Consider the following 55,918-nt stretch of genomic DNA (forward strand, 5'->3'; position numbering starts at 1 on the left):
CTCCTGAGGCGTCCCGGCTCCCGAGTGGCGGGGTGGTGCAGGGGGGTGGGGCTGGTGATCCGGGATCAGGAGGCGGCGATCGCCTCGGTGACCGCGGAGCGGGCGTCGGCGGCGCTGTCGGCGGCGAGAGCGAGCTCCGCGTACCGCTTGGCGTCCTCGAGGGTGTGCTCGGCCAGCTCGGCGCGGACGTCGGCGAGAGCCGACGGCGACATCGAGAGGGTGGTGGCGCCGAGGCCGACGAGGACCACGGCGAGCAGCGGGTCGGCGGCGGCTTCTCCGCAGATCCCGACGGGCTTGCCCAGCGCCGCTCCCGCGCGGCCGACCTCGCCGACGAGGCGGAGCACGGCCGGGTGCCACGGGTCCTGGAACGCCGAGACCGTGCCGAGCATGCGGTCGGCGGCGAGCGTGTACTGGGTCAGGTCATTGGTGCCGATCGAGGCGAAGTCCGCGACTCCGAGGATGCGGTCGGCGAGCAGGGCGGAGGAGGGGACCTCCACCATCACTCCGGCGGTGCGGATGCCGAGCTCCCGCGCCATCGAGGTGAAGTAGCGGGTCTCGTCCACGGTCGCGACCATCGGCGCCATGACCCAGAGGTCGGCGTCGGTCGCGGCATCGGCCTGGGCGAGGGCGGTGAGCTGGTCGCGGAGGATCTGCTCGCTGGCGCGGAGGGCGCGCAGTCCGCGGAGACCGAGGGCCGGGTTCTCCTCGTGGTCGTCGTTGAGGAAGCTCAGCGGCTTGTCGGCGCCGGCGTCGAGCGCGCGGACGACGACCTTGCGGCCGGGGAACGCGGCGAGCAGGCGCGTGTACTGCTCCGCCTGCTCGGCGACCGAGGGCGCCTCCTTCGCGTCGAGGAAGAGGAACTCGGTGCGGAACAGCCCCACTCCCTCGGCGCCGAGCTCGACCGCGTTCGCAGCGCCGTCGGCCGAGCCGAGGTTCGCGAGCAGCGGCACGGCGTGGCCGTCGGCCAGCGCGCCGGGGACGACCGGTGCGGCGAGCATCTCGGCGCGCTCGGCGATCGAGGACTTCGCGGCGCCGATCTCGGCGTCCGAGGGGTTCACCGTCACGACGCCGGAGGTGGCGTCGAGGATGACGAGCTGGCCGTCCCGCAGGTCGAGGGCGCCGGTGGTGCCGACGATGGCGGTGATCGACTTCTCCCGGGCGAGGATCGCCGTGTGCGAGGTCGGTCCACCGTCGCTGGTGATCAGGCCGAGGACCTTCTCGAGGTCGAGCAGCGCCGTGTCGGCCGGAGCGAGGTCGCGGGCGACGAGCACGAACGGCTCGTCCGACTCGGGGACGCCGGGAGCGGCGACGCCGCGCAGGTGCGCCACGACGCGCTGCGAGACGTCGTCGAGGTCGGTCGCGCGCTCGGCCATGTAGCCGCCCATCGCCACGAGCAGGTCGCGGAAGCCGGCGAAGGCCTCGTGCACGGCGCGCTCCGCGGTCTTGCCCCCGGCGATCCGCGCCTTGACGTCGTCCGCGAGGGACGGGTCCTCGGCCATCAGGGCCTGGGCGTCGAGGACGTCCTTCGCCGAGCCGCCGGCCCGCTCGCCTCGGTGGCGGATCGTCGCGGCGGTGGCGGACAGCGACGAGACGGCGCGCTCCTCCTCCTGGGCGACGCTGCGGGTGCTGGCGGTGTCCTCGGGTTCGGGCAGCGGCTCCGGCATGCGCAGGACCGGCCCGAGGGCCAGCCCGCGTCCCACTCCGGTGCCCTGGAGCTTGGCGGAGGCGTAGGCGGTCTGAGGAGTGGACAGCGTCATGGGTGCTCGTTCCTGTCGTGCGGAGTGCGGGCGGGAGAAGAGGATGCGGGGGTGGCGGCGTGGGGCCGGCAGAGGGCGGGGCCGGGTCTCGCAGGCGCCTGATGCGACCCGGTGAGAGTCGACGTCACGCTCCAGGGGCTGCCGCGGCTACCGGCGCCGTGGGCGCCGGGGCCGGCCGCCTTGCGTGACGCTCCGCGTCACGCGTCGTGGTCGGTGGTGAGGAAGGTCGCGAGCTCCTCGAGCACGGCCTGCTCGTTGTCGCCCTCGACGCTGACGGTGAGCTCGTCGCCGTGCTCGATGCCGAGCGAGATGATCCCGAGGATCGACGCGGCGTTGACCGGGGTCGCGTCGCCCTTGGCGACGAGGACCTTCTGACCCGACTTCGCCGCGGCCTGGCTGAAGAGCGAGGCGGGGCGGGCGTGGAGGCCCTTCGACGATGCAACCTGCACGGTGCGCTCGACCATGAACGTTTCTCCTTGATCCTGCAGTCGCGACTGCATCAGTGGTGCCCGGAGTCGGGCTCGCCCGGACGGACCGGGCGGGTGGAGGAGTCCCCGTCCGCGCCTGCGACGACCGCGCGAGCGGCGAAGAGGACGGGCAGGGTCTCGAGCACGGCATCGGCACCGTGCGCTCCGAAGACATCGGGCGGGAGGAGGGCGGCCGCGGCTCCCACGAGCTCCGCACGGTGGCGGAGTCCGTCGAACTGCGACTCGAGGTGCGGCCCCACGAGGAGGACGTCGGCCTCGGGGAGGGAGTGGTCGAGACCGGTGAGGGTCTCGGAGTGGAACACGGCATCCATGCCGCGCTCCTTCGCGCCCGCTCGCAGCCGGTGGGCCAGGAACGTGCTCGACGCGCCTGCACCGCAGACGATCAGGATCTTCCGCACCTCGTTCGCCTCCTCGCGTCCGGGTCGTGATTCATCCAAGCATCCCCTCGGAGGGGCGGCACCCTCCAGCAGACAATCTTCCGCGGGGGCGGAAGACGGCCCCTTCCACCCGCGGCGCGGGGGCTCCCGGGCGCGTCGCCGGGGTGATTGACTGACGGGACGTACGACTCGCCGCCCGCGTCCTGCGGGCCCGCGGCAGGGTCGTGGCGCTCCCGGCGCCCGCCCCGACCGCACGCCTGGAGCCTGATGCCTGACAACCGCGAACGACTGCTGGAGTACCTCTCCCGCGCCGACGGCTGGGTGACGGCGCACGAGCTCGCCGACAGGCTCGGAGTCACCACCCGCAGCGTCCGGAGCTACGTCACCGCGGTGAAGGCGCAGGCCGCCCCGCTGGAGCCGGTCGAGTCCTCCGCGAACGGCTACCGGCTCGCGCGCGAGGCGTACGCGGCCTACCTGGAGGCGCAGCGCAGCCGCGACGTCGAGCCCGACACCCCGCGCGACCGGCTGTACAGCATCGTCCGCCGCCTGGTCGACTCCGACGAGGGCCTGGACGTCTTCGCCCTCGCCGACGCGCTCTCGGTGAGCGAGTCGACCGTCGACGCCGATCTGCGCCGGGTGAAGGCCCTCGCCGACGAGGCCGGCCTCGGGCTGGTCCGGCGCGGCCCGTCGGTGCGCCTCGAGGGCAGCGAGGAGGCCCGCCGCCGCCTGATCTCGCGGATGTTCCGCGACGAGAGCGCGCAGGGCGTCTTCACGCTCGACGACGTCCAGCGCGAGTTCGCCTCCCCCGGCCTCGGCGCCTTCAAGACCGAGCTGCTGGCCGAGCTCGAGACCCGCGGCTACTACATCAACGACTACGGCGTGAACAGCGTCCTCCTCCACATCGCGATCGCCGTCGACCGCGTCGCCCGGGGCATCGGGGACCCCTCCGGCTCCCGCCCCTCCCCCGAGATCCACGGCGAGCTCGCGGCCCTGCTGGCGGAGCTGGTGGAGCGGCACTTCGCGACGCGCCTGACCGACGCCGAGCTCGCCCAGCTCGCGATCCTGATGACGACGCGGGTGGCGACGCCAGGGCAGAACGAGCCGGTCGCCGCCGTGGTCGAGAACTACCTCGACCCGGAGGACCTCGCCGTCGTCCGCGAGCTCGTCGCCGACGTCAACCGCGAGTACCTGGTCGACCTCGACGACGAGGGCTTCATCGTCCGCCTCGCCCTGCACGTGCGGAACCTGATCGCCCGGGCCGCCGAGGGCGGCTACTCCCGCAACCCGCTCACCCGCTCGATCAAGACCAGCTACCCGATGACCTACGAGATCGCCGTGTTCCTGGCGAGCGGGCTGCAGCGCCGGCGGGGCGTCGTGGTCAACGAGGACGAGATCGCCTACATCGCCCTCCACGTCGGCTCGTTCCTCGAGCGGGTGTCCCGGCGGGAGGAGCGTCTGTCCTGCGTGATCGTCTGCCCCAACTACTACGACCTCGCTCACATGCTGCGCCTGCGCGTCGAGCGCTCGCTCGGCACCGAGGTGGAGGTGCGCTCGCTGATCACGCGGAGCGACGTCGACTGGGACCGGCTCACCGCCGACCTCGTGATCACCACGATCGACGAGCGCCCCGCGTCCGATGACGTCGTGGTCGTGCAGCCGTTCCTCACCGACCACGACGTCGAGACGGTGCGCCGGGCCATCGCCCGCGTCCGCCGGCACCGCTGCCGCGCGCAGATCAAGGACGAGCTGCTGCAGTTCTTCGACGAGGAGCTGTTCTTCCGCAACGTGCACGCGCGCGACGAGGCGGCGATGATCCGGATGCTGGGCGAGCGGATGATCGCCGGCGGCATCATCGACGAGGACTACGTCGACGGCGCCATCGAGCGCGAGCGGATGAGCTCCACGGCGTTCACCGACAACCTCGCGGTCCCGCACGCGATGGCGATGAGCGCCCGCCGCACCTCCATCGCGATCGTCGTGAACGACACCGCGATGGAGTGGGGCGAGCAGCGGGTGAACGTGATCGCGATGATCGCGTTCGCCTCGGCCGGCCGCAGCACCTTCCAGTCGGTGTTCGACCAGTTCGTCGAGGTGTTCGCCGACCGGGCGGAGGTGCAGCGCCTCATCCGGCGCTCCACGGACTTCGGCGGCTTCATCGAGGAGCTGGTGCGGGTGATCGACAGCTAGCCGACACCCGCACTCCGGGTGGAGCCGGAGGGCGCTGTCGTCCTCCCGCTCCCGCGCTTCGTGGGCGCCCGACGGACCCCCGCCGGGCGCGAGAGGCCACGAGGAGCCTCCTCCGCATCGGATCGGAGGAGCTCCGCGTTGGGGCCTCTAGGCGAAGGGCGTCGGCACGATCCCGTAGGGGGCGAGGCCGGCCGCGCCGCCGTCGGCGAGCGTGGTGACCCAGATGCCGTCGTGGTGCACGGCGACGGAGTGCTCCCAGTGGGCGGCCATGCTGCTGTCCTCGGTCGCGACCGTCCACTCGTCCTCGCGGACGAAGGTCTCGGCGCTGCCCGCGGTGACCATCGGCTCGATCGCGACGACGAGTCCCGGCTTCACCTCGGGGCCGCGCTGGCGCACCCGGTAGTTGAAGACCGGCGGAGCCTCGTGCATGGTGCGCCCGATGCCGTGGCCGATGTAGTCGGTGAGGATGCCGTAGACGCGGCCCGAGCGCTCGGCCTCGTCCTCGATGTACTCCTCGATCGCCGCGCCGACCTCGTTGAGATGGCGGGCGGAGGCGAGGGCGGCGATCCCCCGCCACAGGGATCCCTCGGTCACCCGCGAGAGCTCGGCGCGTGCCGCGACCTCCTCCGGGCGGGAGGGATCGGGCAGGACCACCGTCATCGCGGAGTCGCCGTTCCAGCCGTCGATCTCGGCGCCGCTGTCGATGGAGACCAGGTCGCCCGGCTCGAGCACGCGCCCGCCGGGGATGCCGTGGACCACTTCGTCGTTGACCGAGGCGCAGATCGTGTGCCGGTAGCCCGGGACGAGCTGGAAGTTCGAGTGGCCGCCGAGCGCGACGATCGCCGCCTCGGCGATCGCGTCGAGCTCGAGCGTGGTGACGCCCGGGCGGACCGCCGCGCGGACCGCGTCGAGCGAGGCGGCCGTGGCGAGGCCCGGAGCGAGCATCGACCGCAGCTGCGCGGGCGTCTTGTAGAGCGAGGAGCGGAACGCCACGGCTCAGGCGGCCGGGGTGTCGAGGCGGCCCACGCGGTGGCCCTCGAGGGCGACGACGATCCGCTCGGTCACCTCGTCGACCGGCCCGAGGCCGTCGACCACGACCACGAGCCCGCGGGCCGCGTAGACGTCGATGAGCGGAGCGGTCTGCTCCTCGTAGAGCGCGAGTCGGCGCCGGATGACGTCCTCGGTGTCGTCGCTGCGCCCCTGCTCGAGCGAGCGCTTGAGCAGGCGGCCGACGACCTCGTCGGGATCGGCCGTCAGCTGGACGACCGCGTCGAGCCGGTTGTCGTCCGCGGCGAGGATGCGGTCGAGCTCGTCGACCTGCTCCGTGGTGCGCGGGTAGCCGTCGAGCAGGAACCCGGTCGACGCGTCCGCCTCCTGGAGGCGGTCGTGCACGATCGCGTTGGTCAGCTCGTCCGGCACGTAGCGCCCGTTGTCGAGGTAGGCCTTCGCCTGGAGACCGAGCTCGGTCTCGTTGGCGACGTTCGCGCGGAAGATGTCCCCGGTCGAGATGGCGGGCACCCGGAGGATGTCGCTCAGCCGAGCGGCCTGGGTCCCCTTGCCTGCGCCGGGAGGGCCGATCAGCAGGAGACGGAAGCCGATCGGGTGCGACGTCATCGGAGGAGTCCTTCGTAGTGGCGCTGCTGCAGCTGGGAGTCGATCTGCTTCACCGTCTCCAGGCCGACTCCGACGATGATCAGGATGGACGTGCCGCCGAAGGGGAAGTTCTGGTTCGCACCGACCAGCGCGAGGGCCACGAGGGGCACGAGTGCGATGAGGCCGAGGTAGACCGATCCGGGCAGCGTCACCCGGGTGAGCACGTAGTTGAGGTACTCGGCGGTCGGGCGGCCGGCGCGGATGCCGGGGATGAAGCCGCCGTAGCGCTTCATGTTGTCGGCGACCTCGTCCGGGTTGAAGGTGATCGCGACGTAGAAGTAGGTGAAGCCCACGATCAGGAGGAAGTACAGCGCCATGTAGAGCGGGTGATCGCCCTTGGTGAGGTAGTTCGTGATCCAGGTGACCCAGGCCGGGGCCTCCTGGCCAGCGGCGGGCTGGTTGAACTGCGCGATGAGCGCGGGCAGGTACAGCAGCGACGAGGCGAAGATGACGGGCACGACGCCGGCCATGTTGACCTTGATCGGGATGTAGGTGTTGTTGCCGCCGTAGGTGCGGCGGCCGACCATCCGCTTGGCGTACTGCACGGGGATCCGCCGCTGCGACTGCTCCACGAAGACCACGGCGACCACGAGCACGAGGCCCACGCCGAGGACGAGGAGGAAGGTCTCGAAGCCGCGCGACTGCGCGATCGACCACAGGGAGGTGGGGAACTGGGCGGCGATCGAGGTGAAGATCAGCAACGACATGCCGTTGCCGATGCCGCGCTCGGTGATGAGCTCGCCCATCCACATGATGATGCCGGTGCCCGCGGTCATGGTGATGACCATGAGGAGGATGGAGTACCACTCGTCGGTGATGATGAGCGCCGAGCACTCCGGGACGCCGGAGTTGCCGAAGAGGGCGCCCGAGCGGGCGACGGTGATCAGCGTCGTCGACTGGAGGACGCCGAGCGCGATGGTGAGGTACCGCGTGTACTGGGTGAGCTTGCCCTGACCGGACTGCCCCTCCTTGTACAGGGTCTCGAAGTGAGGGATGACCACGCGCAGCAGCTGCACGATGATCGACGCCGTGATGTACGGCATGATCCCGAGCGCGAAGATCGACAGCTGGAGCAGTGCTCCACCGCTGAAGAGGTTCACGAGCTCGTAGAGACCCGAGGTGCCCTGGTTGCCGGCGAGACAGGCCTGCACGGCGCTGAAGTCGACGAACGGAGCAGGGATGAAGGATCCCAGCCGGAAGATCGCCACGATCGCGAGGGTGAAGCCGATCTTGCGGCGGAGGTCGGGGGTGCGGAAGATCCGCGCAACGGCGCCAAACACTACCTAAGGTCTCCTGCTCAATTCTGTGGTGCGGGATACAGGTCGAGCTTGCCACGCGCTCCCGGAGGGAGTCGGCGTGACAAGCTCGACCGACAAGCTGCTGGTGCTACTTGATGGATCCGCCCGCAGCGACGATCTTCTGCTCGGCAGAGCTGGAGACCTTGTCGACCGCGACGTTCAGCTTAACCGCAATGTCGCCGTCCCCGAGGACTTTGACCTTCTCGTTCTTGCGGACAGCACCCTTGGCGACCAGGTCGCCGATGGTGACGTCGCCGCCCTGGGGGTAGAGCTCCGCGAGAGCGGACAGGTTCACGACCTGGTACTCGACCCGGAACGGGTTCTTGAAGCCGCGGAGCTTCGGGGTGCGCATGTGCAGCGGCATCTGCCCACCCTCGAAGCCGACGCGCACCTGGTAGCGGGCCTTGGTGCCCTTGGTGCCGCGACCGGCGGTCTTTCCCTTGGAGCCCTCACCGCGACCCACGCGGGTCTTGGCCTTCTTGGCTCCGGCAGCGGGGCGGAGGTGGTGGACCTTGAGCACGTGCTCCTTGGTCGCCGGCGCCGCCGCGCCCTTCGTGGTGGTCGCCTGCGCGGGAGTCGTGGACTCCGCGGCGGCGGCCTTCTTCGTCTCAGCCATTAGTCAATCTCCTCGACCTTCACCAGGTGGGCGACGGTCTTCACGTATCCGCGGTTCTGGGCGTTGTCCTCGCGGACGACGCTCTGACCGATCTTCCTGAGGCCGAGCGAGCGCAGCGTGTCGCGCTGGTACTGCTTCTCGCTGACCTTCGACTTGATCTGGGTCACCTTGAGCTGGGCCATCAGGCACCTGCCTTCGCGTTGGACGCGGCGGCGAGGGCGTCGGCCTCGGCACGGACGAGACGTGCCGGCGCGACCTGGTCGAAGTCGAGACCACGACGAGCTGCGACGGCGCGCGGCTCCTCGAGCTGCTTCAGAGCCTCGACGGTCGCGTGGACGATGTTGATGGTGTTCGACGAGCCGAGCGACTTGCTCAGGACGTCGTGGATGCCGGCGCACTCGAGGACGGCGCGGACGGGACCGCCGGCGATGACACCGGTACCCGCGGCGGCGGGGCGCAGGAGCACCACACCGGCGGCGGCCTCACCCTGGACGGGGTGCGGGATGGTCGAGGCGACGCGGGGGACGCGGAAGAAGTTCTTCTTCGCCTCCTCGACGCCCTTGGAGATGGCGGTCGGGACCTCGCGGGCCTTGCCGTAGCCGACGCCCACCAGTCCGTTGCCGTCTCCGACGACCACGAGCGCGGTGAAGCTGAAGCGACGACCGCCCTTGACGACCTTCGACACGCGGTTGATGGTCACGACGCGCTCGAGGAACTGGCTCTTCTCGGCGTCACGGCCACCGCGGTCGCGGCCACCCTGGTTGCGGTCGCGGCCGCCGCGGCGGGGCTCACGAGCCTCCTGCTGCGGCTGCGTGGACGCAGCGGTCTCGACGGGGGCCTCCGACACAGCGGCGACCTCGGGTTCCTTGTTCTCTGCGGCGCTCACAGGTTGAGCCCTGCCTCTCGTGCTCCATCGGCGATCGCGGCGACGCGACCGGCGTACTTGTTGCCTCCGCGGTCGAAGACGACCGCCTCGACACCGGCGTTCTTGGCGCGCTCGGCGACGAGCTCGCCGACCTTGCGGGCCTTGGCGGTCTTGTCGCCGTCGAACACGCGCAGGTCGGCCTCGAGGGTCGACGCCGACGCCAGGGTGCGGCCCTGAGCGTCGTCGACGACCTGCACGAAGACGTGGCGGGCCGAGCGGTTGACGACGAGGCGGGGGCGCTCGGCGGATCCGACGACCTTCTTGCGCAGACGGTCGTGACGACGACCGCGCGCAGCGGACTTGCTCTTTCCTCTGGTTCCGAGTCCCATGATCACTTACCGCTCTTTCCGGCCTTGCGGCGAACGACCTCGCCGGCGTAGCGCACGCCCTTGCCCTTGTAGGGCTCGGGCTTGCGGATCTTACGAATGTTGGCGGCCACCTCACCGACGGCCTGCTTCGAGATGCCGTGCACGGTGAGCTTGTTGTTGCCCTCGACCGTGAACGAGATGCCCGCGGGCGGGGTGACGACGACCGGGTGCGAGAAGCCGAGCGCGAACTCGATGTCCGAGCCCTTCGCCAGCACGCGGTAACCGGTTCCGACGACCTCGAGGCCCTTGGAGTAGCCCTGCGTGACACCGATGATGTCGTTCGCGATGAGCGTGCGGGTGAGGCCGTGGAGCGAGCGCGACTCGCGCTCGTCATCGGGACGCGAGACCAGCACCTGGCCGTTCTCGACGGACACCTGGATGGGGCTGGCGACCGAGACGGTCAGCTCGCCCTTGGGGCCCTTGACGGTCACAGCGGATCCGGCGACGGAGACGTCGACGCCCGCCGGGATCTCGATGGGGAGTCTTCCAATACGCGACATGAGGGGTTACCACACGTAGGCGAGGACTTCCCCACCCACGCCCTTCTTCTCGGCCTGGCGGTCGGTCAGGAGACCGCTCGAGGTGGACAGGATGGCGACGCCGAGGCCGCCGAGCACGGTGGGGATCTCGGCCGACTTCGCGTACACGCGGAGTCCGGGCTTCGAGACCCGCTTGATGCCGGCGATCGAGCGCTCGCGGTTCGGGCCGTACTTGAGGGAGATGGACAGCGTCGTGCCGACGCGCGCCTCCTCGACCTTCCAGTCGGCGATGTAGCCCTCGGTCTTGAGGATCTCGGCGATGTTCGCCTTGAGCTTCGAGCCCGGGAGGGTGATGGAGTCGTGGTGCGCGGAGTTCGCGTTACGGATTCTGGTCAGCAGATCTGCGACCGGATCAGTCATGGTCATGGCTGATGGTGCCTTTCTCGCCTGGTTTCGGCACCCTTTACAAGAGTGACGACCTGTGGTGTGGGACGGCGCCGACGACGTCGACGCCCATGCGGCCGCGCGAACGCAGGCCAACGAGCCATGCTACATGGCCGAGGTCCTGCGGTCGAGGGCCGATCGTGCACGGGATCCGGGGATCCCGCGTGGCGCCCGCCGCCGGCTCCGGACGGACCGGTCCGGCGGCGGACGCACGACGAGGCCGGAGGGCGGTTCTCACCGTCCCCCGGCCTCGAGGCTTGCTGCTTACGCGTTGTCCGACGACTTGAACGGGAAGCCGAGCTGCTTGAGCAGCGCGCGACCCTCGTCGTCGGTCTTGGCGGTGGTCACGACGGTCACGTCGAAGCCGCGGACGCGGTCGATGCGGTCCTGGTCGATCTCGTGGAAGATCGACTGCTCCGTGATGCCGAAGGTGTAGTTGCCGTTGCCGTCGAACTGGCGGTCCGACAGCCCGCGGAAGTCGCGGATGCGGGGCAGCGCCACCGAGAGCAGGCGGTCCAGGAACTCCCAGGCGCGGTCGCCCCGGAGGGTGACGTGAGCGCCGATGGCCTGACCCTCGCGCAGCTTGAACTGCGCGATGGACTTGCGGGCCTTGGTGACCTGCGGCTTCTGACCGGTGATGGCGGTGAGGTCCTTGACCGCGCCGTCGATGATCTTGCCGTCGCGGGCCGCCTCACCGACACCGGTGTTGACGACGACCTTGACCAGGCCGGGGACCTGGTGGACGTTGCCGAAGCCGAACTGCTCCTTGAGAGCGGGGATGATGTCGGCCTGGTACTTGGCCTTGAGCCGCGGCTGAACCTTCGCAGCCACTGCGGTGGTGTCAGTCATTACAGTTCCTCACCCGACGCCTTCGCGTAGCGCACGCGAACGGTCTTGGTCACGCCGTCCTTGGTGACGGCCACGTTGCGGTGGCCGACCCGGGTCGGCTTCTTGGTCTTCGGGTCGACGAGCGCGACGTTGGAGATGTGGATCGAGGCCTCGACGGTCTCGATGCCGCCCTCCTTCGAGCCGCGCTGCGTCTGGCCGACGCGGACGTGCTTCTTGACGAAGTTCACGCCCTCGACGACGACGCGGTTGCGCTCGACCAGCACCTCGAGGACCTTGCCCTGCTTGCCGCGGTCTCCACCGCGGGCCTGGGTAGCGCCCGAGATGACCTGGACGAGGTCACCCTTCTTGATCTTGGCCATGACTAGATAACCTCCGGTGCCAGCGAGACGATCTTCATGAACTTCTTGTCGCGGAGCTCGCGACCGACCGGTCCGAAGATGCGGGTGCCGCGGGGGTCCCCGTCGTTCTTGAGGATGACGGCGGCGTTCTCGTCGAACTTGATGTACGAGCCGTCGGCGCGACGGGTCTGCTTGATGGTGCGGACGATGACGGCCTTGACCACGTCGCCCTTCTTCACGTTGCCACCGGGGATCGCGTCCTTGACGGTGGCGACGATGATGTCACCGAGGCCCGCGTAGCGGCGGCCGGAGCCTCCGAGGACGCGGATGGTGAGGAGCATCTTGGCGCCGGTGTTGTCGGCGACCTTGACTCGGGATTCTTGCTGAAGCATGTGTCTCTCCTGCTAACTCAAGTAGGCCGCGGCCTACTTGGCCTTCTCGAGGATCTCGACCAGGCGCCAGCGCTTGGTGGCGCTGAGGGGACGGGTCTCGCTGATGACGACGGAGTCGCCGATGCCGGCGGAGTTCAGCTCGTCGTGGACCTTGACCTTGGACGTACGGCGGATGACCTTGCCGTACAGCGGGTGCTTCACCCGGTCCTCGACCTCGACGACGATGGTCTTGTCCATCTTGTCGCTGGTGACGTAGCCGCGACGGGTCTTGCGGTATCCGCGAGCGCCCGCCTCCTTCACGTCGTGGGCGGCCGACTCGTGGCCGGCGCTGTCATTGACGGTTGCCATTACTTGGCCTCCTCGTTCGACTCGGTCGCCTCGACCTCGGCCTTGGCGGCCTTCTTGGTCTTCGGCTTCTTCTCCGCCTTGGCCGGGGCCTCGACGGGTGCGGGGGTGGCGCGGATGCCCAGCTCGCGCTCACGGATGACCGTGTAGATGCGGGCGATGTCGCGCTTGACGGCACGCAGGCGGCCGTTGGTGTCCAGCTGACCGGTGGCCGACTGGAAGCGGAGGTTGAACAGCTCCTCCTTGGCCTTCTTCAGCTCGGTGACGAGACGCTCGTCCTCGTAGGTGTCGAGCTCGGCGGGGGCGAGCTCCTTGGATCCGATCGCCATTACGCGTCTCCCTCCTCGCGCTTGATGATGCGTGCCTTGAGGGGCAGCTTGTGGATGGCACGGGTCATGGCCTCACGAGCGAGCTGCTCGTCGACGCCGGCGACCTCGAAGAGGACGCGACCCGGCTTGACGTTCGCGACCCACCACTCCGGCGAGCCCTTACCGGAACCCATGCGGGTCTCGGCGGGCTTCTTGGTGAGCGGACGGTCGGGGTAGATGTTGATCCACACCTTTCCGCCGCGCTTGATGTGACGCGTCATCGCGATACGAGCGGACTCGATCTGACGGTTGGTCACGTAGGCGGGGGTGAGGGCCTGGATGCCGAACTCACCGAACGACACCTTGGTGCCACCGGTGGCCTGGCCGGACCGGCCCGGGTGGTGCTGCTTGCGGTGCTTGACTCGACGCGGAATCAACATGGTTATGCCTCAACTCCTGCTGCGACGGGCGCCTCGCTCTGCTGGCGGGGTGCACGGCGCGGACGGTCGCTGCGCTCGGGGCGCGACGACTTGCTGTTCGCCTGCTCGCGGGCGAGCTCCTTGTTGGTGATGTCGCCCTTGTAGATCCAGACCTTCACGCCGATGCGGCCGAAGGTGGTCTTCGCCTCGTAGAAGCCGTAGTCGATGTTCGCGCGGAGGGTGTGCAGCGGCACGCGTCCCTCGCGGTAGAACTCCGAGCGGCTCATCTCGGCGCCGCCGAGGCGGCCGGAGACCTGGATGCGGACGCCCTTGGCGCCGGCGCGCTGAGCACCCTGCAGGCCCTTGCGCATCGCGCGGCGGAAGGCCACGCGGGCGGAGAGCTGCTCGGCGATGCCCTGGGCGACCAGCTGAGCCTCGGCCTCGGGGTTCTTGACCTCGAGGATGTTGAGCTGGATCTGCTTGCCCGTGAGCTTCTCGAGGTCGGCGCGGATGCGCTCGGCCTCGGCGCCGCGGCGGCCGATCACGATGCCCGGGCGGGCGGTGTGGATGTCGACGCGGACGCGGTCACGGGTGCGCTCGATCTCGATGCGGGCGACGCCCGCACGGTCGAGCTGCGTGGCGAGGAGTCGGCGGATCTTGACGTCCTCGGCGAGGTAGTCGCTGTACCGCTGGCCCTTCTTGGTGCTGTCGGAGAACCAGCGCGACACGTGGTCGGTGGTGATTCCCAGACGGAAACCGTAGGGGTTTACTTTCTGACCCATTACTTGGTCCCCTCCTCAGGAGTGGCCAGCACGACGGTGATGTGGCTGGTGCGCTTGTTGATGCGGAAGGCACGACCCTGAGCACGGGGCTGGAATCGCTTGAGGGTGGTTCCCTCATCGACGAAGGCGCGGGACACGATCAGGTCCTGGTCGTCGAGGTACTCGTTCGAGGCATCGGCCTTGACGCGAGCGTTGGCCATCGCCGAGGCGACGAGCTTGTAGACGGGCTCGGACGCACCCTGCGGCGCGAACTTCAGGATGGCCAGTGCCTCCTGAGCCTGCTTCCCGCGGATCAGGTTCACGACACGGCGAGCCTTCTGGGGGGTGACGCGGATGTGTCGCACGCGTGCGATCGACTCCACCATTTCTCTCCTCCTTCTCGTCGCCGCGTCAGCGGCGACGGCCCTTCTTGTCGTCCTTCTCGTGACCGCGGAAGGTCCGAGTGGGGGCGAACTCGCCGAGCTTGTGGCCGACCATGGTCTCGGTCACGAACACGGGGATGTGCTTGCGACCGTCGTGGACCGCGATGGTGTGACCCAGCATCGCCGGGATGATCATCGAACGGCGCGACCAGGTCTTGATGACGTTCTTGTTGCCGGCTTCGTTGGCCGTGAACACCTTGCGGAGCAGGTGGTCGTCAACGAAGGGGCCCTTCTTGAGACTGCGAGGCATCTTCTACAACTCCTACTTGCGCTTCTTACCGGCGGTGCGGCGGCGAACGATGAGCTTGTCGCTCTCCTTGTTGGGGCGACGGGTGCGTCCCTCGGACTGACCCCACGGGCTGACCGGGTGGCGTCCACCGGAGGTCTTGCCCTCTCCACCACCGTGCGGGTGGTCGACCGGGTTCATCGCGACACCGCGGACGGTCGGGCGGACGCCCTTCCAGCGCATGCGGCCGGCCTTGCCCCAGTTGATGTTCGACTGCTCGGCGTTGCCGACCTCGCCGATCGTGGCGCGGCAACGCGCGTCGACGTTGCGGATCTCGCCCGACGGCAGGCGGAGCTGCGCGTAGGGGCCGTCCTTGGCGACGAGGCGGACCGAGGTGCCGGCCGAGCGGGCGAGCTTGGCGCCGCCTCCCGGCTTGATCTCGATGGCGTGGATGACCGTACCGGTCGGGATGTTGCGCAGCGGCAGGTTGTTGCCGGGCTTGATGTCGGCGCCGGCGCCCGACTCCACGACGTCGCCCTGCGAGAGCTTGTTCGGGGCCAGGATGTAGCGCTTGGTGCCGTCCACGAAGTGGAGCAGCGCGATGCGCGCCGTGCGGTTGGGGTCGTACTCGATGTGAGCGACCTTGGCGTTGACGCCGTCCTTGTCGTTGCGACGGAAGTCGATCAGACGGTACTGGCGCTTGTGGCCACCACCGATGTGACGCGTCGTGATGCGGCCGGAGTTGTTGCGGCCACCGGTCTTGGACAGCGGGCGCAGGAGCGACTTCTCGGGCGTCGAGCGGGTGATCTCGGCGAAGTCGGCAACGCTGGAGCCGCGGCGACCGGGGGTCGTGGGCTTGTACTTACGAATAGCCATTGTCTGTTTCCTCTACGCTTCTTCGGCTCAGCCGACGCTCGTGAAGATGTCGATGGAGCCGGACTTCAGCGTGACGATCGCGCGCTTGGTGTCCTTGCGCTTGCCGGTGCCGAACTTCGTGCGGCGGGTCTTGCCCTGGCGGTTCAGCGTGTTGATCGACGCGACCTCGACGCCGAAGATCTTCTCGATGGCGAGCTTGATCTCGGTCTTGTTCGAACGCGGGTCGACCACGAAGGTGTACTTGCCCTCGTCGATCAGGCCGTAGGACTTCTCCGAGACCACCGGGGAGATGATGACGTCGCGGGGGTCCTTGTTGAACGCGGCGGACTGGCTCATGCGTTCACCTCTTCCTTGTTGGACTCGACGCCCGACTTGGCCGCGATGAACGCGTCGAGCGCGCCCTTCGAGAACACGATGTCGTCGGAGACGAGCACGTCGTACGCGTTGAGCTGGTCGGCCGGCAGGATGTGCACGAACGGCACGTTGCGGAGCGAGAGCTCGGCGATGTAGTCGTCGCGCTCGAGCACCACGAGGACGTTGCGCGACACCGAGAGGGCGTCGAGCAGGACGAGGACGTCCTTGGTCCGGGGGGTGTCGCCGAGGGCGAGGGACTCGACCACGTGGATGCGGGCACCGCGGGCGCGGTCCGAGAGAGCACCGAGCAGAGCCGCGGCGATCATCTTCTTGGGGGTGCGCTGCGCGTAGCTGCGGGGGGTCGGTCCGTGGACCACGCCACCACCGGTCATGTGCGGGGCGCGGATCGAGCCCTGACGAGCGCGACCGGTTCCCTTCTGCTTGAACGGCTTGCGACCGGCTCCGGAGACCTCACCGCGGTTCTTCGTCTTGTGGGTTCCCTGGCGCGCCGCGGCGAGCTGGGCCACGACGACCTGGTGGATGAGGGGGATGTTGGTCTGGACGTCGAAGAGCGCGGCGGGGAGCTCGACCGAGCCCGCCTTCTGGCCCTTGACGTCGATGATGTCGACAGAGGTAGCCATGGAACTACGCTCCCTTCACGGCGTTGCGAACGAACACGAGGCGACCGCGGGCACCGGGGACGGCGCCCTTGACGAGCAGCAGGCCCTTCTCGGCGTCGACGGAGTGCACCTTGAGGTTGAGCACGGTGACGCGCTCGCCACCCATGCGACCGGCCATGCGCATGCCCTTGAAGACACGGCTGGGGGTCGAGGAGGCGCCGATGGAGCCGGGCTTGCGGTGGTTGCGGTGCGAACCGTGCGAAGCCGAGACGCCCTTGAAGTTGTGACGCTTCATGACACCGGCGAAGCCCTTGCCCTTGCTGGTGCCGACGACGTCGACCTTGGTGCCGGCCTCGAAGACGGCGTCCACGGTCAGCTCCTGGCCGGCCGAGTAGTCGGCGGCGTCGGAGGTGCGGACCTCGGTGAGGTGGCGGCGGGGGGTGACGCCCGCGGCGTCGAAGTGACCGGCGGCGGGCTTGTTCACCTTGCGCGGGTCGATCGCACCGGCGGCGAGCTGGACGGCGGTGTAGCCGTCCTTCTCCTCCGTGCGGACATGGGTCACGACGTTGGGGCTGATCTCGATGACGGTGACCGGCACGAGCTTGTTGTTCTCGTCCCAGACCTGGGTCATTCCGAGCTTGGTGCCGAGGAGGCCCTTGCTGGTCTTCAGCGTGGGGGAAACAGTGACAGACATGGTGGCACTCCTCCTTAGAGCTTGATCTCGATGTTGACGTCGGCCGGCAGGTCGAGGCGCATGAGCGAGTCGACGGCCTTGGGCGTCGGGTCGATGATGTCGATGAGGCGCTTGTGGGTGCGCATCTCGAAGTGCTCGCGGCTGTCCTTGTACTTGTGGGGAGAACGGATCACGCAGACCACGTTCTTCTCGGTCGGCAGCGGCACGGGGCCGACCACCGTTGCACCGGCACGGGTGACCGTGTCGACGATCTTGCGCGCCGACGTGTCGATGACCTCGTGGTCGTACGACTTCAGTCGGATGCGGATCTTCTGTCCCGCCATGTGTGATCTCTCACTCTCTTGTTATTGCGTCGTACGCGACTCCCCCGGCCGGAGCCGGACTCGTCTCGCATTGGACGCGCTCGCGAAGGAACTCCGGTGACCCGGAAAAGTGCAACCAGTGTTCTTCTGTCAAAAGCACCGCACCCCTGGGGCGCTCCGATTGGCGTGCAGAACGCACGACGCACGGAGAACCCGTTGAGATGTCGGTTGTTGTCGTTCTGCTACCCGCCGCCTCGACGTCGCATCCGCGTGGCCGCCCTCTCGGGTCGAGCCTCCGCGATGCCGTCTCGGCACTGCCTGGCAGTGTCCCCCTCCGAGCAGCACGCCGCCCGAGAGGAAATTTTGAACTAGAAGAGTCTCCCACAGATGCCCCACCCCTGCAACCCGGGCGTGTCGCGCCGGAGGGCTCCTCCGTGAGCACGTCGTGACGGCCCTGGGGAGCCGGTCGCTCCGAGCAGCAGCGCGGGTCGGAGCGCCTCCCCCGCTACTCGAAGAGCAGCGCCCGGACGGCGGTCTCGGCCGACGCGGGGCGCGACGCGTCGATGGTCTCGCCGGCGCGGAAGTGGTCGAGCAGCCGCGGGTCGACGTAGCTGGCGCGGGCGACCGTCGGCGTGTTCCCGAGCACGTCCGAGGCGTCGCGCATCGCCTGGGCGATCGCGGAGTTCCGAGCGCGCTGCGTGGCCTGCGGGCCCGACTTCGCCAGGCTCAGCGCGGCCGCGACCGTGCCGTGCAGAGTGCGGAAGTCCTTCGCCGTGAAGTCGTCGCCGGCGCGCTCGCGCACGTAGTCGTTGATCTCGGGCGCCGAGATCGGCCGCCACTCCCGTCCGTCCTTCCAGGCGAGCAGGCGGGCGTTCGGCCCGCGACGCTTGAGAGCACGGACGACGCGCGAGAGGTCGTGGTCGAGGATCTCGCTCGTCCACGCCTGATGGCTCTTCCCGGGGAAGGCGAGGGCGACCCGGTCCCCGTGGGTCGTGGCGTGCGCGCACAGGAGCGTCGAGAGGCCGATGCTGCCGTGCTCCTTCGCGTACCTCTCGCTGCCGACGCGGAGCGATCCGGTGTCGAGCATCCGGAAGGCGGTGGCCAGCGCGCGCTCGCGGCTGGGTCCGTCCGAGCGGAGGGCGATGGTCACGGCCCGGCGCGCCCCGGGCAGGGCCTCCGCGAGCCGCAGCGCCCGGTCGAACTTGATCCGGTCCTTCTGCTCGCGCCAGGTCGGATGGTAGATGTACTGGCGGCGGCCGGCGGAGTCGACGCCGGTGGCCTGGATGTGCCCGTTGGGATACGGGGCGATCCAGACGTCCGTCCAGGCCGGCGGGATGCCGAGATGGTCGAACCGCGCGCGCAGCTCCTTGTCGGCGACGGTCGCGCCCTTCGGGTCGCGGTAGCTGAAGCCGGAGCCCGCGCGCACCCGGGTGTAGCCGCGCCCGCTCGAATCGGTCCTGCGGAGTCGTTGCGCGCGAGTGTCAGCCATCGATCCGACGATAGGACGGCGGATCCGAGGCCCGCACCCGCTTGACGGCGGGGAGGAGCAGTCGGACGGCAGCCGCTACTCGTTGCCGATCCGCTTGTCGGCCTGGCGCTTCAGGTCCTCGATGCGGTCGTCGTACTTGCCGTTGGTGAGGCGGCTGGCGATCTCGCCCGCCTTCTCGAGGGTCTGGTCGGAGACCTGCTCGGCCTTCTCGCTCCGCAGCGCGTCCTGGGCCTTCCGGCTGTTGAGCAGTTCGCCGGCCTGGCGTCCGAGCTTCCCGAGATCCACGATGATGCCTCCTTGTAAACGCGCACAGGGCGGCGCGTGCCTCAGTGTGGCGCTCCCGGCTGGGGGAACGGTGCGGGCGCGCCGGTCAGCCGGCCAGTGCGATCACCTGCTCCGCCGCGTCTGCCAGGGCGCGGCCGTAGGAGGGACCGTGACCGGCGGCGTGGACGGCGAGCGGGTGCAGCTGGTGGAGCGGCACCCGCTCCTCGTAGCCGGCCCCCAGCGGATGCTGCTCGCGGTAGCCCTCGAGGACGGCGTCGAGGTGCGGAGCACCGAAGAGGGCCAGCATCGCCAGATCGGTCTCGCGGTGTCCCCCGTGAGCGGCGGGGTCGATCAGGACGGCGCCGTCCGCCGTCCAGAGCACGTTGCCGGTCCAGAGGTCCCCGTGGATCCGGGCGGGCCCCGCACCGTCGTCGAAGGCTCCGGCCGTCACCCGGTCCAGAGCCTGCTCGACGAGCCGCGACTCGGCTGCCGTGAGGTTGCCCGCCTCCACGGCGGGGCCGAGGAACGGCCGCACCCGCTGCTCCGCGTAGAAGCGCCCCCACGAGTCGTCCGGGCGGCACGGCATCCCGCGGCGGCCGATGTAGGCGGGGCCGGTCCATCCCGGGGGCGGCGCTCCGAACGCCGCGGCTCCGGCGTCGTGCGTCCGGGCGAGCGCGGCGCCGAGAGCCCGAGCCGACTCGGCCGAGGGACGCACGGAGCGGATCTCCTCCAGCTCGATGCGCCCGGGCGACACCCTCTCCACCCCGACACAGCGCGCACCGCCGTCCGCCTCGCGCAGCCAGTCCAGGCCGGCCGCCTCCCACTCGAAGAACTGCGGGAGGGCACGGGGGTCGCTCTTCACGAAGGGCATGCCGCCACGCTAGCCGGGCGTCCCCGGGAACGACGAGAGGGGCCGCCCGCCGAAGCGGACGACCCCTCTCGAGAGATCGGTAGGACGGACCTACTTGATGATCTTGGTGACCGTACCGGCACCCACGGTGCGTCCACCCTCACGGATGGCGAAGCCGAGGCCCTCCTCCATGGCGATCGGCTGGATCAGCGCGACCGTCATGTCGGTGGTGTCGCCGGGCATGACCATCTCGGTGCCCTCGGGCAGCGTGATGACGCCGGTGACGTCGGTGGTGCGGAAGTAGAACTGCGGACGGTAGTTCGCGTAGAACGGGTTGTGACGCCCACCCTCATCCTTCGACAGGATGTACGCGGTGCCCTCGAAGTCCGTGTGCGGCGTGACCGAACCCGGCTTGACGACGACCTGGCCGCGCTCGACGTCCTCGCGCTTGGTGCCGCGGAGGAGCAGACCGCAGTTCTCGCCGGCCCAGGCCTCGTCGAGCTGCTTGTGGAACATCTCGATTCCGGTGACCGTGGTCTTCTGCGTCGGGCGGATGCCGACGATCTCGACCTCGGAGTTCAGAGCGAGGGTTCCACGCTCCGCACGGCCGGTGACGACGGTTCCACGACCGGTGATCGTGAAGACGTCCTCGATCGGCATGAGGAACGGCTTGTCCTTGTCGCGCACCGGGTCCGGGATGGACTCGTCGACCGCGTCCATCAGGTCGAGGATCGACTGGGTCCAGGTGTCGTCGCCCTCGAGGGCCTTGAGGCCGGAGACGCGCACGACGGGAGCGTCGTCGCCGGGGAAGCCCTGCGACGAGAGGAGCTCGCGGACCTCGAGCTCGACGAGCTCCAGGATCTCCTCGTCGTCCACCATGTCGGCCTTGTTCAGCGCGACGAGGAGGTAGGGGACGCCGACCTGCTTGGCGAGGAGGACGTGCTCACGGGTCTGAGCCATCGGGCCGTCGGTGGCGGCGACCACGAGGATCGCGCCGTCCATCTGGGCCGCGCCGGTGATCATGTTCTTGATGTAGTCGGCGTGACCCGGGGCGTCGACGTGCGCGTAGTGGCGCTTCGGCGTCTCGTACTCGACGTGCGAGATGTTGATCGTGATGCCGCGCTGGCGCTCCTCGGGAGCGGAGTCGATCGACGCGAAGTCACGCTGGACGTTGGTCGCGGACGGGAACTTGTCCGCCAGAACCTTCGAGATCGCCGCGGTGAGCGTGGTCTTTCCGTGGTCGACGTGACCGATGGTTCCGATGTTGACGTGCGGCTTGGTCCGCTCGAACTTGGCCTTAGCCACTGTGGGTCCTCCTCAGGACTTAGGTGCAAGCATCCGCATCCGGGCGGCCGCACGGGGCGGCACGAGGACAGGAGGACTTGCGGGGGTTTTGTGTACGTATGTTACCGGCAGTGGTCGTGCGGCCGTCCCGCTGCGACAGGGGGCGCGCTGCACTCGGCAGCAAACCCGCACGACACTATCAGGCCGCCGCCGTTCCGGGGAACGGCGACGGCCCAGGGGCGGAGCTACTCGCCCTTGTTCTTCTGGACGATCTCCTCGGCCACGGCCTTGGGGACCTCGGCGTAGGTCTCGAACGTCATCGAGTAGACGGCGCGGCCCGAGGTCTTCGAGCGCAGGTCTCCGATGTAGCCGAACATCTCGGACAGCGGCACGTTGGCCCGGATGACCTTGATGCCGGTGGCGTCCTCCATCGACTGGATCATCCCGCGACGCGAGTTGATGTCGCCGATGACGTCGCCCATGTACTCCTCGGGAGTACGGACCTCGACGGCCATGAGCGGCTCGAGGAGGACCGGCTGCGCCTTGCGCGAGGCCTCCTTGAACGCGATCGAGCCGGCGATCTTGAACGCCATCTCGGAGGAGTCGACGTCGTGCGCCGCTCCGTCGACCAGGGTCGCCTTCACGCCGACCATGGGGTAGCCGGCGAGCACGCCGACCTGCATGGCGTCGCGGATGCCCGCGTCGACGGAGGGGATGTACTCGCGCGGGACGCGGCCACCGGTGACGCCGTTGACGAACTCGTAGGTCTTGTCGGCCTCGACCTCCATCGGCTCGATGGTGATCTGGACCTTCGCGAACTGGCCGGAGCCACCCGTCTGCTTCTTGTGGGTGTAGTCGTACTTCTCGACCGTGCGGCGGATCGTCTCGCGGTACGCGACCTGGGGCTTGCCCACGTTGGCCTCGACGTTGAACTCGCGCTTCATGCGGTCGACCAGGATGTCGAGGTGCAGCTCGCCCATTCCCTTGATGACCGTCTGACCGGTCTCCTGGTTCTGCTCGGTGCGGAAGGTGGGGTCCTCCTCCGCGAGCTTCTGGATCGCGGTGCCGAGCTTCTCCTGGTCCGCCTTCGTCTTGGGCTCGATGGCGACCTCGATGACGGGCTCCGGGAAGGTCATCGACTCGAGCACGACCTGCGCGGCCGGGTCGCTCAGGGTGTCACCGGTGGTGGTGTCCTTGAGGCCGATGACGGCGTAGATGTGGCCGGCGGTGACCGAGTCGACCGGGTTCTCCTTGTTGGAGTGCATCTGGAAGATCTTGCCGATGCGCTCCTTCTTGCCCTTGGTCGAGTTGATGACCTGGGCGCCGGAGTCGAGCTTGCCCGAGTAGACGCGGACGTAGGTCAGGCGGCCGAAGAACGGGTGCACGGCGACCTTGAACGCGAGCGCCGAGAAGGGCTCGGTCGAGTCCGCGTGGCGCATGATGACCTTCTCCTCGTCGCGGACGTCGTGCGCCTCGATGGCGGGGACGTCGAGCGGGGAGGGGAGGTAGTCCACGACAGCGTCGAGCATCGGCTGGACGCCGCGGTTCTTGAACGCCGAGCCGCAGAGCACCGGGTAGATCTCGGAGTTGACGGTCATCTTGCGGATGGCGCCCTTGATCTCCGCGACGGTGAGCTCCTCGCCGCCGAAGTACTTCTCGAGCAGCTCGTCGGAGGTCTCCGCGACGGTCTCGAGGAGCTTCTCGCGGTACTCCGCCGCCTTGTCGGCGAGGTCGGCCGGGATCTCCTCGATCTCGTACTTCGCGCCGAGCGCGACGTCGCCCTTCGAGTCGCCGCGCCACGTGAGCGCGCGCATCTCGACCAGGTCGACGACGCCCTCGAAGGAGGACTCCGCGCCGATGGGCAGCTGGATGACCAGCGGCTTCGCGCCGAGGCGCTTGATGATCGTGTCGACCGTGTAGTAGAAGTCGGCGCCGAGCTTGTCCATCTTGTTGACGAAGCAGATGCGCGGGACGTCGTACTTGTCGGCCTGACGCCAGACGGTCTCGGACTGGGGCTCGACGCCCTCCTTGCCGTCGAAGACGGCGACGGCGCCGTCGAGGACGCGGAGCGAGCGCTCGACCTCCACCGTGAAGTCGACGTGACCGGGGGTGTCGATGATGTTGATCTGGTTCTTGTTCCAGAAGCAGGTCGTCGCGGCGGACGTGATCGTGATGCCGCGCTCCTGCTCCTGCGCCATCCAGTCCATCGTCGCGGCGCCGTCGTGGACCTCGCCGATCTTGTGCGTGATACCCGTGTAGAACAGGATGCGCTCGGTGGTGGTGGTCTTGCCGGCATCGATGTGGGCCATGATGCCGATGTTGCGGACCTTGTTCAGGTCGGTGAGCACATCTTGTGCCACGGAGTTCCTCCGATAGGTGATGGAGCCAGCGCACCGGGTTCATGGCCGAATGGCTGGGATTCTGGTGGTGGCGGTCGCCCGGTCGCGGGGATCGGGCGATCCGCCGCCGGGACCGGGCCCGCAGCGGTGACGCCGCGGGCCCGGTGGTCGCGGTCGCCCGGAGGCGGCCGCGGGGTGCGCTACCAGCGGTAGTGCGCGAAGGCCTTGTTCGACTCGGCCATCTTGTGGGTGTCCTCGCGACGCTTGACAGCGGCGCCCAGACCGTTCGACGCGTCGAGGATCTCGTTCATGAGACGCTCGGTCATCGTCTTCTCGCGACGGGCCTTCGCGTAGCTGGTGAGCCAGCGGAGCGCGAGGGTGTTGGCGCGGTGGGGCTTGACCTCGACCGGGACCTGGTAGGTCGAGCCGCCGACGCGGCGGCTGCGGACCTCGAGGGTCGGGCGGACGTTGTCGAGCGCCTTCTTGAGGGTGACGACCGCGTCCTGGCCGTTCTTGCCGGCGACGCCCTCGAGGGCACCGTAGACGATGCGCTCGGCGAGGCCCTTCTTGCCGTCCAGGAGGATCTTGTTGACGAGCTGGCTGACGATGGGGGCGCCGTAGACGGGGTCTGCGACGACGGGGCGCTTGGGAGCGGGGCCCTTACGAGGCATTACTTCTTCTCCATCTTCGCGCCGTACCGGCTGCGAGCCTGCTTGCGGTTCTTGACGGCCTGGGTGTCCAGGGCGCCGCGAACGATCTTGTAGCGGACACCGGGGAGGTCCTTGACGCGACCGCCGCGCACGAGCACCATCGAGTGCTCCTGCAGGTTGTGGCCCTCGCCGGGGATGTAGGCGGTGACCTCGGTGCCGTTGGAGAGCTTCACGCGGGCCACCTTGCGGAGGGCCGAGTTCGGCTTCTTGGGCGTGGTCGTGTAGACGCGCGTGCAGACGCCGCGCTGCTGGGGGTTGGCCTTCAGGGCGGGCGCCTTGGTCTTGGTGACCTTCGGCGTGCGTCCCTTGCGGACCAACTGCTGAATCGTTGGCACTGGTTTTGCTCCTTGAATGCTGCACGGTGACAGCGGATCGATGGTCGACATTCGGCCCTCCCGTCTCCGGGAACGGCCGAGTTCATCTGGACCCGACGCACCCCGCGGCCCCGCGAGCGGGACCGGGAGGGTGAGGGGTATGCCGTGGGGGCCGCCCGATCGGACGAACCCGCGGATCCTCGCGGACCCGGTGGAGCGAAGTGCGGCGACCGCATCGACCCGGAGGCACGACACGAGCGCACGGCAAAGCGCACACCCGAAGAACATTACGGGGAGTGACGGGGCCGGTCAACCGAGCGGCGTTCGCCCTGGGAGATGCCGCAGCGCCGCGACGAGCCGCGCCGGGACTCCGCCGTCACTCCCGCTCGTCGCCCTCCCAGCCCCAGTGGGGGCTGCGGCCGCCGGCGTCGCGACGGGCCAGGAGCAGGAGGAACACGAGCTGGACGGCGGCCGCGAGCACGCCGGTCGCGATCGCGAAGACAGTGGGGGCGTGGTCGAGGATCCAGCCGAGGATCTCCCCCGGCTCCTGGCGGCCGAGCCCGTAGAGCGCTCCGCCCGTGACGAGGAAGAGCAGGTAGACGACGACCCCGGTCAGCAGCGACGGGCCGAGGACGCGGTGGACGGCGGGACGGGCGGCGAGGGTCACCATCGCGACCAGCACGGCGACGACGCAGACCGCCACCGACACCGGCCCCAGCAGCGGGCCGGCGTCGCGCTCGGGCACGACGTCCTGGTCCAGCAGGAGGCTGAGGACCCCGAACGCGCAGACGACCAGGGCGAGGTAGAGGAACGCGGCGAAGCCGGCCAGCGCGAGGCCGTAGCCCAGGCCGGCTCCGCGGCCCTGCCCCTGCCCCTCCGGAGTCACGACTGCGCGGCCGCTTCGCGCTCGGCGTTGCGGCGCTTGACGCCCCGGGCACGGCCCGCGATCGCGGCGCCGCCCCAGACGCTCGCCTCCCGGCCGAGGACGCCGGCGGCGAGGACCGCCGCGAGTACGGCGGGATCGCGGACGTAGTCGAGCGCGAGGGAGCGGTCGATCGGCAGGGCGAGCGGTCCGACGGCGCTCCAGCCGCCGACCAGCGCGGCCGCGGCCGTGAGGAGGGCGACGAGGAAGCCGCCGAGGACGTAGGCCCACCAGCCCGCGCGGTTCACGACCAGCACGATCAGCGCCAGGCCGACGAGGAACGCGGCCACCGGGGCGAGGAAGAGCGCGGTCGGCGCAGCGTCGAGCGCGAGGGCGACCGGGTCGCCGCCGACGCGGTCGACCAGCAGGCGGATCGCCGTCAGGGCGACGAGGTACAGGACGGCGAAGACCGCGGTCGTCAGGAGGGCGAGCGCGAGGCCCGCGAGGCGGTTGCCGGAGCGCCGGACCGGCTCGGGCTCGGCCTCGACCGGCCCGAGGGCGCTGGGGGCTGATGCCGCGACGGCCGGGGCGGCGGGCTCGACGGTCGGCTGCCGACCCGTCACGGGTTCGGGCCAGACGTACTCCCGGGTCGGCTGGGGTCCGGTTCCGCCGGACGTCTCGGTCGCGGAGGGGATCCGCGTGGTCTCGGCGTCGCTGCTCCAGGTCACCCGGACAGCATAGGCACGCCTTCCGCCGCGCCCGGTGCGCCGCGCGGCTCCCCGTCGACGGGGGACAGCGCCGACCGTCTACTCGAGCGGGTGGAGGAGGCGGTGCAGGAACTGCCGGGTGCGAGGCTCCCGCGGCTCCCGGAGGATCTGCGCAGGGGCGCCCCGCTCGACGACCACGCCGTCGGCCATGAAGACGACCTCCGAGGCCACCTGCCGGGCGAACTCGAGCTCGTGCGTCACGACGAGCATGGTCCAGCCCTCCCCCGCCAGCTCCCGCATCAGCGAGAGCACGTCGCCGACCAGCTCCGGGTCCAGCGCCGAGGTGGGCTCGTCGAAGAGGAGCAGATCGGGCCGCAGCGCGAGCGCCCGGACGATGCCCACGCGCTGCTGCTGACCGCCGGAGAGCTCGAAGGGGTAAGCGCTCCCCCGGCCGCCGAGGCCGACGCGCTCGAGCAGGCGCTCCGCCTCCGGGACCACCTCGGACGCGGGACGGCGCTGCACTCGCAGCGGCCCCTCCGTCACGTTCTGGAGGACGGTCAGGTGCGGGAAGAGGTTGAAGTGCTGGAAGACCATCGCGGAGTGGTCGCGCAGCCCGGTCAGCGCCTTCCGTCCGACGCCGCGGTCGAAGTCGAGGACACTGCCGTCGGCGAGCTCGACCACCCCGCCGTCCGGCACCTCGAGGCTGTTCAGCGAGCGCAGGACGGTGGTCTTGCCCGAGCCCGAGGGCCCGATCAGGGCGACGACCTCGCCGCGGCGGATCTCCAGGTCGATGCCGCGCAGCACCTCCACCCCGCCGAACGACTTGCGGAGGCCGCGGGCCGTGAGCACGGGCCGCGCGTCGGTCGGAGTGTCAGCGGGCGACATAGCGGTCCAATCGCTTCTCGAGCAGGCCCTGGCCGCTGGAGAGCACCAGGCAGATGAGCCAGTAGATCAGAGCGGCCTCGAGGTAGAGGAGCATGAACTCGCTCGACGCGGTGGCGATCTTCTGCGCCTGCCGGAAGAGCTCGGTCACCAGGATGAGGGAGGCCAGCGAGGTGTCCTTCACCAGCGAGATGAAGGTGTTCGACAGCGGCGGGACGGAGACGCGCGCGGCCTGCGGGAGGATGATGCGCCGCAGCGAGAGCGAGCGGCTCATGCCGATCGTGTGCGCCGCCTCCCACTGCCCCTTCGGGACGCTGAGGATCGCCGCGCGGATCACCTCCGCCGCGTAGCCGCCCACGTTGAGGGCGAACGCGATGGTGGCGCTGGGCCAGGGGTCGATCTTCAGTCCGAGGCTCGGCAGCCCGTAGAAGATCACGAACAGCTGCACCAGGAGCGGCGTGCCCCGGATGACGGAGATGTAGGCGCGCGCGATCCAGGAGAGGATCCGCACCCGCGAGAGCCGCATCAGGGCGACCGCCAGCGCGAGCACGAGCCCGATGGCGAAGCTCGCCAGCGCGAGCGGGATCGTCCCGACGATGCCCCCGGAGAGGATCGGCCAGAACGACCGGAGGACGAGGTCCATTGTGTTCTCCCGCCTTCGCGGGAGGATCCGCGGTCGGCTCGATCGGGTGGTGGCGTCGGGGGCGGATCGTGTCCGCCTCCTGGGGAATGCTGGCACGCTTCGCGCCGGGGCGGGCGCCCTTGCAGGCGGACCCGCGGCCTGAGCCGCTCCGCCGCTCCCCCGCGACGGGACCGCTCACGCACGAGACGGCCCCTCCCGGAAGGGGAGGAGCCGTCTCGAGGTGGGGCTACTGGGAGACGTCGGCTCCGAAGTAGCGCTCGGAGATGGAGGCGAGGGTGCCGTCCTCGCGCAGCTCGTCGAGGGCGGAGTCGACGGCCTCGACGAGGTCGTCCGAGCCCTTCGGGAAGGTGAAGGCGCTCTCGGAGGTGTCGTCGGTGGTGACGGCGACCTTGAGGCCCGCGGCCTGGTCGGGGTAGGTCGTGGACCAGTCGAGCCAGGTGAGGCGGTCGTTCACGGTCGCGTCGACGCGGCCCTGCTCGACGAGGGCGATGGCCTGCGCCCAGCCCTCGACGCCCTCGACCTCGGCGCCGTTCTCCTGCGCGACGGTGTACCAGTTGCTCGAGAGCGACTGCGCAGTGGTCTTGCCGGAGAGGCCGGCGAGGTCGGTGATCGAGGTGTCGCTCGAGGGGACGATCACGACGCCGGGGCTGACCGAGTACGGCTCCGAGAAGTCGTACTTCGCCTCGCGCTCGTCGTTGATCGAGACCTGGTTCGCGATCACGTCGAAGCGCGCTCCGTCCAGGCCCGCGAACATCGCGTCCCACTGCGTCTCCTGGAAGTCGGGCTCGACGCCCAGCTTCTCGGCCACGGCGGTGATCACGTCGACGTCGTAGCCGGTGAGGGCTCCGGTCCCGCCGTCGGCGTGGAAGGAGAAGGGCGGGTAGGTGCCCTCGGTGCCGATGGTGAGCTTCCCCGAGTCCTCGACCTCGGCCAGGGTCAGGCCGGAGCTCGCGGAGGCAGTGCCCTCGCCGCTCGAGCCGGAGACCACGTCGTCGGTCGAGGCGGGCGCGCAGCCGGCGAGGACCAGGGCGGCGGCGGCGGCGGTCGTGCCGAGCAGGACGCGCAGGGAGGTGCGGGCGGAGAGGGTCACGGTGTTGTCCTTCGGTGCATCACGGAGTCGTGGCGGTCCCGCTGCGCCGGATGCGGCGCGGGGATCGACGAGGGGACGGGTCGTCCCGGGGCGGACCGCTGCTCGGCGGAACCGCCCGGAGTGACGATAACCAGTGGAGGGGGCGGCCCTATTCCCGGATGTCGCCGTGTGACGCCGGGAGTCCGGTCAGGAAGTGCTCGGCGCCGGCGACCTCGTCGCTCGTGAGGCCCGTCGCCGACTCCGGACGCACCAGGTGGAAGGGGGTGCTCTGCTCGCGGGCCCAGTCGTAGGCGTCCTCGTGGAGGTTGTCGTCGATCCACACCACGGCGTCGATCGCGCCGCGCTCGGCGGCCGCCTCCAGCCACACCGCGACGGGCTGGAGCTTGCCCGTCCGGCCCGGGAACCGCGGGTCGCGCGGGAGGCCGCCGTCGAAGACGATCGCCTCCGTGCCCGCCGGCAGCCCGAGGTCCTGGGCGAGGACCCGCGTCAAGCGCGGCGGCCAGGTCGTGGCCCACACGATCGTGCCGACCGCGGCCAGGCGGGCGACGAGCGCCGCCCGCTCCGGCTCGAGCTCCAGGCGGTGCGAGCCCGAGGCGCGATCGCTGCGGACGGAGGGGTTCAGGACGCCGTCGACGTCGAGCAGGATCAGGGCGGCCATGCCTGTCACCGTAGCGGCGGCGAGGCGGATCGCGCGAGGAGCGCTAGCGTGACGGGATGCCTCCGTCCCTCCTGCTGCCGGGAGGCCGCACAGCCGTGCTGGGGCCGGATCCCGTGCGGCCGGAGGCGCTGCTGCTCACGGTCGACGGCGCGGAGCAGTCGCTGATCGATCCGGGCGATCCCCGGGCTCTGCACCTCGAGTACCTCGCGCGCCTCGGCGCGGTGGTCGACGCCGCCGCCCCTCCCGGCGAGCCGCTGCGCGTGCTGCACCTCGGAGCCGGAGCCCTGGCCCTGGCCCGGTACGTCGCCGCGACCCGGCCGGGCTCCGAGCAGCTCGCGGTGGAGAGCGCGGCAGGACTCGTGGAGTTCGTGCTCGAGCACGCGCCGCTCCCCCGCGGCGCGCGCGTCCGACTCCTCACGGCCGACGCCGCAGGGCCCCTGCCGCCCTGGAGCGCCGACCTCGTCGTGCTCGACGTCTACGACGGGGACGAGATCCCGGAGCCGTTCTACCGCGCGTCCGTCCTCGCTCCGCTCGCCGCCCGCGTCGGCGCCGACGGGCTCCTCGCGGTCAACGTCGCCGACGACGCCGACCACCGGAGGCTGGACCGCCTGCGCGGGGTCGTCCGGGAGCTGCTCCCGGTCACCGCAGCGGTCGGATCGACGGCCTTCGTCGAGGGGCGCACCGGCGGGAACGCGATCCTGCTCGCCTCAGGCTCGGCGCTCGCCGACCACGTCGCCGGCCGCCTGCTGCGCGCCGGCCCGCACCCGGTCTCCGCCGCGGCGGATGGCGACGTCGTGGTCGCCGAGGTGGCGGTAGAAGTCGACCCGTGAGTCGAGAGTGACGCCGGTCTCGAGGTACTTGGCGCGGATCCGCTTGATGTAGGTGCGGACGGTGTGCTCGGCGACGCTGAGGTCGACCGCGACGGTGCGGACCGCGGCACCCGCTCCGTAGGCGCGCATCACCCGGCTCTCCTGCGGGCTCAGCACCGGGCGGCGCTCCTCGCGCCCGTGCACGAGCCGGTGGCGGGCGGTGTCCGAGATCCAGGTGCGGCCGGAGGCGACCGAGACGACCGCCGCGGCGAGCTCGCTGGGGTCGTCGCCCTTCCAGACGTAGGCCGCTCTCTCCCGTCGCAGCACGGCCCGCACCGGCTCCAGGGAGTCGGAGGAGGAGAGCACGACGAGGCCGACGGTCCGGGTAGCCGCACGCTCGAGGGTGTCGGCCACCTCCTCGCCGGGCACGCCGTCCAGGTCGAGGACCGCGATGCGGTCGACGCCCTCCTCGTCGTGCGAGAACTGCGGCAGCAGCTGCGCGAGCAGCGCCTGCAGCGCGGCGCGCTCGATCGCTGGTCCGTCGAAGACGGCCAGCGTGAACCGATCGAATCCGGTCACGGGGGTCCCCTAGCAGGGGCAGGTTCGGGTCCGCCCCGGCTGCACCGTAGCGGTCCGCGACGTCGTCGTGCAGGTGATGGGACATTCCGTCTCAGTGGGAGGACGCCCCCAGAGCGCTCCGGATCGGCTCACGGAGCGCGTGGAGGACCACCCGCGGCACCGTGTCCGGCTAGTGTCCCTCTCCATGGACGACAGCGCAGAGGGCTCCCGGCGGGCCCGGAGGATCCCCGCGGAGCAGGTCCGCAGCCGCATGATCGCCACGGCGCGCGACGTCGTCTCGAACCACGGCCTCACGGTGAGCTTCGCGCACCTGCCCATGGAGGAGTACATCCGCCTGGCCGGCGTGCCGCGCAGCTCCGTCTACCGGATCTGGAGCACGCGCGAGGAGTTCGTGGCCGACCTGGTCGGCGAGGTCTTCGTGCGGGACCGGTACGCGGAGGGCGCCGATCCCGAGGCCCAGCAGGAGATGCGCGAGGTCTACGAGCGCTCCACCGATCTGCTCTCCACGGCCGCCGGCCGCCGCCGGGTCGCCTGGGAGACCATCCGCATCGGGGCGCGGGCCAATGCCGAGTCGCTCCGCCGCTCCGCCGACTGGTCGTCGTACAACGCACTGCTCGCCTGCACCTTCTCGATGGAGGAGGGGCCTTCACGCGACGCCGTGCGCGCCACGGCGAAGCGGATCGAGGGCATGCTCACGCGCCGGATGCGCGACTTCTACGAGGAGACGCTGCAGGTCTTCGGCGGGACGATGCGCCCGGGATTCACGACGCTCCAGCTCGCCCACCTCACCGCGATCGTGATCGACGGGCTCGCGCACCGGGGCCGGCTCCTCGACGACGACCTCGACGCTCCGGTGACCGCCCCCGGCCTCGACGGCGAGCCGGTCGAGTGGACCCTGGCGGCCTGGACGATCCGCTCGATCGTCGACGGGATGCTGGAGCCGGTCGCGGAGGACTGAGCGGACCCCGCGACCCGGATCACTCGTCCGGTTCGGTGAACCCGTCGATCAGCAGCAGCACCGACACCACCGCCAGCGACGGTCCCTCGGGATCGGCCGGGTCGAGCGGGCCGGTCACCAGCTCCGGTGCCGCGATCCGCGCGATGCACAGACCCTCGATCAGGGCCGAGACGGCGGAGGCGAGAGCGGCGGAGCCGCGGTCCGGGCGCAGCCGGAGCCCCGCCTCGGCGAGGGTGTGCTCGTAGTACTTCGCCATGTTGTCGATGAAGTGCAGCTGGCGGGACCGCAGAGCGGATCCGATGGCGGTCCGTGCCGGCTCCTCGTGCGAGCCCACCGCGCCGGCGAGAGCGATGAAGTTGCGCCAGTGCTGCGACGAGAAGACGTTGTCGACGTTCGCATCGACGGCGACCCGGACGGAGGCGATCAGGGCCTCGCGGCGCTGCGCCGGGGTCGGCTCGGGGTCGAGGCTGCGGTGGAGGTGGGAGTTCCCGGCCCGCAGGGACGGCTGGTCGAGGCGGGTGGCGAGGACCCGCTCCGGGATCGCGGCGATCAGCTCGTCGTAGAACGACTGGCGAGTGGGCCAGATCCGGTACACGGTGCTGCGCGGAACACCCGCCGAGCGGATGACGTCCTCGAGGGGCAGGTGGGCGACTCCGACGCGCAGGCCCTCGGCGCGGACGACCGCGAGAGCGGCGTCCAGCAGGCGGGTGCGGACCTGCTCGCGGGTCAGGCGGGGAGGACGCGCCGGCTCCTCCGCATCGAGGGGGTCGTCGCTCATCAGGCCTCCGGCGCCGGGATGCACGGAGGAGCCTCCGACATCTACTGTCCAGCCGAGCGTACCCGGAGGGAGCGCGGAACGTGAGAGGAGATCGGAGACGGGCGCGGCCCGCGCATGCGGCTCGGGTGCCGCGCGGGCCGCGCTGCCTGTCCCCCAGGCGGCCTCCCCATGGGCCGGTCCGACCGTATGCTTCCCGACAGACGTCCGTCAACTGACGCGACATGGTGTCTCCTCGGCGGTGTCCGCCGACCGGTCACGAGGACCGCCTCCGGGACTCCTCCGCCGCCGGGAGCGCCCTCGCCGCGGTCTGCGCTCGAGAGGCGTGCGGAGCGGACAGCTCGCCCGTGACGACGTCCGACACGACGCCGGTGGCGTGCTCGACGAGGTCGACGTTCCGGGTCAGCCGCGCGTGGTGGCACGGGCTCGCGTCGACGTCGACCACGAGCTTCGCGAAGCGCAGAGCATCGCCGAGCCGCGCGAACGGCGAGAGCTCGGCGACGAGGGACGGCACGTCCGCCGCGGCGAGGTAGGTGTAGCGGCAGGTCGAGACCACGTAGTCGTCGACTCCGGCCGTCGCCGATCCGGTCGCGACCATGATGTCGCCGAGGTCGACCGGCGCGGTGGCGAGGCCGAGCGCCACCGCGGCGGTCACCTGGATGTCACCCACCAGCGCCGTCACGTGCACGCCGGCGGGCCAGGGCGGCAGGGAGCCGAGCTCGGTCGATCCCGTCCGCAGGCCCTTGCCCGCCGCCGAGGCGAGGGCGTCGATCATCGGCACTCCCGTGCACTCCCCCGCGTGCTCGGCGTCCTCGGAGACGGCGTCCCCGCAGGAGGCGAGCATCGCCGAGACGCTCAGCCGGCTCTGCGGGTCCAGTCCTGCGATCACCGCGGGGCTGACCTGGCCGGAGTCGTCGACCATTCGTCCGAGGCGCTCCGCGACGTCGGATCCCGTGTTCGGGGTGCCGAAGGTGAGGACGGACGAGACCATCGAGGCGACGGCGGTCCCGTCGACCGAGCCGCTCAGCGCCTGGCGGGCGGCGAGCCCTCCCATCGAGTGCGCGACGACGACGGCGCGGTGCCCGGTCGCGGAGACGAGGCAGGCGATCGAGGAGGCGAGCGCGTCGCTGATCCCCGGGTCGGTGACCCAGCGCGCGGCGAGCCGGCGGTAGTCGAAGGTGTAGACCGCGGCGCCGTCGATCTGCTGCAGCCGGCCGAGGAGGGACGGCTCGGGAGCGTCGAGCGGAGCGGTCGCCGACTCCGACGACACCATGTCGACGAGATGGGAGAAGGCCCCTGTGCGGTCGGCGTCGTGCGTCGCCGTGCCCAGCCAGCCGTGCAGCATCACGATGGGGACCAGGGCGGCGGCGGAGCGCGGCCGGACGTCGTCGCCCGTGAGCACGGGAGCCAGCTCGGCGACGCCGCAGGACGAGGGTGCGACCGCCTCGCCCGCCTCCGCCCGCCCCGCGGGCACCACGACGACGCCGACCACCACGAGCAGTGCGGCCAGCACGACGATCACGAGTCTCATCCGCGCGTTTCCTCACGTGCCGCGACCAGGACGGGGAACGGGTACAGGCTCGACCCGACGAGCACGCATCGAGTCAATCATCCCGCTCCTGCGGGGGAGGACGCTCGTCGCGAACGGGCGGCCCCCCGTGCGGGTGACCGCGGGCCGGGCACGACGAAGGCCCCGCCGGTGTCCCGACGGGGCCTTCGATCGTTCAGCTCACCTGGATCAGCTGTAGTTGCCCGGCTCGTAGCCGTCGCTCGAGAACGAGTCGAAGTCGACGAACGAGAGGTCGGCGTCGCTGAACGCGGCGTCGTCGGCGAAGATGCGGTTGGGGTACCGCTCGGCCTTCGCCTCCTCGGTCGCCTCGACCGACACGTTCCGGTACTTGGGCAGACCGGTTCCCGCCGGGATCAGCTTTCCGATGATCACGTTCTCCTTCAGGCCCATCAGCGGGTCGCGCTTGCCCTCCATGGCCGCCTGCGTGAGGACGCGGGTGGTCTCCTGGAAGGACGCGGCCGACAGCCACGACTCGGTCGCGAGCGAGGCTTTGGTGATGCCCATGACCTCCTGGCGGGCGGACGCTGTCCGCTTGCCCTCGGTCAGAGCCGCACGGTTGACCTCGCTGTAGCGCGAGCGGTCGACGAGCTCGCCCGGCAGCAGCTCCGTGTCGCCGTGGTCGACCACGGTGACCTTGCGGAGCATCTGACGCACGATGACCTCGATGTGCTTGTCGTGGATCGGCACACCCTGCGAGCGGTAGACGCCCTGGACGCCGCCCACCAGGTGCTTCTGGACCTCGCGGACGCCCAGCACGCGCAGGACCTCCTTGGGGTCGACCGTTCCGACGTGCAGCTGCTGCCCGAGCTCGACGTGCTGGCCGTCCTCGATGAGGAGCTGCGAGCGCTTGAGCACCGGGTAGATGACCGCCTCGTCGCCGTTGTCCGGCTGGAGGATGACGCGGCGGGCACGGTCGGTGTCCTCGATGGTGATCCGGCCGGCGGCCTCCGCGATCGGCGACGCGCCCTTGGGGGTGCGGGCCTCGAAGAGCTCCTGCACGCGGGGAAGACCCTGCGTGATGTCGTCGGCCGAGGCCGATCCACCGGTGTGGAAGGTGCGCATCGTGAGCTGCGTGCCGGGCTCGCCGATCGACTGGGCCGCGATGATGCCGACGGCCTCTCCGATGTCGACGAGCTTGCCGGTGGCGAGCGAGCGGCCGTAGCAGGCCGCGCAGACGCCGACGGCGGACTCGCAGGTCAGGACGGAGCGCACCTTGATGTGGCGCACGCCCGCTCCGACCAGCTTCTCGATGAGCACGTCGCCCACGTCCTCGCCGGCCTCGGCGACGAGCTCGCCGGCCTCGTTCGACGCCGGGGTGGCGAGCGAACGGGCGTAGACGGAGTTCTCGACGTTGGAGTCCTTGATCCAGGCGCCGGTGGCGTCCTGGAGCATGATCGGCAGGTCGAGGCCCTTCGAGGTGCCGCAGTCCTCCTCGCGGATGATGACGTCCTGCGAGACGTCGACGAGTCGACGCGTCAGGTAGCCCGAGTCCGCGGTGCGGAGCGCGGTGTCGGCCAGGCCCTTGCGGGCACCGTGCGTGGCGATGAAGTACTCGGCGACCGACAGGCCCTCGCGGTACGAGGAGATGATCGGTCGGGCGATGATCTCGCCCTTCGGGTTGTTCACCAGGCCTCGCATGCCGGCGATGTTGCGCACCTGCAGCCAGTTGCCGCGGGCACCGGAGGTGACCATGCGGTTGATGGTGTTGTCCGTCGGGAAGTTCGCGCGCATGGCCTTGGCGACCTCGTCGGTCGCCTCGGTCCAGATCTTCACGAGCTCCTGGCGGCGCTCGGCCTGAGTGGTCAGACCCTTGTCGTACTCGGACTCGACCTTCGCGGCCTTCTTCTCGTAGCCCGCGATGATCTCGGGCTTCGACGGAGGCGTGAGGATGTCGGACAGCGCCACGGTGACACCCGAGCGGGTGGCCCAGTAGAAGCCGGCGTCCTTGATCCGGTCGAGGGAGGCGGCGACCTCCACCTTCGGGTAGCGCTCCGCGAGGTCGTTGACGATCCCGGAGATGGTCGTCTTGTCGGCGACCTGCTCGAAGTAGGGGTAGTCGACCGGCAGCGCCTCGTTGAAGAGGGCGCGGCCGAGCGTGGTCTCGAGGAGGACCGGCGCGATGACCTTACCGTTCTCGTCGATCTCGACGCCCTCGGGTGCCTGACCCTGCGCGAAGTACACGTCCGACATGCGGATCCTGACCTTCGAGTTCAGGTGCAGCGAGCCCTGGTCCTTCGCGAGGATCGCCTCCGAGACGGAGGAGAACGCGCGGCCCTCGCCGGCGGCGCCCTCGCGGATCGTCGTCAGGTGGTGGAGGCCGATGATCATGTCCTGCGTGGGCAGGGTGACCGGACGGCCGTCCGAGGGCTTGAGGATGTTGTTCGACGCGAGCATCAGGATGCGCGCCTCGGCCTGGGCCTCGACGGACAGCGGCAGGTGGACGGCCATCTGGTCGCCGTCGAAGTCCGCGTTGAACGCGGCGCAGACGAGCGGGTGCAGCTGGATCGCCTTGCCCTCGACCAGCTGGGGCTCGAAGGCCTGGATGCCGAGACGGTGCAGCGTGGGCGCGCGGTTCAGCAGGACGGGGCGCTCGCGGATGATCTCCTCGAGCACGTCCCACACCTGCGGGCGCGAGCGCTCCACCATGCGCTTGGCGGCCTTGATGTTCTGCGCGTGCGACAGGTCGATCAGGCGCTTGATCACGAACGGCTTGAACAGCTCCAGCGCCATCTGCTTGGGCAGACCGCACTGGTGCAGCTTGAGCTGCGGGCCGACGATGATGACCGAGCGGCCCGAGTAGTCGACGCGCTTGCCCAGCAGGTTCTGGCGGAAGCGACCCTGCTTTCCCTTGAGCATGTCGCTCAAGGACTTCAGGGCGCGGTTGCCGGTTCCGGTGACGGGGCGGCCGCGGCGGCCGTTGTCGAAGAGGGCGTCGACCGCCTCCTGGAGCATGCGCTTCTCGTTGTTCACGATGATCTCGGGGGCACCGAGGTCGAGCAGGCGGCGGAGTCGGTTGTTGCGGTTGATCACGCGACGGTAGAGGTCGTTCAGGTCGCTGGTCGCGAACCGGCCTCCGTCGAGCTGCACCATCGGGCGCAGCTCCGGCGGGATGACCGGGACGACGTCGAGGACCATCGCGGCCGGCGAGTTGCCGGTGGCGAGGAACGAGTTGACGACGCGCAGGCGCTTGATGGCGCGGATCTTCTTCTGACCCTTGCCCTCGGCGATCTGCAGGTGCAGCGTCTCGGCCTCGGCCTGGAGGTCGAACTGCTCGAGGCGCTTCTTGATCGCCTCGGCGCCCATGTAGGCCTCGAAGTAGACGCCGTACCGGTCGACGAGCTCGTTGAAGACCGCGTCCTCGGGCTTGAGGTCGCCGACCTTGAGGGTGCGGAACTGCTCCCACACGCTCTCGAGCCGCGCGATGTCCTCGTCGAAGGACTTGCGGATCTGGCCCATCTCCTTCTCGGCGCCGTCCTTGGTGCGGCGCTTCTGGTCGCTCTTGGCGCCCTCCGCCTCCAGGGCGGCGAGGTCGGTCTCCAGGCGCGCCAGACGGTCCGCGATGCGGGAGTCGCGCTGGTCCGAGAGGGTCTTGATCTCGAGCCGGAGCTCGTTCTCGAGGCCGGGCATGTCGGCGTGACGGCCGTCGTCGTCCACGTCGATGATCATGTACGCCGCGAAGTAGATGACCTTCTCGAGGTCCTTCGGCGCCATGTCCAGCAGGTATCCGAGGCGCGAGGGGACGCCCTTGAAGTACCAGATGTGGGTGACGGGGGCGGCGAGCTCGATGTGGCCCATCCGCTCGCGGCGGACCGAGGACTTGGTGACCTCGACGCCGCAGCGCTCGCAGACGATGCCCTTGAAGCGGACTCGCTTGTACTTGCCGCAGGAGCACTCCCAGTCGCGAGAGGGTCCGAAGATCTGCTCGCCGAACAGGCCGTCCTTCTCGGGCTTCAGGGTGCGGTAGTTGATGGTCTCGGGCTTCTTCACTTCACCGTGCGACCAGCGACGGATGTCATCGGCCGTTGCGAGGCCGATGCGCAGCTCATCGAAAGTGGTTACGTCGAGCAATGTTTTCTCCTTGTCGGAAAACAGGGTGTCTCGTCAGAGACGGGAGGTCGTCAGATGCTGGCGCGGATCAGATGTCGTCGACGGAGGACGACTCGAACCGGGAGGAGATGTTGATGCCGAGCTCTTCCGCGGCGCGGTAGACCTCGTCATCGGTGTCGCGCAGGCTGACCGCGGTGCCGTCGGCCGAGAGGACCTCGACGTTCAGGCACAGGGACTGCATCTCCTTGATGAGGACCTTGAAGGACTCCGGGATGCCGGGCTCCTGGATGTTCTCGCCCTTGACGATGGCCTCGTACACCTTCACGCGGCCGAGGATGTCGTCCGACTTGATGGTGAGGAGCTCCTGGAGGGCGTAGGCGGCGCCGTAGGCCTCGAGGGCCCACACCTCCATCTCGCCGAAGCGCTGTCCGCCGAACTGCGCCTTACCACCGAGCGGCTGCTGGGTGATCATCGAGTACGGGCCCGTCGAGCGCGCGTGGATCTTGTCGTCGACGAGGTGGTGCAGCTTCAGGATGTACATGTAGCCGACCGAGACCGGGTCCGGGAAGGGCTCCCCGGAGCGGCCGTCGAACAGCTGCGTCTTGCCGGACGAGCCGATCAGGCGCTCTCCGTCGCGCGTCGGGGTGGTGGAGTCGAGGAGCCCTGCGAGCTCCTCCTCCGCCGCACCGTCGAAGACGGGGGTCGCGACCTTGGTGCCGGGCGCCGCCTCGCGGGCGTGCTCGGGCAGGCGCGCGGCCCACTCCGGCTGACCCTCGACCTTCCAGCCCTGCTTCGCGATCCACCCGAGGTGGATCTCGAGGACCTGGCCGAAGTTCATGCGGCCGGGGACGCCGAGCGGGTTGAGGACGATGTCGACCGGGGTGCCGTCGGCGAGGAACGGCATGTCCTCGACCGGCAGGATCTTCGAGATGACGCCCTTGTTGCCGTGGCGGCCGGCGAGCTTGTCGCCCTCGGTGATCTTGCGCTTCTGGGCGATGTAGACGACCACGCGCTGGTTGACGCCCGAGCCGAGCTCGTCGTCGCCGTCCTGCGCGTCGAACACCTTGACGCCGATGATCGTGCCCTGCTCGCCGTGGGGCACCTTCAGCGACGTGTCGCGGACCTCGCGGCTCTTCTCGTTGAAGATCGCGCGGAGCAGGCGCTCCTCGGCCGAGAGCTCGGTCTCGCCCTTGGGCGTGACCTTGCCGACGAGGATGTCGCCGGGGCGGACCTCGGCGCCGATGCGGATGATGCCGCGCTCGTCCAGGTCGGCCAGGAGCTCCGGGCTGACGTTGGGGAGGTCGCGGGTGATCTCCTCCTTGCCGAGCTTGGTGTCGCGGGCGTCGACCTCGTACTCCTCGATGTGGATCGAGGAGAGGACGTCGTCCTTCACCAGGTTCTGGCTGAGGATGATCGCGTCCTCGAAGTTGTGGCCCTCCCACGGCATGAACGCGACGAGCAGGTTCTTGCCCAGCGCGAGCTCGCCGTTCTCGGTGGCGGGGCCGTCGGCGACGACCTCGCCGACCTCGATGCGCTCGCCGGCCGAGACGACCACGCGGTTGTTGTACGAGGTGCCCTGGTTGGAGCGGTCGAACTTGCGGAGGAAGTAGGTCTGCGTGCCGCCCTCGTCCAGCTGGACGGTGACGGAGTCGGCAGAGACCTCCTGGACGACACCGGCCTTGTCGGCGGTGATGACGTCGCCGGCGTCGATGGCCGCGAAGCCCTCCATGCCGGTTCCGACGACGGGCGACTCGCTGCGCAGCAGCGGGACGGCCTGACGCTGCATGTTCGCTCCCATGAGCGCGCGGTTCGCGTCGTCGTGCTCGAGGAACGGGATCAGCGAGGTCGCGACCGAGACCATCTGGCGCGGCGAGACGTCCATGTAGTGGACGCGATCGGCGTCGACGAGCTCGACCTCTCCGCCCTTGGGGCGGACCAGGACCTTGCCCTCCGCGAAGCGGAAGTCCTTCGTGAGTGGGGCGTTCGCCTGGGCGACCAGGTACTCGTCCTCCTCGGACGCGGTGAGGTAGTCGATCTGCGAGGTGACGGTGCCGTCGACGACCTTGCGGTACGGGGTCTCGATGAAGCCGAACGAGTTGATGCGCGCGAAGGACGCGAGCGATCCGATCAGGCCGATGTTCGGGCCTTCCGGGGTCTCGATCGGGCACATGCGGCCGTAGTGCGAGGGGTGGACGTCGCGGACCTCGACGCCGGCGCGCTCACGGGAGAGTCCGCCGGGGCCGAGCGCCGACAGGCGGCGCTTGTGGGTCAGACCCGCGAGCGGGTTGTTCTGGTCCATGAACTGCGACAGCTGGCTGGTGCCGAAGAACTCCTTGATCGCGGCGACGACGGGGCGCACGTTGATCAGGGTCTGCGGGGTGATCGCCTCGATGTCCTGCGTGGTCATGCGCTCGCGGACGACGCGCTCCATGCGGGACAGTCCGGTGCGGACCTGGTTCTGGATCAGCTCGCCGACCGCGCGGATGCGGCGGTTGCCGAAGTGGTCGATGTCGTCGACGTCGAGACGCAGCTCGACCGGCTCGCCGTCGCGCACGCCGGGGAGGGCGGTGCGGCCGTCGTGCAGGGCGACCAGGTACTTGATGGTCGCGATGATGTCCTCGACCGTGAGCACCGAGTCGGACAGCGCCTTGTCGATGCCGAGCTTGCGGTTGATCTTGTAGCGGCCGACCTTCGCGAGGTCGTAGCGCTTGGAGTTGAAGTAGAAGTTGTCCAGCAGCGCGCGGGCGGCCTCGGCGGCGACCTGCTCGCCCGGACGGAGCTTGCGGTAGATGTCGCGGAGGGCGTCCTCCTTGGTGAGGATGTTGTCCTTCTCGAGGGTCAGCTCGATCGACTCGTAGCCGGCGAACTGCTCGAGGATCTCCTCGCTCGTGAGGCCGAGGGCCTTGAGGAACACGGTGACCGACTGCTTGCGCTTGCGGTCGATGCGCACGCCGACCTGGTCGCGCTTGTCGATCTCGAACTCGAGCCAGGCGCCGCGGCTCGGGATGACGCGGGCGGAGTAGATGTCCTTGTCGGACGTCTTCTCCTGCTGGCGCTCGAAGTAGACGCCGGGGCTGCGCACGAGCTGGGACACGACGACACGCTCGGTGCCGTTGATGATGAACGTGCCCTTCTCGGTCATCAGCGGGAAGTCGCCCATGAAGACCGTCTGGGTCTTGATCTCACCCGTGAGGTGGTTCATGAACTCGGCCTCGACGTACAGCGGAGCGGCGTAGGTCTTGCCGCGCTCCTTGCACTCCTCGATCGTGTACTTCTCGGGCTCGAGGTACGGGTTCGTGAAGCTCAGCTGCATCGTCTCGCTGAGGTCCTCGATCGGGGAGATCTCCTCGAAGATCTCGTCGAGGCCGGAGTTGGCGGGGAGGTCCTCCCGGCCGGCGGCCTTCGCCTCGGCGACGCGGGTCTTCCACGCCTCCGAGCCGACGAGCCAGTCGAAGCTCTCGGTCTGCAGCGCGAGCAGATCCGGAACGGTCAGGGTGTCGCTGATCTTGGCGAACGAGAGACGCGAAGCTCCGCGTCCGTTCTTGGGTGAGGTGGTGGTCGCGGTGGACGCAGCAGCCAAGGAAGGAACCTCCGTAGACCCTCGCGGGTCTCAATCTGTGGGATGTGTGGAGTGGGCTCCCGCCGGACGGGCCGCCACCCCTGCCCGCACGCCGTGCGGACCGAGGCGACTCGGTCTTGGGGGCGGGGCTAGAGTGTGGCAACGGCATCCACCATCTGATGCCGGGTTCCGGTGACCTGCCGACCGCGATATGAGGGCATGGGTACTCGGGAGCGCAAAGTACGAATATAGCCGCATCGCGCCACGCCGCGCAAGTGCGGATGCTTGCGCCGCCCCGCGGGGTCCGGTATACGAGGCCACGGCCTCCCGGACCGATCCGACCGGGCCGGGCGCGGAGCCCCGCCGTCCCGCCGCCGCGGCAGACTGGTCGGATGCAGGAACGCACCGGCCGCCGACGCGGAGACGACTCCGAGCACCCCCGCGCCGTGCTCGCCAGCGGGTACACCGCGCGGATCGAGCCCGACCGCCACTCGCCCGAGGCGGCGACCCTGGTCGTCGACGGCACTCCGCAGTCGCACGTCGACCTCGCGGATCCGACGCACCTCTCGTTCGAGTACGTCCGCCGGATCGGCCACGCGATCGACCTCGTCGCCCCCGAGGGCGAGAGCGTCACGGCGCTCCACCTGGGCGCCGGAGCGCTGACCCTCCCCCGCTACGTCGCCGCGACCCGGCCGGGCTCGCGCCAGCAGGTCGTCGAGATCGAGGGCGCTCTGGTCGAGCTGGTGCGCGAGGCGCTCCCGCTCCCCCGCGGGGCGCAGATCCGCATCCGCCAGGGCGACGCCCGCGAGGTGCTCGGCAAGCTGCCGCCCGGGCTGCGCGGCACGGTCGACGTGGTCGTCGTCGACATCTTCTCGGGCGCGCGCACTCCCGCGCACGTGACCAGCGCCGAGTTCTACGGGGCGATCGCGCCGCTGCTCGCCCCCGGCGGCCTGGTCGCGGTGAACGTGGCCGACGGCGGCGCGCTCGCCTTCGCCCGCGCCCAGGCCGCGACGCTCGCCTCCGTCTTCGCGCACACCGCGATCATGACCGACACCCAGATGCTCAAGGCCAAGCGCTTCGGGAACGTGGTGATGCTCGCCTCGGCCGATCCGCTGCCGCTCGACGGCCTGCCGCGGCGCCTCGCCTCCGACCCCGCGCCCTCCAAGCTGGTGCAGGGGCGGGAGCTCGAGAACTTCATCGCCGGCGCCCTCGTCGTCACGGACGAGACCGCCACCCCGTCGCCGCTGCCGGCGCGGAGCATCTTCCAGGTGCGACGGGGCTGACCCGGGCCGCGCGTCGGGGCGCCGTCCGGGGACCCGCCGGTACACTCGACGCCGGGGTCAGCGACCCCGACCGTCCTCTCGTCCGCCGCGCGCGACGATCCGGATCCGCACTCCACGAGGAAGCATCGCCCTGAGCATCATCATCCGCCACGACCCCGCGACCCTCCACGAGGAGATCGACGTCGACGCCGCCCAGGAGCGCCTGGAGGAGGTCGGCGCGCTGCGCAGCCTCGCCGCGCTCACCGAGAAGGCGGAGCTGCTGCGCCTGCTCGGGCGCGTCGACGAGGCGTGGGACCTCGCGAACGAGGCCGTCCGCCGCACCCGCTTCTCCGGCGACCGCGCCGAGCTGCTCACCGCCCGCGTCCGCCGCGCCCGCCTCATGCAGCTGCGGGGCCGCACCGACGAGGCCCTCTCGGAGCTCGCGCTCTGCGTCGAGGAGGCCCGCACGCACGAGTGGCACCTCGAGCACTCCTTCGCGCTCAAGCACCGCGGCCTCACCTTCTTCGAGCTGGGCGAGTACGGCCGGGCGATGCGCGACTTCGACGCCGCGACCGCGCTCGGCGAGCGCGTCGGGGTCCCCGAGGAGGAGCTCGAGGTCGCGCGCCTGGGCTACGCCGCCGCCTCCGAGTTCCAGGACGGGACCGACCGCGAGGCCCGCACCGACGGCACCGCCCGCGGCCGCCGCCGCGCCGACGGCGACGAGTCCTAGGCAGCGCCACCGGTGGCCGACCTCGAGGACGTGGCCCGCTGGGCCGACGCGCTGATCGAGGAGCACCTCGACCACTCCTGGTCCTTCGCGCTCGACCACGCGCGCACCCGCGGCGGCGCCTGCCACTGGACGCGCCGCCGGATCACGGTCTCGCGCCACCTCGCAGCCCGCTGGAGCGACGAGGAGGTCCGGCAGACCCTCCTGCACGAGGTCGCTCACGCGCTCGCGGGGCCCGACGCCGGGCACGGACCGCAGTGGCGGCGGATCGCGGCGCGGCTCGGCTACACGGGATCGCGCACCCACAGCAACCCGACCGCGGACGAGCTCGCGCCGTGGGTCGGCACCTGCCCGGGCGGACACCTCTTCTACCGCCATCGCCGGCCCACCCGGCCCCTGGCCTGCGGCCGCTGCGCGCGCCGGTTCGAGCCCGCGAACGCGATCCAGTGGCGGCGCCGACCGGTCCCGGCGCCGTGACCGCGGACGAGGCCCCGCACGGCGGGCGCACGCCGGTCACCGGGCAGTGGCTCCCCGAGGCCGACGGCCGGCGCTGGTGGTTCGACTCCGGAAGCCTCGCACTCGACTTCGCCACGACGGGAGCACTGCCTCCGGGAGCGGCCGAGCACCTCGACTCCGACGCCGCCCTGGCCGCCTGGCTCGCCGAGCGCTTCGAGGCGGTCGGCCCCGAGAGCCGGGACGCGCGCCTGGACGACGCGCTGATGCTCCGGGGCGCGATCGCCCGGCTGGCCGTCGCGGCCGAGGCCGGCACCGCGCTCGACCCGCGCGACGTCGACGTGGTCAACCTGGTCGCGGCGATGCCCGACATCCCGCCGGTGCTGGGCGGCGGATCGCGGCAGGCCGGACGGCTCCACGCGGCGGGCAGGCAGGCGCTCGCGTCCATCGCCCGGGAGGCCGTGGGGCTGCTGGGTCCGGCCGCGACCGGACGGCTGCGGCGCTGCGCGGATCCGGAGTGCCGGATGCTCTACCTCGACACGTCCCGAGCCGGGTCGCGCCGCTGGTGCTCGATGCAGCGCTGCGGGAACCGGTCGAAGGTCCGGGCCTACCGGGCGCGCGCCGCCGCCCCGCGCGGCTGACGCACCGCCGCGGCACCGGGAGCGGCGCCGCGGCGGGACGGGTCAGTCGGAGACGCGGACCGAGCGGTCGAAGGCGACGTAGCCCGAGAAGTCCTTGCCGACGCGGTCGAACGCCGTCGGGTAGGGGTGCGGGTACGACCAGGCCTTGTCCTTCTGCAGGCCGTCGCCGGTCTGCACCGAGAAGTACTGGCACTCGCCCTTCCACGGGCAGGTGTAGGGCGTGGGGCTCTCGACGAGCACGCCCTCGGCGATGCTCGACGGCGGGAAGTACCAGTTGCCCTCGATCGAGATCAGGTCGGAGTCGGGGGCGTCGGCGAGGACGACGTCGTTGAGGACGGCTTTCATGCGGGCCAGCTTTCGGTCGGGGCGGGGGGCGGAGGGACCGCCTCCGCCGAACGCTACGCCGGGGGCGGGCGAGTGGTCGAGGCGGCGGCTCGGATCGCAGGGGCTTGTGCGCTCCGCGGACGCCCTGCACCGCTCGGAGGCCGCGCCCGCCGGAGCGGCGGGTCAGCGGAGTACTGACACCTCGTCGACGGCGTCGACCCGGGCGGCGGCGCGGACCTCGTCCGCCCGCCCCTCGGCGGCGAGCAGGCGGCCGGACTCGGACGCGGTGAGCAGATGCGCGCACGCCCGGCGCAGGCCCTCGTAGGACGCGCAGGCCACCGCGGCCTCGGGCGAGACGTGGTCGATGCCCAGCCCGATGAGCGCGTCGACGACGGCGCCGGCCGCCAGCTGGTCCTCCATCGCGAACCGCGCCGCTCCGCTGTCGTCGACGTCGCCGAGTGCGATCACGTTGACGCTGGTGCGCCCGCCGTTCTCGTGCTGGCGCTCCAGGATCCAGCGGGCGACGGCCGAGCGGTCGGCCAGGCCCGCGCGGACGACGCGGCCCTCCACTCCCCCGAGGTCGGGGCTCTCGCCTCCGGGCAGAGCGTCGACGAGCACCGTGACGTGGGCGGGGGCGAGCACGCGGAGGGCGCGGGCCCCCCACTCGAAGCGGATCTGGTAGGTCGACTGGTCGACGGAGGCGGCGGGAGCGGTCACCCTGACACGGTAGCGAGCCCCGGAGGCGCATACACGTCCGGGGCTCTGCGCGCACCCGGTTCCCGCGCAGGGGCGGGCGGAGGAGGATGTCCCTCGTGAAGGTGATGCTCAAGCACGTGCTCGACACCGACGCCGACTCCGCCTGGCGCGCCCTGCAGAGTCCGGCCGTGTTCCGGGAGGTGATGTCCCCGCTCCTGACCGCCGCGTCGCTGGACGAGGGCGGCTTCCGCCCGACCTGGGGGCTCGGCTCCCACGAGGTCGCGATGGACGCCCTCGGGATCGTGCCGATGGGCGCGCAGGAGATCGACCTCTCCTACCGCCGCGTCCCCTCGATGCCCGACGTGCGGATCCTGCGCGACAGCGGCGGGCCCCTCACGGGCTCCCTCCGCCTCATCACCGCGTGGGACCACCGCATGGCCGTGGCCCCGCTCCCCGACGGGCGCACGCTCTTCCGCGACCGCCTCGAGTTCTCGGCGGGTCTCGCCTCGGCCGCGCTCTGGCCTTCGATGTGGGCGTTCTGGCAGTGGCGCGGCATCCGCATCCGCTCCCTCGCCCCGTCCTGGCGCCACGATCTCGGTGCCGACACCCGCCCGCGCGGGGAGTCCGCCGCATGAGCCCCGACGGCGTCGCCGAGGAGGAGACCGAGCTGTCGCGCTCGGAGCTCCTGCGCCTCCAGTGGCCCTCCGCCGACGAGGAGGAGCAGGACGACGACGGCGTCTCGCCCCGCCGCCGCCTCACGACGGCGGTCGAGGTGTCGGACTGGCGCCGCCACGTCCAGGCCCTCTACGCGGAGGTGCGCCGGCTCTCGAACGTGGACCTGCTCGCCGCGCACGCGTCCTGGATCCGCGGGCGCAACGCGCTCTTCGCGCAGCACCCCTCCACCCCCCTCCTCCCGGCCGACCGCGCGCACTTCCGCTCGCTGCCGATCGCGCCCTACGACGCGGCCTGGCGCTTCGAGCTCGAGGTGGCCCCGGCCGAGGAGGCGCGGCGGATGGACGTGGAGACCGGCACCGACGGCACCGTCCCCTTCGAGCTGATCGGCACGGTCGAGGTGCCGGACACCGGCAGCCTCGACGTCTGGCGCCTGGCGTCCTACGGCGGAGGCCTGTTCCTGCCGGTCAAGGACGCCCTCGCGGGGACACCCGGCGGCACCTACGGCGGCGGCCGCTACCTCCTGGACACCGTGAAGGGCGCCGACCTCGGCCCGGGCTCCGCCCCGGGGACGCTGGTGCTCGACTTCAACTTCGCCTACAACCCCTCCTGCGCCTACGACCCGGCCTGGGCCTGCCCGCTCGCCCAGGCGGGCAACCGGCTGCCGGTCGAGGTGCCGGTCGGCGAGCGCTACCGGGGCTGACACCGACCCTGGACGTTCTCGGAGGGGCGGCCGATAGCCTCCGGGCGGCGCCGTCGTGCGCCGGAAAGCAGGAAAGCCTCATGCCCCGTCCCGTCCTCCTCGTCACCGGAACCTCCACCGGCATCGGCCGCGCCACAGCGATCGAGGCCGCGCGCGCGGGCTGGCGGGTGGTCGCCACCGTGCGGGATCCGGAGCGGGCGGAGGGCCTGCACGCCGCCGCCGCCGAGGCCCGCGTCGAGCTCGACCTGCGGGCGCTCGACCTGACCGACGCGGACTCCGTCGCCGGCTGCCTCCGCGCCGTGGAGGAGGAGCTCGGCGGTCTCGACGCCCTCGTGAACAACGCCGGAGCCGGCCACCTCGGCACCCTCGAGCTGGAGGATCCGGAGGAGCTGCGCCGCGTGATGGAGGTCAACTTCTTCGGCACCGTCGCGGTCACCCGCGCCGCGCTGCCGATGCTGCGCTCGTCCCGCGGCCGCATCGTCACCGTCTCGAGCGTCGGCGGCGCGATCGGGCAGCCGTTCAACGAGGACTACTGCGCGGCGAAGTTCGCGGTCGAGGGGTTCTTCGAGGCACTCGCCCCCGTCGCCGCCTCCGTCGGCGTCCACGTGTCGCTGATCGAGCCGGGAGCGGTCCGCAGCAGCTTCGTCGAGAACGTCGGCATCGACGCGGCGGCGATGCTCGCGCAGGCCGGCCCCTACTCGCCGGCGCTCGGCGCCTACCTCGACCGCGCCGCGTCGTCCTTCTCCTCGACCCACGCGCAGGACCCGTCCGACGTCGCCGCCGTCATCCTGAAGACCCTGCGCGACCCGGAGCCGGCCTTCCGCGTGCAGACCTCGGACTGGGCGGGCGACTTCGTCGGGACCAAGCTGAGCGACCGCGACGGCTCCCGCGTGCAGGCCGCGATGCGCGGATGGATCGGCATCCACTAGAGTGGGACGGTGCGAGCGCAGCGACTGCGCTCCCCCGCGTCGTAGAACGCCCCTTGTCCCCTAGGACTCTGACCGTCGAGGATCCGTCCCGACCATCTGGCGCACGTGCATGAGGCCCCCGGCCGCGCGCACCGAATCGTACGGCGAACGGATGTGACCACCGTCACCTTCGCCCGAACGCCGATCACCCGCGCCCCGGCCACCGCCCGCGCGTCCTCGATCGGCATGATGCCCCCGAAAGGCACCACTCCATGTCGAACACCCCCCTCTCCTTCAGCGCCCTCGGCGTGCCGGCCCCCCTCGTGGCCGCGCTCACCGCGAGCGGCATCACCGAGCCCTTCCCGATCCAGGTCGACACGCTGCCCGACACCCTCGGCGGACGCGACGTCCTCGGCCGCGGCAAGACCGGCTCCGGCAAGACCCTCGCCTTCTCCATCCCGATGATCGCCCGACTCGGCGGCTCGCTCGCCGGCGGACGCCGCCGCCCCGGCCGCCCGCTCGGACTCGTCCTCGCGCCGACCCGCGAGCTCGCCACGCAGATCACCGCCGCGATGCAGCCCCTCGCCGACGCGTACGGCATCGTCACCACCACGATCTTCGGAGGCGTCTCGCAGCAGCGCCAGGTCGCCGCGCTCAAGCAGGGCGTCGACATCGTCGTGGCCTGCCCGGGCCGCCTCGAGGACCTGATGAAGCAGGGCTTCGTGAACCTCGACGCCGTCGAGATCACCGTCCTCGACGAGGCCGACCACATGGCCGACCTCGGCTTCCTGCCGGTCGTCACGCGCATCCTCGACAAGACCCCCCGCGGCGGGCAGCGCCTGCTGTTCTCCGCGACGCTCGACAACGGCGTGGACAAGCTGGTCAAGAAGTACCTCCAGAACGAGGTGCTCCACTCGGTCGACGAGGCCAACTCCCCCGTCGCGCTGATGACCCACCACGTGTTCGAGGTCGACGGCCTCGACGCCAAGAACGCGCTCGTGAAGACCCTCGCGTCCGGCACCGGCCGCCGCATCCTCTTCATGCGCACCAAGCACCACGCGAAGAAGCTCGCCAAGCAGCTCACCGGCCAGGGCATCCCCGCGGTCGACCTGCACGGCAACCTCTCGCAGGTCGCCCGCGACCGGAACCTCGCCGCGTTCGGCGCCGGCACCGTCAAGGTCCTCGTCGCCACCGACGTCGCAGCCCGCGGCGTGCACGTCGACGACGTCGAGCTCGTCATCCACGTCGACCCGCCGATGGAGCACAAGGCGTACCTGCACCGCTCGGGCCGCACCGCCCGCGCCGGCAGCGAGGGAGACGTCGTCACCGTCGTCCTGCCCACGCAGCGCAGCGACGTGAAGACCCTCCTCCGCAAGGCCGCGATCCAGGTCGCGCCCCAGCAGGTGACGGCCGACTCGGCCGCCGTCGCGAAGCTCGTCGGCGACGTCGCTCCGTACGTCACCCCCAGCGCCGTCGTCGAGCCCGTCCGCGGCCAGTCGCAGGGCGGACGCTCGCAGGGCGCCAACGCGCAGCGCAAGCGCGCGGCCCGCACCGAGGGCACCGCCGCGCCCCGCGGCGGACGCTCGACGGGTGCCGCGACCGGCGGAGGCGACCGCCCCCGCCGCGACCGCACCGCCGCCGAGGGACCCGCCCGCGGCGGCGCCCGCGGAGGCCGCAGCCGCTCGGCCGCCGGCGCCCCCTCGACCTCGGGCGGATCGCGCTCGTTCTACAGCACCGCGACCGGCGGAGCAGCCTCGGCCGCTCCCGCCCGCGAGTCCGCCGGCGGCGGCGCCCGCCGCGGCGGGCGCCGCGCGCAGGGCTGAGTCCGATTGTGCGCCGCGGAGCGGCGCACCGCGGTCGGCTTCAAGGACGGTCGCGACGCGCAGAGCGTGTCGCGACCGGCTAGGCCGATCCGCTCACACGCGGATCGACCGTTCGCCTCGCGGGCAGCCGCGGAGCGGCGCACCGCGGTCGGCTTCAAGCACGGTCGCGACGCGCAGAGCGTGTCGCGACCGGCCAGGCCGATCCGCTCGCACGCGGATCGACCGTTCGCCTCGCGGGCAGCCGCGGAACGGCGCACCGCGGTCGGCTTCAAGCACGGTTGCGGTACGCAGAGCGTGTCGCGACCGGCTAGGCCGATCCGCTCGCACGCGGATCGACCGTTCGCCTCGAGGGGAGCGGCTGGTCCGGGGGCTGAGCGTTCGGTGATCGCACGTCAACGCTCGTCCTGATCAGGACGCCGACATCACGAAGGGCCGGGGCCCGCGACTACTGGTCGCGGGCCCCGGCCCTTCGTCGTTCACGCTTCACCTCTTCGAGCGGAGTCCCGCGCAGGGAGCTCCGGAAGTCCTCACCGCGTCCTGATCAGGCGATCCCCTGCTGCGCCGTCGTCGGGCAGGGGCGCCGCCTCTCCTCGCCCGGTCACAGAGGTCCCGTGGACGCCGGATCCACGAGCCGAACGGCCGGGTCGCGTGCCGGCGAATCGGTCCAGGCGGACGCCCGACGCTCCAGCCGGCCCGCCGTCCTTGCGAGCCGACCGCGGCGCCGCTATCGGCGCGCAGAAGGGAGCGCCGCGGCCGATCCGCGCCGCTAGGACAGGCGGCCGACGGAAGCGAGCGCGGCGCGGATCAGCGCGCCCCGCCCGCCCTCCATCTCGGCGGAGATCGCGTCGGAGCAGGCCTCGTCGGGGGTCATCCAGGTGAGCTCGAGGGCGTCCTGGCGGGGGTCACAGGTGCCGGTGACGGGAACGACGTAGGCGAGGGAGACCGCGTGCTGGCGGTCGTCGGTGAACGGTCCCATGCCGGGCATCGGGAAGTACTCGGCGACGTGGAAGGGGAGCGGGCTCGCGGGGAGGAGGGGGAAGGCCATGGGGCCGAGATCCTTCTCGAGGTGGCGGAACAGCGCGTCGCGCAGCGTCTCGCCGTACATCACGCGGCCCGAGACGATCGTGCGGGTGATCTGGCCGGAGGGGGTCGCGCGCAGGAGCACACCGACCTCGGTGACCTGCCCGAGCCCGTCGACCCGGACGGGCACGGCCTCCACGTACAGCAGCGGGAGCCGCCGGCGGATCTCGGCGAGTTCGTCGTCGGACAGCCACCCGGAGTTCGGGTCAGGGGTGCGCACGCTCATGCAGCCATTCTCACCCTTCGCGGCTGGTGTTCCGACCGGCGGCGGCGATCCCGCACCCAGGGGGATGATGGTGCGATGGGAATCGACGCGAACGCGGTGCTGTGGTCCTCCTCCGAGCGCGACCGCGTCGGCAGGCCCCTCCTGGTGCTGCTGCACGGCTACGGCTCGCACGAGGGGGACCTGTTCTCGCTCGGCGCCTACCTGCCGCTGGAGCCGGTCCTCGCGTCCCTCCGGGCGCCTCTCGCCCTGGGCGGCGGGGCGAACGCGTGGTGGCCGCTCCGGGTGCCGCTGGTGCCTGATGAGCCGCGGGCCGATCCCGAGGCCGTCGAGGCGGCGGCGGCGGGGGTGATCGAGTGGCTCGACGCTCTGGGGCACCCGGGTCCGGTGGGGCTGCTGGGCTTCTCCCAGGGCGCCGCGCTGGCGGTGCAGCTGCTTCGGCGCGCGCCGGGCCGCTTCGCCTTCGCGGTCGCTCTGTCCGGGTTCGTGGTCCCGCTCGCCGAGGGCGACGACGCGGACGAGCGGCTCGCCCGCGAGCGTCCTCCGGTGTTCTGGGGCCGCGGGACGCTCGACACGGTGATCCCGGAGGAGCTCGTGCGGGACGCGGCGGCCTGGTTCCCGGAGCACACGGCGCTCGATGCCCGGGTCTACGAGGGCGTCGCCCACGGAGTCGGGCAGGCCGAGCTGGCCGACATCGGCACGTTCGTGCGTCTCGGCTTCGCCTGACGGGCGGGCTCCTCCGCGTCAAGGGCTCGCCCCCGGGCCGCGGCCCCGGCAATGTCGGAGGTGGCAGGGAGGATGGGTGCATGCCGGACGTCCTCGAGCGCTTCTCCCCCGCCACGCGCGCGTGGTTCGAAGGCGCGTTCCCGGCGCCGACCGCCGCCCAGGAGGGCGCCTGGTCGGCCATCTCGAGCGGAGCGCACGCCCTCGTGGTCGCTCCCACCGGCTCCGGCAAGACGCTCTCGGCCTTCCTCTGGGCGATCGACCGGCTCGTGCAGGGCCCGCCGCCGGAGGATCCGCAGCACCGCACGCGCGTGCTCTACGTCTCGCCGCTGAAGGCTCTCGGCGTCGACGTCGAGCGCAACCTCCGCTCGCCGCTCGTCGGCGTCACCCAGACGGCGCTGCGGCTGAGCGCCGAGGGCATCGGCACCGCGCCGGCCACGGTCACCGTCGGAGTGCGGTCGGGAGACACGCCCGCCGCCGAGCGGCGCGTGCTGCAGAAGACGCCGCCGGACATCCTGATCACGACCCCCGAGTCGCTCTACCTCATGCTCACCTCGGCGGCGCGCGAGTCGCTCCGCGGCGTCGAGACGGTCATCGTCGACGAGGTCCACGCGGTCGCGTCGACCAAGCGCGGGGCGCACCTCGCCGTCTCCCTCGAGCGGCTCGACGCCCTGCTCCCGAAGCCGGTGCAGCGCATCGGCCTCTCGGCGACGGTGCGCCCGCGCGAGGAGGTGGCCCGGTTCCTCGCCGGCCGCTCCCCGGTCGCGATCGTGGCTCCGGCGTCCGAGAAGCAGTGGGACCTCAGCGTCGTCGTCCCGGTCGAGGACATGTCCGAGCTGGGGACGGCGGCTCCGCAGGACGGATCGACGATGGGGGCCACCGGTCCGCAGAGCGGGTCGATCTGGCCGCACGTCGAGGAGTCGATCGTCGACCGGGTCCTCGCGCACACCTCCTCCATCGTCTTCGCGAACTCCCGCCGTCTCGCCGAGCGGCTGACCGCCCGGCTCAACGAGATCTACGCCGAGCGCCGCGAGCTCGCCGCGGAGCGGGCGCGCGAGGCGGGCGAGCCCGTCGCCGTCGGGGCCCTGCTCGCCGAGGCGGCCTCCTCCTCCGTCCGCCGCTCCCCGGCCGAGGCGATGGGAGCGGCCGGGGGCACGAGCGGCAGCGGGCAGTCCGCGCCCGACGAGGAGCCGCTGCTCGCCCGCGCCCACCACGGCTCGGTGAGCAAGGAGCAGCGCGCGATCATCGAGGACGACCTGAAGTCCGGCCGCCTGCGCTGCGTGGTCGCGACCTCGAGCCTCGAGCTGGGAATCGACATGGGCGCGGTCGACCTCGTCGTCCAGGTCGAGACGCCGCCCTCGGTCGCGAGCGCCCTGCAGCGCGTGGGTCGAGCCGGCCACCAGGTCGGCGAGGTCTCGCGCGGGTCCTTCTACCCCAAGCACCGGGCCGACCTTCTCCACTCCGCCGTGACGACGGAGCGGATGCGCTCGGGCCTGATCGAGGCGATCGCCGTCCCCGCGAACCCGCTCGACATCCTCGCGCAGCAGACCGTCGCCGCGACCGCCCTCGAGAGCCTCGACGTGGACGACTGGTTCGACACCGTCCGCCGCAGCGCCCCCTTCGTGTCCCTGCCCCGCTCCGCCTACGAGGCGACCCTCGACCTCCTCTCGGGCCGCTACCCCTCCGACCAGTTCGCGGAGCTGCGGCCGCGCCTCGTCTGGGACCGCGACGCGAACACGCTCACCGGCCGGCCCGGCGCCCAGCGCCTCGCCGTCACCAGCGGCGGCACCATCCCCGACCGCGGGCTCTTCGGCGTGTTCATGGTCGGCGAGCCGGGCTCGACCGGCAACCGCGTCGGAGAGCTCGACGAGGAGATGGTCTACGAGTCCCGCGTCGGCGACGTCTTCGCGCTCGGAGCCACCAGCTGGCGCATCCAGGAGATCACCTACGACCGCGTGATCGTGACGCCGGCGTTCGGCGAGCCCGGGCGCCTCCCGTTCTGGAAGGGCGACTCGCAGGGGCGCCCCGCCGAGCTCGGCGAGGCGATCGGGGCGTTCACCCGCGAGGTGGGCGCCGCCGCCCCCGAGACGGCCCGCGAGCGCTGCACGGCGGCCGGGCTCGACGAGTACGCGACCAGCAACCTCCTCTCCTTCCTCGACGAGCAGCGCCTGGCCACCGGGCAGATCCCGGACGACCGCACCCTCGTGCTCGAGCGCTTCCGCGACGAGCTGGGCGACTGGCGGCTGGTGCTGCACTCCCCGTACGGGATGCAGGTGCACTCGCCGTGGGCGCTCGCCATCGGCGCTCGCGTCCGCGAGCGGCACGGCGTCGACGGAGCGGCCATGGCCGGGGACGACGGCATCGTCGTGCGAATCCCCGACACGGAGTCGGAGCCGCCGGGCTCCGAGCTGTTCCTGTTCGAGCGCGAGGAGCTGGAGCAGCTGGTCACGAGCGAGGTCGGCGGCTCCGCCCTCTTCGCCGCCCGGTTCCGCGAGTGCGCGGCGCGGGCGCTCCTGCTCCCGAGGTACAACCCGGGCAAGCGCTCCCCGCTCTGGCAGCAGCGGCAGCGGGCGGCGCAGCTGCTCGACGTCGCCCGCACCTACCCGACCTTCCCGATCATCCTCGAGACCGTCCGCGAGTGCCTCCAGGACGTCTACGACCTGCCCGCGCTGCTCCGGCTCGCCGCGCGGCTGGACGGGCGCGAGCTGCGGATCCTCGAGGTCGAGACGCCGACCGCCAGTCCGTTCGCGCGGTCCATGCTCTTCGGCTACGTCGCGGCCTTCATGTACGAGGGCGACAGCCCGCTCGCCGAGCGCCGTGCCGCGGCGCTCTCGGTCGACGCGACGCTCCTCGGCGAGCTGCTCGGCCGGGCGGAGCTGCGCGAGCTGCTCGACCCGGCCGTCCTCGCGCAGATCGAGCGCGAGCTGCAGCGCGTCGAGCCCGAGCGCCGCCTCCGCGGGCTCGAGGGCGCCGCCGACCTGCTCCGGCTGCTCGGCCCGCTGACGCTCGACGAGCTCGGGGAGCGCCTGGTCGACGAGTCGGTCGCCTCGGCGGACGTCGCGAAGGCGCCCGCGATCGAGCGCGCGGTGCTCGAGGCCGACGTGGCCGCGCTCGTGAAGGCCAAGCGCGTCCTGCCCGTGGGCCTCGGCGGTGAGCAGCGGTACGCCGTGATGGAGGACGCCTCCCGGCTCCGCGACGCTCTCGGCGTGCCCCTGCCGATCGGCGTCCCCGTCGCCTTCATCGACCCGGTCCGCGATCCGCTCGGCGACCTCGTCGCCCGCTATGCGCGCACCCACGGCCCCTTCACCGCCGCCGCCGTCGCCACCCGCCTGGGCCTCGGAGTCGCGGTCGTCACCGACACCCTGCGCCGCCTCGCGGGCGAGCGCCGCGTCTCGGAGGGCGAGTTCCGCCCCACCGGCACCGGGACCGAGTGGTGCGACGCCGAGGTGCTGCGCCGCCTGCGCAGCCGCTCTCTCGCCGCGCTCCGCAAGGAGGTGGAGCCGGTGGACGCGGCCGCGTACGCCCGCTTCCTCCCCGCCTGGCAGCACGTCGGCGGCTCGCTCCGCGGTATCGACGGCGTGGCCTCCGTGATCGACCAGCTGGCCGGCGCGCCCATCCCCGCGTCCGCCTGGGAGTCGCTGATCCTGCCCGCCCGGGTGCGCGACTACTCCCCCGCGATGCTCGACGAGCTCACCGCGACCGGCGAGGTCCTCTGGGCCGGCGCGGGCACCCTCCCCGGCAACGACGGCTGGGTGAGCCTCCACCTCGCCGACAC

The 55,918-nt window shown here is 71.1% G+C and carries 59 protein-coding genes (1 of these 59 cut by a window edge); 12 read left to right on the forward strand and 47 right to left on the reverse strand.

The annotated features are described in order from the left end of the window. Positions 1-65: 65 nt before the first annotated feature. The 3 genes from ptsP to C5C46_RS11230 form a co-directional block, all read right to left on the reverse strand. Entirely contained in the window at positions 66-1,664 is a 1,599-nt protein-coding gene (gene ptsP, locus C5C46_RS11220; protein ID WP_258069271.1) for a phosphoenolpyruvate--protein phosphotransferase, read from the reverse strand. Positions 1,665-1,954: 290 nt separating this feature from the next. Further along, positions 1,955-2,221: an HPr family phosphocarrier protein gene (locus C5C46_RS11225; RefSeq protein ID WP_104224553.1), complete on the reverse strand. Its 267-nt coding sequence runs from the start codon at positions 2,219-2,221 to the stop codon at positions 1,955-1,957. Positions 2,222-2,256: 35 nt separating this feature from the next. Continuing rightward, complete coding sequence (locus C5C46_RS11230) at positions 2,257-2,682, reverse strand: PTS sugar transporter subunit IIB (RefSeq protein WP_181125660.1); 426 nt, start codon at positions 2,680-2,682, stop codon at positions 2,257-2,259. Between the two features lie 207 nt (positions 2,683-2,889). On the opposite strand from C5C46_RS11230, the gene C5C46_RS11235 reads away from it, so the two are divergent. Beyond that, a complete protein-coding gene (locus tag C5C46_RS11235) occupies positions 2,890-4,809 on the forward strand; it encodes a BglG family transcription antiterminator (protein ID WP_104226752.1) in 1,920 nt (639 codons plus the stop codon). Between the two features lie 147 nt (positions 4,810-4,956). Here C5C46_RS11235 and map read toward each other — a convergent pair whose 3' ends face one another. From map to C5C46_RS11420, 37 genes are all read right to left on the reverse strand, one after another. Next, positions 4,957-5,802 carry a type I methionyl aminopeptidase gene (map, locus tag C5C46_RS11240; RefSeq protein WP_104226753.1) on the reverse strand — a complete coding sequence of 282 codons (846 nt, stop codon included), beginning with the start codon at positions 5,800-5,802 and terminating at the stop codon, positions 4,957-4,959. Between the two features lie 3 nt (positions 5,803-5,805). Then, the gene (locus C5C46_RS11245) at positions 5,806-6,423 is read right to left on the reverse strand and encodes an adenylate kinase (protein ID WP_181028829.1); all 618 of its coding nucleotides are present in this window, start codon (positions 6,421-6,423) and stop codon (positions 5,806-5,808) included. Then, a complete protein-coding gene (gene secY, locus C5C46_RS11250; RefSeq protein ID WP_104226754.1) occupies positions 6,420-7,742 on the reverse strand; it encodes a preprotein translocase subunit SecY in 1,323 nt (440 codons plus the stop codon). The genes C5C46_RS11245 and secY overlap by 4 nt, the downstream gene beginning before the upstream one ends. Positions 7,743-7,848: 106 nt before the next feature. Then, the gene (gene rplO / locus C5C46_RS11255; RefSeq protein ID WP_104226755.1) at positions 7,849-8,376 is read right to left on the reverse strand and encodes a 50S ribosomal protein L15; all 528 of its coding nucleotides are present in this window, start codon (positions 8,374-8,376) and stop codon (positions 7,849-7,851) included. Beyond that, positions 8,376-8,558 carry a 50S ribosomal protein L30 gene (rpmD, locus tag C5C46_RS11260; protein WP_181024623.1) on the reverse strand — a complete coding sequence of 61 codons (183 nt, stop codon included), beginning with the start codon at positions 8,556-8,558 and terminating at the stop codon, positions 8,376-8,378. The genes rplO and rpmD overlap by 1 nt, the downstream gene beginning before the upstream one ends. Then, positions 8,558-9,262 carry a 30S ribosomal protein S5 gene (rpsE, locus tag C5C46_RS11265; RefSeq protein ID WP_104224559.1) on the reverse strand — a complete coding sequence of 235 codons (705 nt, stop codon included), beginning with the start codon at positions 9,260-9,262 and terminating at the stop codon, positions 8,558-8,560. The genes rpmD and rpsE overlap by 1 nt, the downstream gene beginning before the upstream one ends. Continuing rightward, the gene (gene rplR, locus C5C46_RS11270; protein ID WP_056037296.1) at positions 9,259-9,630 is read right to left on the reverse strand and encodes a 50S ribosomal protein L18; all 372 of its coding nucleotides are present in this window, start codon (positions 9,628-9,630) and stop codon (positions 9,259-9,261) included. The genes rpsE and rplR overlap by 4 nt, the downstream gene beginning before the upstream one ends. Before the next feature lie 2 nt (positions 9,631-9,632). Beyond that, positions 9,633-10,169 (reverse strand): 50S ribosomal protein L6, encoded by a 537-nt coding sequence (rplF, locus tag C5C46_RS11275; protein ID WP_104224560.1) that lies wholly within the window; start codon positions 10,167-10,169, stop codon positions 9,633-9,635. Positions 10,170-10,175: 6 nt separating this feature from the next. Further along, positions 10,176-10,574: a 30S ribosomal protein S8 gene (rpsH, locus tag C5C46_RS11280; protein ID WP_068209423.1), complete on the reverse strand. Its 399-nt coding sequence runs from the start codon at positions 10,572-10,574 to the stop codon at positions 10,176-10,178. 282 nt (positions 10,575-10,856) lie between these two features. After that, positions 10,857-11,441 (reverse strand): 50S ribosomal protein L5, encoded by a 585-nt coding sequence (gene rplE / locus C5C46_RS11285; RefSeq protein ID WP_068209425.1) that lies wholly within the window; start codon positions 11,439-11,441, stop codon positions 10,857-10,859. Further along, positions 11,441-11,800 (reverse strand): 50S ribosomal protein L24, encoded by a 360-nt coding sequence (gene rplX / locus C5C46_RS11290; RefSeq protein ID WP_104224561.1) that lies wholly within the window; start codon positions 11,798-11,800, stop codon positions 11,441-11,443. Before rplX ends, rplE begins: the two co-directional genes overlap by 1 nt. A 2-nt stretch (positions 11,801-11,802) precedes the next feature. Further along, positions 11,803-12,171, reverse strand: coding sequence for a 50S ribosomal protein L14 (rplN, locus tag C5C46_RS11295; protein WP_104224562.1), 369 nt, complete (start codon positions 12,169-12,171; stop codon positions 11,803-11,805). Positions 12,172-12,204: 33 nt separating this feature from the next. Continuing rightward, entirely contained in the window at positions 12,205-12,519 is a 315-nt protein-coding gene (gene rpsQ, locus C5C46_RS11300; protein WP_104224563.1) for a 30S ribosomal protein S17, read from the reverse strand. Beyond that, the gene (rpmC, locus tag C5C46_RS11305; protein WP_104224564.1) at positions 12,519-12,845 is read right to left on the reverse strand and encodes a 50S ribosomal protein L29; all 327 of its coding nucleotides are present in this window, start codon (positions 12,843-12,845) and stop codon (positions 12,519-12,521) included. The genes rpsQ and rpmC overlap by 1 nt, the downstream gene beginning before the upstream one ends. Then, complete coding sequence (rplP, locus tag C5C46_RS11310; protein WP_068209436.1) at positions 12,845-13,264, reverse strand: 50S ribosomal protein L16; 420 nt, start codon at positions 13,262-13,264, stop codon at positions 12,845-12,847. Before rplP ends, rpmC begins: the two co-directional genes overlap by 1 nt. 2 nt (positions 13,265-13,266) lie before the next feature. Further along, positions 13,267-14,025 (reverse strand): 30S ribosomal protein S3, encoded by a 759-nt coding sequence (gene rpsC / locus C5C46_RS11315; RefSeq protein ID WP_068209439.1) that lies wholly within the window; start codon positions 14,023-14,025, stop codon positions 13,267-13,269. Next, a complete protein-coding gene (rplV, locus tag C5C46_RS11320; RefSeq protein ID WP_077221988.1) occupies positions 14,025-14,390 on the reverse strand; it encodes a 50S ribosomal protein L22 in 366 nt (121 codons plus the stop codon). The genes rpsC and rplV overlap by 1 nt, the downstream gene beginning before the upstream one ends. Before the next feature lie 25 nt (positions 14,391-14,415). Continuing rightward, a complete protein-coding gene (gene rpsS, locus C5C46_RS11325) occupies positions 14,416-14,697 on the reverse strand; it encodes a 30S ribosomal protein S19 (RefSeq protein ID WP_055787078.1) in 282 nt (93 codons plus the stop codon). Positions 14,698-14,709: 12 nt separating this feature from the next. Next, positions 14,710-15,549 (reverse strand): 50S ribosomal protein L2, encoded by an 840-nt coding sequence (gene rplB / locus C5C46_RS11330; RefSeq protein WP_068251462.1) that lies wholly within the window; start codon positions 15,547-15,549, stop codon positions 14,710-14,712. A gap of 27 nt (positions 15,550-15,576) precedes the next feature. Further along, complete coding sequence (gene rplW, locus C5C46_RS11335; RefSeq protein ID WP_068209445.1) at positions 15,577-15,885, reverse strand: 50S ribosomal protein L23; 309 nt, start codon at positions 15,883-15,885, stop codon at positions 15,577-15,579. After that, complete coding sequence (gene rplD / locus C5C46_RS11340) at positions 15,882-16,544, reverse strand: 50S ribosomal protein L4 (RefSeq protein WP_104224565.1); 663 nt, start codon at positions 16,542-16,544, stop codon at positions 15,882-15,884. Before rplD ends, rplW begins: the two co-directional genes overlap by 4 nt. A 4-nt stretch (positions 16,545-16,548) precedes the next feature. After that, positions 16,549-17,217: a 50S ribosomal protein L3 gene (rplC, locus tag C5C46_RS11345; RefSeq protein WP_104226756.1), complete on the reverse strand. Its 669-nt coding sequence runs from the start codon at positions 17,215-17,217 to the stop codon at positions 16,549-16,551. 14 nt (positions 17,218-17,231) lie between these two features. Further along, positions 17,232-17,540, reverse strand: a complete 309-nt coding sequence (rpsJ, locus tag C5C46_RS11350) for a 30S ribosomal protein S10 (protein ID WP_005050520.1) — start codon at positions 17,538-17,540, stop codon at positions 17,232-17,234. 484 nt (positions 17,541-18,024) lie between these two features. Then, entirely contained in the window at positions 18,025-19,008 is a 984-nt protein-coding gene (locus C5C46_RS11355; protein WP_104224567.1) for a DNA topoisomerase IB, read from the reverse strand. Between the two features lie 75 nt (positions 19,009-19,083). Next, positions 19,084-19,293 (reverse strand): antitoxin, encoded by a 210-nt coding sequence (locus C5C46_RS11360; protein ID WP_159939075.1) that lies wholly within the window; start codon positions 19,291-19,293, stop codon positions 19,084-19,086. A gap of 85 nt (positions 19,294-19,378) precedes the next feature. After that, positions 19,379-20,143: a fructosamine kinase family protein gene (locus tag C5C46_RS11365; RefSeq protein WP_104226758.1), complete on the reverse strand. Its 765-nt coding sequence runs from the start codon at positions 20,141-20,143 to the stop codon at positions 19,379-19,381. A gap of 90 nt (positions 20,144-20,233) precedes the next feature. Then, positions 20,234-21,427, reverse strand: coding sequence for an elongation factor Tu (gene tuf / locus C5C46_RS11370; protein ID WP_104224570.1), 1,194 nt, complete (start codon positions 21,425-21,427; stop codon positions 20,234-20,236). 224 nt (positions 21,428-21,651) lie between these two features. Beyond that, entirely contained in the window at positions 21,652-23,766 is a 2,115-nt protein-coding gene (gene fusA, locus C5C46_RS11375) for an elongation factor G (protein ID WP_104224571.1), read from the reverse strand. A gap of 179 nt (positions 23,767-23,945) precedes the next feature. After that, positions 23,946-24,416, reverse strand: a complete 471-nt coding sequence (rpsG, locus tag C5C46_RS11380) for a 30S ribosomal protein S7 (RefSeq protein ID WP_068251443.1) — start codon at positions 24,414-24,416, stop codon at positions 23,946-23,948. Next, entirely contained in the window at positions 24,416-24,790 is a 375-nt protein-coding gene (gene rpsL / locus C5C46_RS11385) for a 30S ribosomal protein S12 (protein WP_011186743.1), read from the reverse strand. Before rpsL ends, rpsG begins: the two co-directional genes overlap by 1 nt. Positions 24,791-25,145: 355 nt before the next feature. Continuing rightward, positions 25,146-25,655 (reverse strand): DUF6121 family protein, encoded by a 510-nt coding sequence (locus C5C46_RS11390; protein WP_104224572.1) that lies wholly within the window; start codon positions 25,653-25,655, stop codon positions 25,146-25,148. Then, the gene (locus C5C46_RS11395; RefSeq protein ID WP_104226759.1) at positions 25,652-26,359 is read right to left on the reverse strand and encodes a hypothetical protein; all 708 of its coding nucleotides are present in this window, start codon (positions 26,357-26,359) and stop codon (positions 25,652-25,654) included. Before C5C46_RS11395 ends, C5C46_RS11390 begins: the two co-directional genes overlap by 4 nt. 78 nt (positions 26,360-26,437) lie before the next feature. Then, complete coding sequence (locus C5C46_RS11400) at positions 26,438-27,223, reverse strand: amino acid ABC transporter ATP-binding protein (RefSeq protein ID WP_104226760.1); 786 nt, start codon at positions 27,221-27,223, stop codon at positions 26,438-26,440. Continuing rightward, positions 27,210-27,863, reverse strand: coding sequence for an amino acid ABC transporter permease (locus tag C5C46_RS11405; RefSeq protein ID WP_104224574.1), 654 nt, complete (start codon positions 27,861-27,863; stop codon positions 27,210-27,212). The genes C5C46_RS11400 and C5C46_RS11405 overlap by 14 nt, the downstream gene beginning before the upstream one ends. A gap of 226 nt (positions 27,864-28,089) precedes the next feature. After that, a complete protein-coding gene (locus tag C5C46_RS11410; RefSeq protein WP_374953121.1) occupies positions 28,090-28,953 on the reverse strand; it encodes an amino acid ABC transporter substrate-binding protein in 864 nt (287 codons plus the stop codon). 148 nt (positions 28,954-29,101) lie between these two features. After that, positions 29,102-29,611: an HAD domain-containing protein gene (locus C5C46_RS11415; protein WP_104226761.1), complete on the reverse strand. Its 510-nt coding sequence runs from the start codon at positions 29,609-29,611 to the stop codon at positions 29,102-29,104. A gap of 707 nt (positions 29,612-30,318) precedes the next feature. After that, positions 30,319-30,999: a LuxR C-terminal-related transcriptional regulator gene (locus C5C46_RS11420; RefSeq protein WP_104226762.1), complete on the reverse strand. Its 681-nt coding sequence runs from the start codon at positions 30,997-30,999 to the stop codon at positions 30,319-30,321. Positions 31,000-31,183: 184 nt separating this feature from the next. Here C5C46_RS11420 and C5C46_RS11425 point away from each other — a divergent pair, with 184 nt between their 5' ends. Then, positions 31,184-31,957 (forward strand): hypothetical protein, encoded by a 774-nt coding sequence (locus C5C46_RS11425; protein WP_146078982.1) that lies wholly within the window; start codon positions 31,184-31,186, stop codon positions 31,955-31,957. Between the two features lie 19 nt (positions 31,958-31,976). Here the strand turns inward: C5C46_RS11425 and C5C46_RS11430 are convergent, their stop codons facing one another. The 4 genes from C5C46_RS11430 to rpoB form a co-directional block, all read right to left on the reverse strand. Next, entirely contained in the window at positions 31,977-32,735 is a 759-nt protein-coding gene (locus C5C46_RS11430) for a TetR/AcrR family transcriptional regulator (RefSeq protein ID WP_104250882.1), read from the reverse strand. Between the two features lie 253 nt (positions 32,736-32,988). Then, the gene (locus tag C5C46_RS11435; RefSeq protein ID WP_104226763.1) at positions 32,989-34,263 is read right to left on the reverse strand and encodes a triacylglycerol lipase; all 1,275 of its coding nucleotides are present in this window, start codon (positions 34,261-34,263) and stop codon (positions 32,989-32,991) included. A gap of 207 nt (positions 34,264-34,470) precedes the next feature. After that, positions 34,471-38,370, reverse strand: coding sequence for a DNA-directed RNA polymerase subunit beta' (locus tag C5C46_RS11440; RefSeq protein ID WP_104226764.1), 3,900 nt, complete (start codon positions 38,368-38,370; stop codon positions 34,471-34,473). Between the two features lie 67 nt (positions 38,371-38,437). Further along, on the reverse strand, positions 38,438-41,929 hold the full coding sequence (gene rpoB, locus C5C46_RS11445; protein ID WP_104226765.1) for a DNA-directed RNA polymerase subunit beta: 3,492 nt from the start codon (positions 41,927-41,929) through the stop codon (positions 38,438-38,440). Positions 41,930-42,300: 371 nt separating this feature from the next. Between rpoB and C5C46_RS11450 the strand changes: the two genes are divergently transcribed. From C5C46_RS11450 to C5C46_RS11465, 4 genes are all read left to right on the forward strand, one after another. Continuing rightward, positions 42,301-43,191 carry a spermidine synthase gene (locus tag C5C46_RS11450; protein WP_104226766.1) on the forward strand — a complete coding sequence of 297 codons (891 nt, stop codon included), beginning with the start codon at positions 42,301-42,303 and terminating at the stop codon, positions 43,189-43,191. Between the two features lie 379 nt (positions 43,192-43,570). Next, complete coding sequence (locus C5C46_RS16960) at positions 43,571-43,900, forward strand: hypothetical protein (RefSeq protein ID WP_181027192.1); 330 nt, start codon at positions 43,571-43,573, stop codon at positions 43,898-43,900. A gap of 12 nt (positions 43,901-43,912) precedes the next feature. Next, complete coding sequence (locus C5C46_RS11460; protein WP_104226767.1) at positions 43,913-44,374, forward strand: SprT-like domain-containing protein; 462 nt, start codon at positions 43,913-43,915, stop codon at positions 44,372-44,374. Further along, entirely contained in the window at positions 44,344-44,991 is a 648-nt protein-coding gene (locus tag C5C46_RS11465; RefSeq protein WP_258059447.1) for a CGNR zinc finger domain-containing protein, read from the forward strand. Before C5C46_RS11460 ends, C5C46_RS11465 begins: the two co-directional genes overlap by 31 nt. A gap of 42 nt (positions 44,992-45,033) precedes the next feature. Here C5C46_RS11465 and C5C46_RS11470 read toward each other — a convergent pair whose 3' ends face one another. After that, positions 45,034-45,336, reverse strand: coding sequence for a DUF427 domain-containing protein (locus tag C5C46_RS11470; RefSeq protein WP_104224584.1), 303 nt, complete (start codon positions 45,334-45,336; stop codon positions 45,034-45,036). A 162-nt stretch (positions 45,337-45,498) separates the two neighbouring features. Continuing rightward, complete coding sequence (locus C5C46_RS11475; RefSeq protein WP_104226768.1) at positions 45,499-46,032, reverse strand: 2-phosphosulfolactate phosphatase; 534 nt, start codon at positions 46,030-46,032, stop codon at positions 45,499-45,501. Between the two features lie 86 nt (positions 46,033-46,118). On the opposite strand from C5C46_RS11475, the gene C5C46_RS11480 reads away from it, so the two are divergent. The 4 genes from C5C46_RS11480 to C5C46_RS11495 all read left to right on the forward strand — a co-directional run bounded on the left by C5C46_RS11480 (position 46,119) and on the right by C5C46_RS11495 (position 50,117). Next, the gene (locus tag C5C46_RS11480; RefSeq protein WP_244248113.1) at positions 46,119-46,646 is read left to right on the forward strand and encodes a hypothetical protein; all 528 of its coding nucleotides are present in this window, start codon (positions 46,119-46,121) and stop codon (positions 46,644-46,646) included. After that, entirely contained in the window at positions 46,643-47,386 is a 744-nt protein-coding gene (locus C5C46_RS11485; protein WP_104226769.1) for a DUF1684 domain-containing protein, read from the forward strand. Before C5C46_RS11480 ends, C5C46_RS11485 begins: the two co-directional genes overlap by 4 nt. An 80-nt stretch (positions 47,387-47,466) precedes the next feature. After that, positions 47,467-48,315, forward strand: coding sequence for an SDR family oxidoreductase (locus C5C46_RS11490; RefSeq protein WP_104226770.1), 849 nt, complete (start codon positions 47,467-47,469; stop codon positions 48,313-48,315). A gap of 251 nt (positions 48,316-48,566) precedes the next feature. Beyond that, on the forward strand, positions 48,567-50,117 hold the full coding sequence (locus tag C5C46_RS11495) for a DEAD/DEAH box helicase (RefSeq protein ID WP_104225114.1): 1,551 nt from the start codon (positions 48,567-48,569) through the stop codon (positions 50,115-50,117). 766 nt (positions 50,118-50,883) lie between these two features. Here C5C46_RS11495 and C5C46_RS11500 read toward each other — a convergent pair. Beyond that, positions 50,884-51,423 carry an NUDIX hydrolase family protein gene (locus C5C46_RS11500; protein WP_104225113.1) on the reverse strand — a complete coding sequence of 180 codons (540 nt, stop codon included), beginning with the start codon at positions 51,421-51,423 and terminating at the stop codon, positions 50,884-50,886. A 75-nt stretch (positions 51,424-51,498) separates the two neighbouring features. On the opposite strand from C5C46_RS11500, the gene C5C46_RS11505 reads away from it, so the two are divergent. Next, positions 51,499-52,146, forward strand: a complete 648-nt coding sequence (locus tag C5C46_RS11505) for an alpha/beta hydrolase (protein ID WP_104226771.1) — start codon at positions 51,499-51,501, stop codon at positions 52,144-52,146. An 80-nt stretch (positions 52,147-52,226) separates the two neighbouring features. Beyond that, positions 52,227-55,918 carry the 5' portion of an ATP-dependent helicase gene (locus C5C46_RS11510; protein ID WP_104226772.1) on the forward strand. Its footprint extends 991 nt past the window's final position, so 3,692 of the gene's 4,683 nt are visible here — the first part of the coding sequence; it begins with the start codon at positions 52,227-52,229; the stop codon falls past the right edge of the window.

Source organism: Rathayibacter sp. AY1E6, from assembly GCF_002931115.1.
Classification (GTDB): domain Bacteria; phylum Actinomycetota; class Actinomycetes; order Actinomycetales; family Microbacteriaceae; genus Rathayibacter.

Bases quoted from the DNA above. Each gene is read 5' to 3' on its own strand.
- ptsP (WP_258069271.1), bottom strand. From the start codon at position 1,664: ATGCCGGAGCCGCTGCCCGAACCCGAGGACACCGCCAGCACCCGCAGC.
- C5C46_RS11225 (WP_104224553.1), bottom strand. From the start codon at position 2,221: ATGGTCGAGCGCACCGTGCAGGTTGCATCGTCGAAGGGCCTCCACGCC.
- C5C46_RS11235 (WP_104226752.1), top strand. From the start codon at position 2,890: ATGCCTGACAACCGCGAACGACTGCTGGAGTACCTCTCCCGCGCCGAC.
- C5C46_RS11245 (WP_181028829.1), bottom strand. From the start codon at position 6,423: ATGACGTCGCACCCGATCGGCTTCCGTCTCCTGCTGATCGGCCCTCCC.
- rplO (WP_104226755.1), bottom strand. From the start codon at position 8,376: ATGGCTGAGACGAAGAAGGCCGCCGCCGCGGAGTCCACGACTCCCGCG.
- rpmD (WP_181024623.1), bottom strand. From the start codon at position 8,558: ATGGCCCAGCTCAAGGTGACCCAGATCAAGTCGAAGGTCAGCGAGAAG.
- rplR (WP_056037296.1), bottom strand. From the start codon at position 9,630: ATGGGACTCGGAACCAGAGGAAAGAGCAAGTCCGCTGCGCGCGGTCGT.
- rplF (WP_104224560.1), bottom strand. From the start codon at position 10,169: ATGTCGCGTATTGGAAGACTCCCCATCGAGATCCCGGCGGGCGTCGAC.
- rpsH (WP_068209423.1), bottom strand. From the start codon at position 10,574: ATGACCATGACTGATCCGGTCGCAGATCTGCTGACCAGAATCCGTAAC.
- rplE (WP_068209425.1), bottom strand. From the start codon at position 11,441: ATGACTGACACCACCGCAGTGGCTGCGAAGGTTCAGCCGCGGCTCAAG.
- rplX (WP_104224561.1), bottom strand. From the start codon at position 11,800: ATGGCCAAGATCAAGAAGGGTGACCTCGTCCAGGTCATCTCGGGCGCT.
- rplN (WP_104224562.1), bottom strand. From the start codon at position 12,171: ATGCTTCAGCAAGAATCCCGAGTCAAGGTCGCCGACAACACCGGCGCC.
- rpsQ (WP_104224563.1), bottom strand. From the start codon at position 12,519: ATGGCAACCGTCAATGACAGCGCCGGCCACGAGTCGGCCGCCCACGAC.
- rpmC (WP_104224564.1), bottom strand. From the start codon at position 12,845: ATGGCGATCGGATCCAAGGAGCTCGCCCCCGCCGAGCTCGACACCTAC.
- rplP (WP_068209436.1), bottom strand. From the start codon at position 13,264: ATGTTGATTCCGCGTCGAGTCAAGCACCGCAAGCAGCACCACCCGGGC.
- rpsC (WP_068209439.1), bottom strand. From the start codon at position 14,025: ATGGGTCAGAAAGTAAACCCCTACGGTTTCCGTCTGGGAATCACCACC.
- rplV (WP_077221988.1), bottom strand. From the start codon at position 14,390: ATGGTGGAGTCGATCGCACGCGTGCGACACATCCGCGTCACCCCCCAG.
- rpsS (WP_055787078.1), bottom strand. From the start codon at position 14,697: ATGCCTCGCAGTCTCAAGAAGGGCCCCTTCGTTGACGACCACCTGCTC.
- rplB (WP_068251462.1), bottom strand. From the start codon at position 15,549: ATGGCTATTCGTAAGTACAAGCCCACGACCCCCGGTCGCCGCGGCTCC.
- rplW (WP_068209445.1), bottom strand. From the start codon at position 15,885: ATGAGCCAGTCCGCCGCGTTCAACAAGGACCCCCGCGACGTCATCATC.
- rplD (WP_104224565.1), bottom strand. From the start codon at position 16,544: ATGGCTACCTCTGTCGACATCATCGACGTCAAGGGCCAGAAGGCGGGC.
- rplC (WP_104226756.1), bottom strand. From the start codon at position 17,217: ATGTCTGTCACTGTTTCCCCCACGCTGAAGACCAGCAAGGGCCTCCTC.
- rpsJ (WP_005050520.1), bottom strand. From the start codon at position 17,540: ATGGCGGGACAGAAGATCCGCATCCGACTGAAGTCGTACGACCACGAG.
- C5C46_RS11355 (WP_104224567.1), bottom strand. From the start codon at position 19,008: ATGGCTGACACTCGCGCGCAACGACTCCGCAGGACCGATTCGAGCGGG.
- C5C46_RS11365 (WP_104226758.1), bottom strand. From the start codon at position 20,143: ATGCCCTTCGTGAAGAGCGACCCCCGTGCCCTCCCGCAGTTCTTCGAG.
- rpsG (WP_068251443.1), bottom strand. From the start codon at position 24,416: ATGCCTCGTAAGGGCCCCGCTCCCAAGCGCCCCGTCGTCGCAGACCCC.
- C5C46_RS11400 (WP_104226760.1), bottom strand. From the start codon at position 27,223: ATGTCGCCCGCTGACACTCCGACCGACGCGCGGCCCGTGCTCACGGCC.
- C5C46_RS11405 (WP_104224574.1), bottom strand. From the start codon at position 27,863: ATGGACCTCGTCCTCCGGTCGTTCTGGCCGATCCTCTCCGGGGGCATC.
- C5C46_RS11415 (WP_104226761.1), bottom strand. From the start codon at position 29,611: ATGGCCGCCCTGATCCTGCTCGACGTCGACGGCGTCCTGAACCCCTCC.
- C5C46_RS11425 (WP_146078982.1), top strand. From the start codon at position 31,184: ATGGACGACAGCGCAGAGGGCTCCCGGCGGGCCCGGAGGATCCCCGCG.
- C5C46_RS11430 (WP_104250882.1), bottom strand. From the start codon at position 32,735: ATGAGCGACGACCCCCTCGATGCGGAGGAGCCGGCGCGTCCTCCCCGC.
- C5C46_RS11435 (WP_104226763.1), bottom strand. From the start codon at position 34,263: ATGAGACTCGTGATCGTCGTGCTGGCCGCACTGCTCGTGGTGGTCGGC.
- C5C46_RS11450 (WP_104226766.1), top strand. From the start codon at position 42,301: ATGCAGGAACGCACCGGCCGCCGACGCGGAGACGACTCCGAGCACCCC.
- C5C46_RS16960 (WP_181027192.1), top strand. From the start codon at position 43,571: ATGCAGCTGCGGGGCCGCACCGACGAGGCCCTCTCGGAGCTCGCGCTC.
- C5C46_RS11470 (WP_104224584.1), bottom strand. From the start codon at position 45,336: ATGAAAGCCGTCCTCAACGACGTCGTCCTCGCCGACGCCCCCGACTCC.
- C5C46_RS11480 (WP_244248113.1), top strand. From the start codon at position 46,119: ATGTCCCTCGTGAAGGTGATGCTCAAGCACGTGCTCGACACCGACGCC.
- C5C46_RS11485 (WP_104226769.1), top strand. From the start codon at position 46,643: ATGAGCCCCGACGGCGTCGCCGAGGAGGAGACCGAGCTGTCGCGCTCG.
- C5C46_RS11490 (WP_104226770.1), top strand. From the start codon at position 47,467: ATGCCCCGTCCCGTCCTCCTCGTCACCGGAACCTCCACCGGCATCGGC.
- C5C46_RS11495 (WP_104225114.1), top strand. From the start codon at position 48,567: ATGTCGAACACCCCCCTCTCCTTCAGCGCCCTCGGCGTGCCGGCCCCC.
- C5C46_RS11500 (WP_104225113.1), bottom strand. From the start codon at position 51,423: ATGAGCGTGCGCACCCCTGACCCGAACTCCGGGTGGCTGTCCGACGAC.
- C5C46_RS11505 (WP_104226771.1), top strand. From the start codon at position 51,499: ATGGGAATCGACGCGAACGCGGTGCTGTGGTCCTCCTCCGAGCGCGAC.